53 protein-coding genes, 1 tRNA gene, 1 pseudogene and 1 riboswitch (2 of these 56 cut by a window edge) are annotated in these 57,671 nt (G+C 36.8%); of the genes and pseudogenes, 32 read left to right on the top strand and 23 right to left on the bottom strand.

The window, feature by feature from the left end; translation table 11 throughout:
- The 6 genes from DVW83_RS03050 to DVW83_RS03025 form a co-directional block, all read left to right on the top strand.
- A protein-coding gene (locus DVW83_RS03050) for a glycoside hydrolase family 88 protein (protein ID WP_137239000.1) crosses the window boundary here: on the top strand, nt 1-610 show its 3' portion. The gene continues 521 nt to the left of window position 1, outside the view; the window shows 610 of its 1,131 coding nt (coding positions 522-1,131); its start codon lies beyond the left edge, outside the window; it ends in the stop codon at nt 608-610.
- 246 nt (nt 611-856) lie between these two features.
- Nucleotides 857-1,651 carry a hypothetical protein gene (locus DVW83_RS03045; RefSeq protein ID WP_123862781.1) on the top strand — a complete coding sequence of 265 codons (795 nt, stop codon included), beginning with the start codon at nt 857-859 and terminating at the stop codon, nt 1,649-1,651.
- Nucleotides 1,641-2,570, top strand: coding sequence for a glycoside hydrolase family 43 protein (locus DVW83_RS03040; RefSeq protein ID WP_137238998.1), 930 nt, complete (start codon nt 1,641-1,643; stop codon nt 2,568-2,570). The genes DVW83_RS03045 and DVW83_RS03040 overlap by 11 nt, the downstream gene beginning before the upstream one ends.
- Complete coding sequence (locus DVW83_RS03035; RefSeq protein WP_224784377.1) at nt 2,567-4,165, top strand: glycoside hydrolase family 43 protein; 1,599 nt, start codon at nt 2,567-2,569, stop codon at nt 4,163-4,165. The genes DVW83_RS03040 and DVW83_RS03035 overlap by 4 nt, the downstream gene beginning before the upstream one ends.
- Before the next feature lie 135 nt (nt 4,166-4,300).
- A complete protein-coding gene (locus tag DVW83_RS03030; RefSeq protein WP_137238996.1) occupies nt 4,301-5,527 on the top strand; it encodes a glycoside hydrolase family 28 protein in 1,227 nt (408 codons plus the stop codon).
- Nucleotides 5,528-5,737: 210 nt separating this feature from the next.
- Nucleotides 5,738-6,046 (top strand): S41 family peptidase, encoded by a 309-nt coding sequence (locus tag DVW83_RS03025; protein ID WP_137238994.1) that lies wholly within the window; start codon nt 5,738-5,740, stop codon nt 6,044-6,046.
- A gap of 1,056 nt (nt 6,047-7,102) precedes the next feature.
- Here DVW83_RS03025 and DVW83_RS03015 read toward each other — a convergent pair.
- The 3 genes from DVW83_RS03015 to DVW83_RS15180 form a co-directional block, all read right to left on the bottom strand.
- Nucleotides 7,103-7,801: a hypothetical protein gene (locus DVW83_RS03015; RefSeq protein WP_104662069.1), complete on the bottom strand. Its 699-nt coding sequence runs from the start codon at nt 7,799-7,801 to the stop codon at nt 7,103-7,105.
- A 439-nt stretch (nt 7,802-8,240) separates the two neighbouring features.
- Nucleotides 8,241-8,453 carry a hypothetical protein gene (locus DVW83_RS03010; RefSeq protein WP_104660033.1) on the bottom strand — a complete coding sequence of 71 codons (213 nt, stop codon included), beginning with the start codon at nt 8,451-8,453 and terminating at the stop codon, nt 8,241-8,243.
- 946 nt (nt 8,454-9,399) lie between these two features.
- Nucleotides 9,400-9,558, bottom strand: a complete 159-nt coding sequence (locus DVW83_RS15180) for a hypothetical protein (protein WP_174784247.1) — start codon at nt 9,556-9,558, stop codon at nt 9,400-9,402.
- Between the two features lie 1,199 nt (nt 9,559-10,757).
- Here DVW83_RS15180 and DVW83_RS03000 point away from each other — a divergent pair.
- On the top strand, nt 10,758-12,275 hold the full coding sequence (locus DVW83_RS03000; RefSeq protein ID WP_224784378.1) for a helix-turn-helix domain-containing protein: 1,518 nt from the start codon (nt 10,758-10,760) through the stop codon (nt 12,273-12,275).
- A gap of 6 nt (nt 12,276-12,281) precedes the next feature.
- Here the strand turns inward: DVW83_RS03000 and DVW83_RS02995 are convergent, their stop codons facing one another.
- Nucleotides 12,282-12,734, bottom strand: a complete 453-nt coding sequence (locus tag DVW83_RS02995; protein ID WP_104660035.1) for a Spx/MgsR family RNA polymerase-binding regulatory protein — start codon at nt 12,732-12,734, stop codon at nt 12,282-12,284.
- A 211-nt stretch (nt 12,735-12,945) separates the two neighbouring features.
- On the bottom strand, nt 12,946-13,095 hold the full coding sequence (locus DVW83_RS15175) for a hypothetical protein (RefSeq protein WP_005878128.1): 150 nt from the start codon (nt 13,093-13,095) through the stop codon (nt 12,946-12,948).
- A gap of 690 nt (nt 13,096-13,785) precedes the next feature.
- Between DVW83_RS15175 and DVW83_RS02990 the strand changes: the two genes are divergently transcribed.
- Both DVW83_RS02990 and DVW83_RS02985 read left to right on the top strand, forming a co-directional pair.
- Nucleotides 13,786-13,986, top strand: a complete 201-nt coding sequence (locus DVW83_RS02990; protein WP_005878127.1) for a cold-shock protein — start codon at nt 13,786-13,788, stop codon at nt 13,984-13,986.
- A gap of 203 nt (nt 13,987-14,189) precedes the next feature.
- Complete coding sequence (locus DVW83_RS02985) at nt 14,190-14,786, top strand: hypothetical protein (protein WP_104660036.1); 597 nt, start codon at nt 14,190-14,192, stop codon at nt 14,784-14,786.
- A 366-nt stretch (nt 14,787-15,152) separates the two neighbouring features.
- Here the strand turns inward: DVW83_RS02985 and DVW83_RS02980 are convergent, their stop codons facing one another.
- The 4 genes from DVW83_RS02980 to DVW83_RS02965 all read right to left on the bottom strand — a co-directional run bounded on the left by DVW83_RS02980 (nt 15,153) and on the right by DVW83_RS02965 (nt 16,580).
- Nucleotides 15,153-15,533 (bottom strand): TIGR02328 family protein, encoded by a 381-nt coding sequence (locus DVW83_RS02980; RefSeq protein ID WP_104660037.1) that lies wholly within the window; start codon nt 15,531-15,533, stop codon nt 15,153-15,155.
- Between the two features lie 38 nt (nt 15,534-15,571).
- Entirely contained in the window at nt 15,572-15,817 is a 246-nt protein-coding gene (locus DVW83_RS02975; RefSeq protein WP_104660038.1) for a helix-turn-helix domain-containing protein, read from the bottom strand.
- Nucleotides 15,818-15,846: 29 nt separating this feature from the next.
- On the bottom strand, nt 15,847-16,101 hold the full coding sequence (locus DVW83_RS02970; RefSeq protein ID WP_104660039.1) for a hypothetical protein: 255 nt from the start codon (nt 16,099-16,101) through the stop codon (nt 15,847-15,849).
- Nucleotides 16,102-16,274: 173 nt separating this feature from the next.
- Entirely contained in the window at nt 16,275-16,580 is a 306-nt protein-coding gene (locus tag DVW83_RS02965) for a hypothetical protein (RefSeq protein WP_123862787.1), read from the bottom strand.
- A 171-nt stretch (nt 16,581-16,751) separates the two neighbouring features.
- Here DVW83_RS02965 and DVW83_RS02960 point away from each other — a divergent pair.
- Nucleotides 16,752-16,825 (top strand) — tRNA-Ile (locus tag DVW83_RS02960).
- A gap of 683 nt (nt 16,826-17,508) precedes the next feature.
- Here the strand turns inward: DVW83_RS02960 and DVW83_RS02955 are convergent.
- Nucleotides 17,509-18,000 carry an isochorismatase family cysteine hydrolase gene (locus tag DVW83_RS02955; RefSeq protein WP_104660041.1) on the bottom strand — a complete coding sequence of 164 codons (492 nt, stop codon included), beginning with the start codon at nt 17,998-18,000 and terminating at the stop codon, nt 17,509-17,511.
- 28 nt (nt 18,001-18,028) lie between these two features.
- Nucleotides 18,029-18,838 carry a Cof-type HAD-IIB family hydrolase gene (locus DVW83_RS02950; protein ID WP_104660042.1) on the bottom strand — a complete coding sequence of 270 codons (810 nt, stop codon included), beginning with the start codon at nt 18,836-18,838 and terminating at the stop codon, nt 18,029-18,031.
- Nucleotides 18,839-19,156: 318 nt separating this feature from the next.
- Here DVW83_RS02950 and DVW83_RS02945 point away from each other — a divergent pair, with 318 nt between their 5' ends.
- From DVW83_RS02945 to DVW83_RS02900, 10 genes and pseudogenes are all read left to right on the top strand, one after another.
- A complete protein-coding gene (locus DVW83_RS02945; RefSeq protein WP_104660043.1) occupies nt 19,157-20,014 on the top strand; it encodes a glycosyltransferase family 8 protein in 858 nt (285 codons plus the stop codon).
- Nucleotides 20,007-20,924, top strand: a complete 918-nt coding sequence (locus DVW83_RS02940) for a glycosyltransferase family 8 protein (protein ID WP_137238992.1) — start codon at nt 20,007-20,009, stop codon at nt 20,922-20,924. The genes DVW83_RS02945 and DVW83_RS02940 overlap by 8 nt, the downstream gene beginning before the upstream one ends.
- A gap of 23 nt (nt 20,925-20,947) precedes the next feature.
- The gene (locus tag DVW83_RS02935; protein WP_104660045.1) at nt 20,948-21,298 is read left to right on the top strand and encodes an iron-sulfur cluster biosynthesis family protein; all 351 of its coding nucleotides are present in this window, start codon (nt 20,948-20,950) and stop codon (nt 21,296-21,298) included.
- A 35-nt stretch (nt 21,299-21,333) separates the two neighbouring features.
- Nucleotides 21,334-22,269, top strand: a complete 936-nt coding sequence (locus tag DVW83_RS02930) for a magnesium transporter CorA family protein (protein WP_104660046.1) — start codon at nt 21,334-21,336, stop codon at nt 22,267-22,269.
- Nucleotides 22,270-22,305: 36 nt separating this feature from the next.
- The gene (locus tag DVW83_RS02925; RefSeq protein WP_104660047.1) at nt 22,306-23,199 is read left to right on the top strand and encodes an SDR family oxidoreductase; all 894 of its coding nucleotides are present in this window, start codon (nt 22,306-22,308) and stop codon (nt 23,197-23,199) included.
- Nucleotides 23,200-23,220: 21 nt separating this feature from the next.
- Nucleotides 23,221-23,787 carry an alkaline shock response membrane anchor protein AmaP gene (amaP, locus tag DVW83_RS02920; protein ID WP_104660048.1) on the top strand — a complete coding sequence of 189 codons (567 nt, stop codon included), beginning with the start codon at nt 23,221-23,223 and terminating at the stop codon, nt 23,785-23,787.
- Between the two features lie 13 nt (nt 23,788-23,800).
- Nucleotides 23,801-23,989, top strand: a pseudogene (locus DVW83_RS02915) (DUF2273 domain-containing protein).
- Between the two features lie 12 nt (nt 23,990-24,001).
- Nucleotides 24,002-24,838, top strand: coding sequence for an Asp23/Gls24 family envelope stress response protein (locus tag DVW83_RS02910; RefSeq protein ID WP_104660049.1), 837 nt, complete (start codon nt 24,002-24,004; stop codon nt 24,836-24,838).
- A gap of 557 nt (nt 24,839-25,395) precedes the next feature.
- Complete coding sequence (locus DVW83_RS02905) at nt 25,396-31,875, top strand: LPXTG cell wall anchor domain-containing protein (RefSeq protein WP_137238991.1); 6,480 nt, start codon at nt 25,396-25,398, stop codon at nt 31,873-31,875.
- Between the two features lie 153 nt (nt 31,876-32,028).
- Nucleotides 32,029-33,429, top strand: coding sequence for a helix-turn-helix domain-containing protein (locus DVW83_RS02900; protein WP_238699341.1), 1,401 nt, complete (start codon nt 32,029-32,031; stop codon nt 33,427-33,429).
- 349 nt (nt 33,430-33,778) lie between these two features.
- Here DVW83_RS02900 and DVW83_RS02890 read toward each other — a convergent pair whose 3' ends face one another.
- On the bottom strand, nt 33,779-33,994 hold the full coding sequence (locus DVW83_RS02890) for a helix-turn-helix domain-containing protein (RefSeq protein ID WP_104660051.1): 216 nt from the start codon (nt 33,992-33,994) through the stop codon (nt 33,779-33,781).
- An 11-nt stretch (nt 33,995-34,005) separates the two neighbouring features.
- A complete protein-coding gene (locus DVW83_RS02885; RefSeq protein ID WP_104660052.1) occupies nt 34,006-34,470 on the bottom strand; it encodes a DUF2975 domain-containing protein in 465 nt (154 codons plus the stop codon).
- 1,050 nt (nt 34,471-35,520) lie between these two features.
- On the opposite strand from DVW83_RS02885, the gene amaP (DVW83_RS02880) reads away from it, so the two are divergent.
- The 6 genes from amaP (DVW83_RS02880) (at nt 35,521) to DVW83_RS02855 (ending at nt 39,964) form a co-directional block, all read left to right on the top strand.
- Nucleotides 35,521-36,084 carry an alkaline shock response membrane anchor protein AmaP gene (gene amaP / locus DVW83_RS02880; protein WP_104660053.1) on the top strand — a complete coding sequence of 188 codons (564 nt, stop codon included), beginning with the start codon at nt 35,521-35,523 and terminating at the stop codon, nt 36,082-36,084.
- Between the two features lie 12 nt (nt 36,085-36,096).
- A complete protein-coding gene (locus DVW83_RS02875) occupies nt 36,097-36,285 on the top strand; it encodes a DUF2273 domain-containing protein (protein ID WP_005875246.1) in 189 nt (62 codons plus the stop codon).
- A gap of 12 nt (nt 36,286-36,297) precedes the next feature.
- A complete protein-coding gene (locus DVW83_RS02870; protein ID WP_016176606.1) occupies nt 36,298-36,855 on the top strand; it encodes an Asp23/Gls24 family envelope stress response protein in 558 nt (185 codons plus the stop codon).
- A 46-nt stretch (nt 36,856-36,901) separates the two neighbouring features.
- Nucleotides 36,902-37,144 (top strand): GlsB/YeaQ/YmgE family stress response membrane protein, encoded by a 243-nt coding sequence (locus tag DVW83_RS02865; protein ID WP_081133641.1) that lies wholly within the window; start codon nt 36,902-36,904, stop codon nt 37,142-37,144.
- A gap of 606 nt (nt 37,145-37,750) precedes the next feature.
- On the top strand, nt 37,751-38,080 hold the full coding sequence (locus tag DVW83_RS02860) for an NAD(P)H-dependent oxidoreductase (RefSeq protein WP_123862795.1): 330 nt from the start codon (nt 37,751-37,753) through the stop codon (nt 38,078-38,080).
- 123 nt (nt 38,081-38,203) lie between these two features.
- Nucleotides 38,204-39,964: a 1-deoxy-D-xylulose-5-phosphate synthase gene (locus DVW83_RS02855; RefSeq protein ID WP_104660055.1), complete on the top strand. Its 1,761-nt coding sequence runs from the start codon at nt 38,204-38,206 to the stop codon at nt 39,962-39,964.
- Nucleotides 39,965-40,545: 581 nt separating this feature from the next.
- Here DVW83_RS02855 and DVW83_RS02850 read toward each other — a convergent pair.
- Nucleotides 40,546-41,313, bottom strand: a complete 768-nt coding sequence (locus tag DVW83_RS02850; RefSeq protein ID WP_104660056.1) for an ankyrin repeat domain-containing protein — start codon at nt 41,311-41,313, stop codon at nt 40,546-40,548.
- A 203-nt stretch (nt 41,314-41,516) separates the two neighbouring features.
- Here DVW83_RS02850 and DVW83_RS02845 point away from each other — a divergent pair, with 203 nt between their 5' ends.
- The 5 genes from DVW83_RS02845 to pbp4 all read left to right on the top strand — a co-directional run bounded on the left by DVW83_RS02845 (nt 41,517) and on the right by pbp4 (nt 47,215).
- Nucleotides 41,517-42,131: a flavin reductase family protein gene (locus tag DVW83_RS02845; RefSeq protein ID WP_104660057.1), complete on the top strand. Its 615-nt coding sequence runs from the start codon at nt 41,517-41,519 to the stop codon at nt 42,129-42,131.
- Between the two features lie 104 nt (nt 42,132-42,235).
- Nucleotides 42,236-42,442 carry a hypothetical protein gene (locus DVW83_RS02840; RefSeq protein ID WP_104660058.1) on the top strand — a complete coding sequence of 69 codons (207 nt, stop codon included), beginning with the start codon at nt 42,236-42,238 and terminating at the stop codon, nt 42,440-42,442.
- Between the two features lie 201 nt (nt 42,443-42,643).
- Nucleotides 42,644-42,809, top strand: a riboswitch (M-box (ykoK) riboswitch).
- Nucleotides 42,810-42,919: 110 nt separating this feature from the next.
- On the top strand, nt 42,920-44,110 hold the full coding sequence (locus DVW83_RS02835; RefSeq protein WP_104660059.1) for an FtsW/RodA/SpoVE family cell cycle protein: 1,191 nt from the start codon (nt 42,920-42,922) through the stop codon (nt 44,108-44,110).
- A gap of 81 nt (nt 44,111-44,191) precedes the next feature.
- Nucleotides 44,192-45,070 (top strand): LCP family protein, encoded by an 879-nt coding sequence (locus DVW83_RS02830; protein ID WP_137238988.1) that lies wholly within the window; start codon nt 44,192-44,194, stop codon nt 45,068-45,070.
- Nucleotides 45,071-45,175: 105 nt separating this feature from the next.
- Nucleotides 45,176-47,215, top strand: a complete 2,040-nt coding sequence (gene pbp4, locus DVW83_RS02825) for a penicillin-binding protein PBP4(5) (RefSeq protein ID WP_104660061.1) — start codon at nt 45,176-45,178, stop codon at nt 47,213-47,215.
- Nucleotides 47,216-47,399: 184 nt separating this feature from the next.
- Here pbp4 and DVW83_RS02820 read toward each other — a convergent pair whose 3' ends face one another.
- From DVW83_RS02820 to DVW83_RS02785, 8 genes are all read right to left on the bottom strand, one after another.
- Nucleotides 47,400-48,617: an MFS transporter gene (locus DVW83_RS02820; RefSeq protein ID WP_104660062.1), complete on the bottom strand. Its 1,218-nt coding sequence runs from the start codon at nt 48,615-48,617 to the stop codon at nt 47,400-47,402.
- Nucleotides 48,618-48,712: 95 nt separating this feature from the next.
- The gene (locus tag DVW83_RS02815; RefSeq protein WP_104660063.1) at nt 48,713-49,177 is read right to left on the bottom strand and encodes a MarR family transcriptional regulator; all 465 of its coding nucleotides are present in this window, start codon (nt 49,175-49,177) and stop codon (nt 48,713-48,715) included.
- 69 nt (nt 49,178-49,246) lie between these two features.
- Nucleotides 49,247-50,398, bottom strand: coding sequence for a cation:proton antiporter (locus tag DVW83_RS02810; protein ID WP_104660064.1), 1,152 nt, complete (start codon nt 50,396-50,398; stop codon nt 49,247-49,249).
- A gap of 148 nt (nt 50,399-50,546) precedes the next feature.
- Nucleotides 50,547-51,071 carry an HdeD family acid-resistance protein gene (locus DVW83_RS02805; RefSeq protein ID WP_104660065.1) on the bottom strand — a complete coding sequence of 175 codons (525 nt, stop codon included), beginning with the start codon at nt 51,069-51,071 and terminating at the stop codon, nt 50,547-50,549.
- A 71-nt stretch (nt 51,072-51,142) separates the two neighbouring features.
- A complete protein-coding gene (locus tag DVW83_RS02800; RefSeq protein WP_104660066.1) occupies nt 51,143-51,490 on the bottom strand; it encodes a DUF2200 domain-containing protein in 348 nt (115 codons plus the stop codon).
- Between the two features lie 460 nt (nt 51,491-51,950).
- A complete protein-coding gene (gene ahpF, locus DVW83_RS02795) occupies nt 51,951-53,480 on the bottom strand; it encodes an alkyl hydroperoxide reductase subunit F (protein WP_137238986.1) in 1,530 nt (509 codons plus the stop codon).
- Between the two features lie 11 nt (nt 53,481-53,491).
- Complete coding sequence (gene ahpC / locus DVW83_RS02790) at nt 53,492-54,055, bottom strand: alkyl hydroperoxide reductase subunit C (RefSeq protein ID WP_123862802.1); 564 nt, start codon at nt 54,053-54,055, stop codon at nt 53,492-53,494.
- A gap of 152 nt (nt 54,056-54,207) precedes the next feature.
- Nucleotides 54,208-55,740 carry a helix-turn-helix domain-containing protein gene (locus DVW83_RS02785; protein WP_123862803.1) on the bottom strand — a complete coding sequence of 511 codons (1,533 nt, stop codon included), beginning with the start codon at nt 55,738-55,740 and terminating at the stop codon, nt 54,208-54,210.
- 143 nt (nt 55,741-55,883) lie between these two features.
- On the opposite strand from DVW83_RS02785, the gene DVW83_RS15355 reads away from it, so the two are divergent.
- The gene (locus DVW83_RS15355; protein ID WP_238699339.1) at nt 55,884-56,864 is read left to right on the top strand and encodes an LPXTG cell wall anchor domain-containing protein; all 981 of its coding nucleotides are present in this window, start codon (nt 55,884-55,886) and stop codon (nt 56,862-56,864) included.
- A 311-nt stretch (nt 56,865-57,175) separates the two neighbouring features.
- Here DVW83_RS15355 and bsh read toward each other — a convergent pair whose 3' ends face one another.
- Nucleotides 57,176-57,671, bottom strand: partial view of a choloylglycine hydrolase gene (gene bsh, locus DVW83_RS02770; protein WP_123862805.1) — the 3' portion only. It continues 479 nt past the right edge of the window; only the last 496 of its 975 coding nucleotides appear in the window; the start codon falls outside the window, past its right edge — the gene reads right to left on this strand; it ends in the stop codon at nt 57,176-57,178.

Here is a 57,671-nt window from a genome sequence, read left to right as displayed (position 1 = left end):
TCGATTTGGCTTTGTTGCCGAAGATCATGCAGACAAAGTGATGAATAATATTGTTCGTGCAGATGGATCGGTTAACCATATCGGCGTTTTTGATCCTTATACAGGAGAATTAGTCGAAACACCAGGAGGGCAAGGATACGCTTCAGGATCATCTTGGTCACGAGGACAATCTTGGGCAATCTATGGTTTTGCTTTAAGTTACGTCCACACAGGAAAACAAGAATATTTAGAAACAGCCAAAAAAGTAGCCCATTATTTTATTTCTGAAGTATCAAAAACAGGTTGGGTCCCTCTAGTTGATTTTAGAGCACCTAAAGAGCCAGTAATGTGGGATACTTCTGCAGGGATGTGTGCAGTATGTGGATTCTTAGAGATTGCCAAACATGTAGGAGAATATGAAAAGCAGTTATATATCGATGCTGCAGTCAATATCTTAAAAGCAACAGAAGAAAAATATGCAATCTGGGATGAAGACAAAGATGGCTTGATCGATTATTCAACAGGTTCTTACCATGAAGAAAAATGGACCGAAGTCCCAATCATCTATGCAGACTATTATTTTGTCGAAGCAATATTACGTTTATTAGACAAAGACTTTTTGATCTGGTAATCATGAGAAAAACGTGGGATAGATCCTGACTTTTTTCCCGCATTCACGAATAAATGGTGATAGCAGAAGCCAGTTAGATGCTTTTGCTTCAACCTTCTCTAAAGTATAGAACCAACCTGTTAGAAGAATTAGTCGAGATCCTCAAAAAATTAAAGAAGTCTTTATAAATTTTCTCTTGTTTTTTGAACCTCTTCTATTTAAGGTATTTTTTCTAAAATCGAACAATAAAAAGTGGGAGGAATCACGATGCTGACATTGAGTTTATACGATGCACATGGCGCGCTTGTGGATAGCCGTCAGCATGCAGAAGAAACGTATTTGGTTTATAAATCGAGAAACTATGAACCAGGAGAAAAGATTGTTTTAGAAACGACAACAGTTCCTCAATATTTATGGGTCCAAGTAGACGAAGCATTGGCACCAAGTTTGATTTATTTAAAAGAAAAGCGTTGGGAATTCCCTGTTATAACAGATCCTGAATTACGTCGAGCCTATTCGCCTAAAATCTTCAGTGGAGAGCGACATTACATTCGTGTATGGCAACCTCAAGAATATGAAGTACGTGCTTACCGTAATTTAGCACTCAATGCTCATGACCAAAAGGATGATAGTGGGGCTTATCCTCATGCGTATGCCAATGTTGAGACACGAAACGACTCGACATTTTTTGCTCGTAATGCGATCGATGGGATGATAGCAAATGAAAGTCATGGCTCTTTTCCATATCAATCTTGGGGAATCAACCAACAAGCAGATGCTGAGATCACTGTCGACTTTGGACGAGAGATATGGACAAATAAAGTTGCGCTCGTTTTACGGGGAGATTACCCTCACGACAGTTATTGGACCCAAATAACTATGGTATTTTCTGATGGTGAAGAACGAATCCTTCATACAACGAATAAATTGGATCGACAATACTTCACGTTTCCGCAGAAAAAGACAACCTCTATCACATTGAAAAATTTAGTGAAACACGAAGATGAAGCACCATTTCCGGCGTTAACTGAATTGGAGGTTTATGGGTCAGATGAACAATAAGAATGGAGAAATGTGGTATACCCAAGACGGAGAAAGAATCCAAGCGCATGGAGGAATGATCCTAAACTATCAAGATAGATTTTATTGGTATGGTGAGAATAAGGAAGGTCCTAATGTCTCATCTTCTATAGGAGGTCGAAAGGTCGATTTTATTGGTATATCTTGCTATTCTTCAGATAATCTACAGGACTGGCAATATCAGGGCTTAGTTTTAAAAGCAAGTACTAATCCAACAGATCTACTATTTAAAGATAAAATCGTTGAGAGACCGAAAGTTGTTTATAACAAGAACACTCATAAGTTTGTGATGTGGTTTCACTATGATTATGATGATTATCTTTATGCCGCTTGTGGTATTGCCACGTCTGATTCGCCACTAGGACCATTTTTATTAGAAAAGATAATCAAACCTAATCGAAAAGATTCTCGAGATATGACATTATTCAAAGATAGCGAGGATATTTATTTGATCCATAGTTCCGATTTGAATAAAACAATGTATATTTCTCAATTAACGGAAGACTATTTAGATTGTACGGGACTCTATACAAAAATAATGGAAGACCAAGAAAGAGAAGCCCCAGCGATTTTTAGTCAAAACGGCTATTATTTTATGTTAACCTCAGGAACAACTGGATGGGAACCAAACGCTGCACTGTATTCTCGATCAACCCATCTTTTTTCTCCGCACAAATTGATCGATAATCCTTGTGAAGGATCTGGATATCGTAAAACTTTTCATGCTCAAATCAATTATATTTTTGAATTTGAAAATAAGTTCTATCTGATGCTAGATCATTGGAAGCCAGATGATTTAAAAGAGTCTGGTTATAGTATTCTACCCATTGAAATTTTTGGCGAAAAAAAACGAGACTTACGAGTGATTTGGACAGATGAACCTTTTGGAGGGAATAGATGATGACAAAAGTAATGAATCCGATTTTGCGTGGCTTTCATCCTGACGCAACAGTCGTACAGGTAGGAAAAGACTATTACCTGGCAACTTCAACATTTGAATGGATGCCTGGAGTAGAGATCTACCATTCCCGTGATTTAGTAAATTGGGAGTGGATGGCTTGTCCGCTACAAACATCTGATGCTGCTGATCTTATTGGCAATTATAATTCTGGGAGTATCTGGGCGCCCCATATCAGTTATGCCAATGGCAAGTTCTGGTTATTGATTACAGACGTAAAGACAGGGACTGAATTTAAAGATACACTTAATTACGTGATGTCTGCTGATGATATCAGAGGAAAGTGGAGTAAGCCGATTTTTGTTACAGCTAGTGGGTTTGATCCAGCGTTCTTCCATGATGAGGACGGCAAACACTATATCATGAGCATGCTTTTTGATCATCGGTTAGAAAAACCACGATTTGATGGGTTAGTGATCCAAGAATATGACATCAATCAAATGAAGTTAGTGGGGGAACGAAAACATTTCTTTTATGGAACCGATCTTGGTGTATGTGAGGGACCACAACTCCTAAAAAAAGATGGTTGGTATTATCTTTTATGCGCAGCTGGTGGAACAGGGTATTCCCATGCGGCTACGGTCTGCCGTTCAAGATATGTGATGGGGCCTTATGAATTATCGCCATACCACCCATTTATCACAACGAAACCAGACCCAACGAATCCTTTGCAGAAAAGTGGTCACGCGTCATTTATTCACGTTTCAGAAGACGAATGGTATGTCGTTCATATTTGCGCTCGACCATTGACTGAACGTGGCAATTGTACGTTAGGTCGTGAAACAGCGTTACAAAAAATTGAATGGATCGATGGCTGGCCTCGTCTGTGCAATGGAACGATGTTTCCAGACTTAGAAGTAGAAATGCCAAGTATTGCGGCAGGCATAAAACAGAAAAAAGATTTTTCTACGTATACTGATTTTGATGAAACTATACTGCCTAACTATTTTAAAAGCTTACGACAACCAATTAAAGGACACCCAATGATTTCATTGACAGATCGACCTGGTTGGCTGCGGTTATATGGAGAACAAAGTCTCAGCAGTCTGCATAAACAAACATTAGTTGCTCGACGTTGGCAGCATTTTTCATTCCGAGCAGAAACTGTACTAGAATTCAATCCGAAGACTTTTCAGCAAATGGCCGGTTTAGTTTTATTCTATGATACAGACAATTGGCACTATTTACACCTTGCTTATGATGAAAGCACGAAGGAAAAGTATATTCAATTGGAAATCAACCAAGTAAATAGTATGACCTATGCATCGGAACGAATGGTTATTGAAGCCAACCAGCCAGTTAAACTAAAAGTCGAAGTAGAACGAGAAAAAGCACGATTTTTCTATGCAGTGGGAGATAACGAATTAAAAGTAATAGGTGAAGAAACAGCTGCAGATCATTTGAGTGATGATTACATCAAAGCAAATGGAAAGTTAGCCTTTACTGGTGCAATGGTAGGAGTGTGTACACAAGATATGGATGATCACAGTAGTTTTGCTGATTTCGACTATTTTGATTATCAGGAGATCCATGAATAGAGTGATAGGTTAAGGCTATTTTATATAGCTTGGCTGTCATGTCTTGCAGAATGAAATACGATTTTTGCTGAAGCCCCAGCAAAGTTCTTGCTCAAATCCTGTATATAACAATGATAGACAAAAAAGGAGTGTACGATGGACAGAAAAGAAAACAATATCTTTTTGGTATCGGATTATGGAGTAAAAGCCAATGATCCTAAAGACCAAACGCTAGGTATCCAAAAGTGTATCGATGTTTGTAGTAAAGCAGGCGGTGGAGTAATCGTAATTACGACGGGGACCTACTTGATCAGCTCTATTCGGTTATATTCGAACATTACGTTGAAACTTGAGTCTGGTGCTATCCTATTAGGAAGCAAAAATTATAAAGAGTACGAAAATTTCAATGTGCCAACAACCATAAAGTATTTGTACGATGACAAATATGTAAAAAAATGGAACCTACCAGAGTATTATTTTTATGCAATGATCACCGCTTTTGAAGAGGAAAACATCAAGATCATTGGCGAACCAGGATCGATCATCAATGGACAAGATACTTTTGATCCAAATGGAGAAGAAAAATTTCGTGGTCCAATGGGGATCATCATGTCTCAAATTAAAAATTTGACATTAGAAGGCTATATTTTTGAAAATAGTGCAAATTGGAGCCATACGTTGGATGGTTGCGAAAATGTCACGATCAAAAATTTAGCTATTAAAGCTGGACATGACGGCTTTAATTTTCATCATTCGAAAAAAATTCGAGTATCCGATTGCCACTTAGAGACAGGGGATGATTGTTTTGCAGGATATGATGTCAATGATTTACTGGTTGAACATTGCTTCTTGAATACAGCATGTAATGGCGCGCGTATTGGAGGAAGCAAGATCGTCTTTAAAGATTGCACTTTCCAAGGTCCTGGACACTTTCCTCATCTTTCTGAGAATACGTATTACACACATGCAATCTTTAAGTATTACGCCCTAGACTCAGATCCTACTAAAGAAAACAGCAAGGGAATAAAGCTGATCGATTGCGTGATAGATAATGCAGATAAGTTGATTACTTATGACAACGGAAAAGAGCAATTATTGCAAAACGATGTGCCACTAAATGATTTTACCTTGGAAAAAGTAAAGATTACAGGAATTAGACATACTTCATTGTTCAAAGGAAATAGTGAGAAAGGAACATTACATTTAAAAGATGTCATTATTGACAGTGAGATGAATGAACCATTTTTGATTATTGATGCAAGTATTACGTTGAAGTTAGAAAATGTCGATTTTATTAAACCTGTGACGATCATACAAGAAGGGATGAGTAAGATTGAACTGACTGGTAAAGTCACTTCAACAAATTTGATTGCAGAAAAGTAAGCAAGCTATGCCAATGTTCGCTGGATTCACAGTCTATTGTTAGCTGCATATTTTTCATACATCTCGAATAATCCCAAAATAAGATCCGACCTTTTCGCTACAAACGTCAAGATCGGATCTGTGATTTTAATATGGGGTGCCTGAAGAATCGGTTTCTGTAACGGTTTCTTGGGGTGAAACACGATAAAAGCCTAGCATACCCGAACCACCTTGTTGCCGAATAGAAATACTCGTTGCTTTAACAGATATGCAATTAAGGGAGTCATCATTGACTTAACAAGCAATAACGGTGGAGATTCAAACGTGTTACTTGCAAGTGTTTCGCAGTTTTTACCCAATGGAAACTTACTCACTTTTAAGGGGAAACATTATTCAGTCACTTTAAACTTATCTGATACAGAGATAAAAACAGGAAACTATTCTTATCAGATTAAAAATTATCCTAAATTGAATGTACCGGTTGCAGTGATGGAAAGTAACATAACGGGTAGTTCTGCCGAGATACTGGTGGGTATGTAAGCGGTAGAGAAGGCTACAAACTATATGGAAATTATTATCTAGGGTTGCCTACAGAAGTGATCCAGACAAATGATAAAATTGTTCACAAAATCGATTCACCGATTTCATCAGATATACAAACAGATGCGCCACTTGATACAGCAAAAGAATGGTTTTCTAAATTTACGCTCTCCACTAATAAGTAAATAGAGCAAAAAATGGTAGAAGTTGAAAGACTATTTTTTTATTTAAGAACCGTTAAAAATAGGATGGTCCGAAAAAGTTGTCACTCTCATTACTTTCTCGAACCATTCGTTATGGTTTTTAAGTAAATAATGTATTTCTGAATTTTTTTGACAGAGGAAAAAAGAGCATACACACAAGTAAAAGAAATTGAATAAGACAGATGAGACTTAAATAGACAGTACGGTAAGTGAATAGCAAATAAAGATGAACGAAGAATTCGAAAAGATTAGCAAATGTAAGGTACCAATAGTATCTTTTTTTAACGCGACAGTTATGGATACAGTAGAAACTAAATTTATAATCCAAGAAAACAAATAACAGCAAAAATCCTTTAGATAGCATAGTGATCGTGTCGTGTTGGTAAGATAGACGATGGATAAGCAATAAGAGAGTAGGTAAAGGAATATAAAGAGTCAATAACAAAACAAAAAAATAAACAATAAACGGCATTTTTTCCCCTTTGAAGAATTTATTTTATTGGATTCATTAGTACCGAACCATTAATTAATAGTAACAAATAACCGACATAAGATTGATAAAATCTGATAATGGTTGGTATAAAGAATTTTTATAGAATCTGTTGTTATTGTCTACTTCCATGTAATGAAAAAACAGAATGTGGGATAAATCTAAAAATCAGTTTTGCTATAGACTCTCGAATAAACGGCGTCCAAAAGTCAGGTTTTTCGGAAATTTCAAAAAAAAAACGAGCAATACAAAAAGCGTATTGTTCGTTTTTTCCTCCAATTTCTCAAACCTAAACGACTTTTGTCTCGACCTCTGTTTTATGGTTGAGATGAATGTTTCACTAGCAAAAAAAAGCGGAGGTGCTCAATTATTGATCACTAAGACATCGATAAGCTGTTTGACATCTTCAGGATTTCCTATAGGTACGGGAATGACTGCAGCGGAATCTAGGATGTTCTGTGTTTGCGATCTTGCATATTCTGGATCTTGTGCCATTTGTGGGTCTTGCCAATGAGACGGCACATTGTATCTGGTGATCGTACCATTATGATTGCTAGAGTACACGACTAAACTTTGATAGCCATACTCACCACTAAGCATGATCGTTTCAGTTGGATAAGTAACACTTCCTTGGTCATAAGAATCGATTGGCGTACCAACAGGTTGCTTCGTTACGTGTAATTTAAATCCTGGATCTGTCAACCATTCTTTATATTGTGTCCCCATAGTGGCTAACCAGACTCTAGCGTATTCAATCTGTAAATCAGAATAACCGGCTAAAATGTCAGTTGCAGCAACTGACGATTGGGCGGTTGACTCAGTTGTTGCTTCAGCAGAATTTGTTGTAGTTGTCGATTGAGTATCAGATATGCTACTTTCTTTTTTGGTGCTACTTGTTACTTGTTTTGTAGATGATGTGCTGCTATCAGTCGAACTAGTCTCAACCGATGAAGTACTCTCATTAGTTGCCTTTTTTGAGCTCGTTGCGTCAGTAGAATCGTTTTGACTACATCCAGAAATCAAAAAGATGATTGGAAGTAGCAAGAGGATCGATTTTTTCATTTAAAGGTCTCCTTTTTTATATACTCCATTATAAAATAGTTTGAGCGACAAAAATAGCATGGAGACGAACAACTTCATAAAAAGAGGCTAGGACAGAAGTGTTTAATTTCGAGAAATAAGAAGAAATTAATGGAAATTGCTTTTCAAATTTTTGTGAATTTTGGCTTATTTAAGAAGGAGTTGCTTCTGCTTCCACCGTTTATTCGTTTATAAAGAATGAGACAAAAGTGTTTCTTACTTTTGTCCCACGCTCTAAGACTGTATTAGAAAGACTGTCTAACCTTGATTGGAAAAGCAATCAATTGTTGAATGATCCAAACTGATTCTTCCCTTCCCGAATGAAGGTTCATTTTCAAATAGTCTATAACACTTTTTGAGTCATATTTGTATTTTGTGAAATAAAACACAACCGGTGATAGGAAAATTTCTGAACTAGTATTTATTCTCTATGGCAGCCAGGACAGCAGAAGTAACACCCATCATATTTTACGGTCGGATCTGAGCATTTTGCAGCGAGAATCGCTTGGGTGCAATCTGTGAATCTGCCTATCGATAATTGATTTTTTTCATCTGGTAAACGGAAACAAGACGCTTCATGAATTTCGTGGTAGCCTTTATCATCAAGTTTTTTATTCGCAATATAAAGTGGCATATTCTTACACTCCCTTAATTTTTTATCAGTGTTATTTATCTGACAATTTAATTATACAACTTGTCTTTATTTAATCAAGCTTTTATTTGTATTTAGGGATTTATATTTCAAATACATTTGTTTTTAAATAGGGTTACAAATAATACTGTGAATAGTATTTATCAATGAACATCTTTCGGATCGTTCAATATAAGAAAACGCTCGATAATGTTCGCCGAATCACTCAGAGAGTTCTGCAATCTAACAGATCAAGAACGAAATGATCTTGCAATTAGCCAAATGACGAATGATCTTGCGAATAAAAATAATATATTTTTGACAAACGTTTTAGATTATGGTTTTATTTAAGTAGAAAGCAGAGGTGAATGAAATGGATAATGACCAGAGGGACTCTAAGCTTGCTAAGGATCGAACCTTTGTAACTTGGGGAATCATTCCGATTGTTGGCTTTTTTGGACTTTTAGTGTCGTTGATGATTTTCATTTAATTGAATCTTTAAGTAATTCGCTGCTACTTTATAGTTTATTTTTTTAGCTATATACGTTGGAATAAACAGTTTAGTTGATGATTTTTTTCATTTTTAGATGATAAAAAAGATTCGGCAGAGCTTATAGGAACTAAAAGAAGTGAGTGTCGGAGTATGAAAACCTGAGAAAATCAGCAGGATTTTTACTTTGCCAACTTTTCGAGGACGTTCGTCTATTGCAAAGCGTGGACTTCCTTTTACGACTTTTTTCGGCTATCGTAGGTGAGATGAAGTGATCGTTACTTTGTCTCATCTTTTTTTGAATGTATAGTTACATGATTAAAACTATCAGAAGAAAGTGTCTAAAAATGCAATGTGAAGAAAACCTGATATTCTGACAGCAGTGATCTTACAAAGAGATAGAAATCAGGTTTTCTATATCTAAAAAATGGTTATTCTCTAGTTTCAAGTAAGGATCGATCATGATTGAGTTTTTTGTGGGTCAACTAGCCAAGTTGTTATGCCGACGATTGCTACTACGACTAGATAGGAATACCAGTTGATGATATTCAAAAGTAAAAGAAACAAGCCAATCAAAATACATAGTAGAAGCATTCCTGCATATATAATGTGTTTCATTTGTTTCCTCCGTTTTAAGTAATTGGATAATGGATTGTGTGTCCACTGTAACACCAATTATACCTTAAAGAGAAGATGGATAATAGATTTTCACCTTGGGGAATAGAAGAGAAGCGACAAAAAAGTGTTGGAAAATCAAAAGGATAATGACATATTGAGTGAGATCGAGACAAAAGTCGTTTATTCGTTTTTAAAGAATGAGACAAAAGTGTTTCTTACTTTTGTCCCACGCTCGTTCGCTTCTATACCTATTTTTTTTTAATAATAAAAAAAACGAAAATCACGTATAGAATAAGCGAAATAACCAACCCTTTAAGATAGTGGTCAAATAATTGTATCGGTTGTTCGTAAGAATATTCAATGATTTTAATCATAAAATAAATTGCTGGAAAAGCGGATAGAAACATCAACGTATCGTATTTGTTCCATTTGGTAAACAGCAGAAAGAAAAGAATAATACTAATAAAAGGAACCCAAAATAATAACTTGCTTAAAGTAATCATACTATCGCCCCTCTTATAGCCCCCACATAAGCTAAATGATAGCATGTTCTTGTAAATGGGCAAAGAGATTTGGGTTTCTTGGAATAAATCTTCAGTTCTAAGATAGTGAAAGGTTTTTGGACAAGAGAGAAAAATCTAAAAGAGTTACCTATATAAAAAAATAAGTTCGCAACGCCTAAATCATGGACGTCATTTTCTCGTTGTGAGATAATGAACATGTGAAAAATTTAGGACATCTCCCCAAAACGATCTCCAAAGAGTCGAATGTCCTAAATTTTTTTGCATATAATGAAAAGATTTCTTTATGCGTATCCCTAGCAATGATCTCTGTCGCTTTTCGATTTAAAAACGACAGAGATCATTACTTTTTTAGTCTATTTTGGCATGTTATTTTTGCAGTTCTTCTCTATAATCTATTTAGCTGTAAAAAGTTTCGTCTAGGTAAGGCAAAACTAGCTGAACATTAGAAAAAAACTTAAAGAAACGGCAGAAAATGGTGCTAAAATCTAATAAGCGGATATGAGCCATTTCACTAGTAACTACCATTTTGTTCAGAGAGATACAATACGCAAATCCAATGATTTTACCAGACTTTGACAGACAGGCATCACTCATGCTACTATCACAAAGCGTTCCCTAAACTAGGAGTGTAGGTAAGTATCTGGCGGATGTTTTTTAGAAAGAGGAGTTCATCAAGTGTTTACAAAATTGATCGATGCAAATGAGTTGCATGTCTATAATTTTTTGAGTTATTGCTATGACAACAACAAAGCACATTATTCTGTAAAAGAATTAATGTATGAATTGAATTATACCCAAAGCAAACTGTTATCGGTTATTAGACACGCTGAAATGTTTACTACATATTACTCAGAATACACGCTAACATTTTTTGAAGCAGAGAAGTTGATATTGATCGAATTTAGCCCTTTATTTTTAAAAAGTAAAATATATGCTACGATTTTAAGTCGTTCTGTGGGGTTTAAGTTGCTTGATTCACTTTTTAAGGAAAAGTATCACTCGTTGGAACACCTGAGTCAAAAATACTATATGAGTCTTCGTACGATACAACGAAAATTAGGCGAGATGAACAAGATTCTAGAGAATTATCATCTGACATGTAGTTTGAAACGGATGAATCCACTTGATGGGAAAGAGTATCATATACGCTATTTTTTCCATTTGATGTATTGGCAAATATTTGACGAGAAGGAACAAGAGAGTACTAAGAAAGTAGAAAAAAACCAAAAAATCATGGGTATTTTCACTGAACATGCGCCTTATATGCGAGAAATCGATAGACAAAAGTTCAATGCTTTCCTAGCGATTTCTTTGCAACGAATCAAAAAAGGGCATTTTCTGCAGGAAATACCTGACAATGTAGAAGTATTTCAGCATCCATTGATAACAAAAGAAAGATTTAAGAAAAAGATCTTAAAACCGTTATTGGCAGTTAATTTGGTTTCATTAAAAGATATGGCTGAAACAGAATGTGACTTTCTTTACTTTATGTATGGGGTCATGAATACGTATTTAGAATACGATTTAAAAGATTTAGACATCCATAAAATGAATGAAGGATGGAATAGTGAAGAAGCGTATTTTGTCCATTATCTAGAAAAATATTTTCATGTGACTTTAGCGGATAAGGAAAGGATATATCTATTAGTTAATTTGACTATGATCCACCATTCATCACTGGTATTTGGAACGAAAAATAAAATCGATGCTTTTGGAAATGCAGTGCGAGAAGCGGAGCTGCAACGTTCTTTTCCCATGATGTATCCGACGATGAAGCGGTTCATTTATGAACTTTCTGAAGATAGGGAACAATATCTTCAGTATTACGAGATGAACCAACGCTTGATTTTTCAGTACTGTATGCTGACTAGGGACGTATTTATCAAATACGAAAAACCGCTAACTTTTTCATTGCAATCAAAATACGGAAAAACACAAGAATTATGGGAAAAGAAACGAATACTTAATTCAACAAATCGTCCTTTGGAATGTGTACATTTTTCTGAGAAACCTGATTTAGTGATCAGTGATTATCCTATCGATCTAGAAGTTTACGGGTTAGAAAATACACCTGTTTTTTACTGGAGCGGTCAACCGACAGTAAATGATTGGCGAAGACTTAAATCAGTGATGAAGGAGTTGCGTGGTAAAAATATCCAGTCACTCCTAGAGCAGATGACACTGACTCATTAAGATCGATCATTCAAACATAGCGTATGTAGGTAGAAAAACTTTGCTTGTATCGAACTGTGTGAGATGATCAATCAGGAGGATGTCATTTAATGCCTGTTTACGAGCTGTTCTCGGTAAAAACAACCTGATTTTATCTTCACTGAATCCAGTCAAAAACTTTTTGTGATGGTCAGTAATGATTGGTCGCTTCAATAAAGAAGGATCTTTTTGGATTTCTTGGTAAAGCTCTTCAAGAGTTAAAGAATCTAATTGATCCTTTATTTTTTTGTAGCTGAATGAATGGGTGGATAAAACTTCATTCAAGCCATTTTTAGTTAATTGAAGCATCATGAAAAATTCTTTTTTTGTCAATGGCTGCGCATTCAAACTTCTTTCTTTGTAATCGATTTGGTGGTCATAGAGCCACTTTCTAGCGAAACGGCATGAGTTGCAACCAGGCATTGTATATAAAAAGATCATTTATTTTCCTCCTTCAAATCTTACTGCACTATTATAGTAGCACTAAAGAATAAAGGTGAATGGACAAAAAAATGATGATTTTTCAATAAAAATGACCGTTGGTATAGATGGAAGAAAATAAAAATGGAAACAAAAAAGCACCTACTTTCAGTTAAAAGTAGATGCTTTTACAGTGAACTAGAACTGCAATCGTTCATTGAGTTTTTCACTCCTATGCGGATTTTTTCAATTCTTGGACAGCTTGTTCGATCGTAACACCTGTAGCCACACGATTTTCATCTTTTTTATCAAATACGATAAATAGATTCAATTGTGTATCCAATGTTACGCGATATTGTAATTCTTTGTTATAGAATGTCATAATTCATTCTCCTTTCTTTGTTTCATACGAAAGGCAACTATACGTTGATAACGAAATTCCACTTTCAAATATAACACAAATAAGGAGAAATGGCTACTTAAATATTTATTAACAAAACGATAAGTCAGTAATTACGACAATAAAATGAGAAAAATATAGCTCATTTCGAAAAAAAGTATTGGGGCCAAAGAACAAAATCCTGTGGAGTGTAGGGGATCAACGATGTAAGCCTCAATAAAAAGTGTATGATCGTGAAATGGCCAGGGTTTTAACTGGAGTTTGAATCTTCATTTAGTTGATTGATCAATGAGTCCAAGTTATAAGACGAGTCTCAGAAAATAATGGTTGAAATAAAACACTTAGATTACTTAATGATCGGGATACTGTTTTATTGGTGAGATAACTCAGGTTTATTAAAAACCTCCATTGAACGTGGGACTGATTTATTGAGATAAGAAGGGAAGTGAAACGCCATTTTATTCCCCGACTACTGGAGGATTCATGGGCTGAAAAAAATAGCTAAAGATGCGATCGTTATTCTTGTGTTTCGAATTGAACCATGGTATACTATAAAAGTAATCTATTTTGAAACGTAATTCGAGCTACTATTTTAGTTTAAGACTCCTTTTGCCTATCAATAATTTATTGCATCAATCAACGTATTTTGATACGTATCAGGAGGAAATATACATGAATAACGGTACAGTAAAATGGTTTAATGCAGATAAAGGTTTTGGTTTCATCACAGCTGAAGACGGAAATGATGTTTTTGCACATTTCTCAGCTATCCAAGGTGACGGATTCAAAACATTAGACGAAGGTCAAGCAGTGACTTTTGATATTGAAGACGGTCAACGTGGCCCTCAAGCAGTTAACATCGTTAAAGCTTAATCATTGAATGAAAAAAAGACCTCTCTTTTTGAAGAGAGGTCTTTTTTTGTGCAACCGTCCATTTATTAGTGAGCTTTTTTGTTTTGTACAGTACAATAAGTCGAATTGTTTTGAAATAGTAAATTTTTTATTAAGTATTTATTATAAAAAATAATAAAATTTGTTATTCATGTACTATTTTATTAGAAAGGGGATATGTACATATGTTTAAAAAGATATTTTTATTTTCAGCCATGACTTTAACTTTAACTGGTTGTACGATACATAGTTCAGAAAAGGAAAATACGACGAGTAGTGCAGAGAACACAAATGAAAAAGGAAAGTTAGAAACAAAGAAAGAACAAATCACAGTAATGGAAGTAGACAAAGCACGGGAAGAGTGGGCCAATGCAGTCATCGCAATTGGTGAAGCTGGAAAAGAAAGTTTGGAAAAAGCAAAGGAAAAAGCGAAAGAAGTTGTTGAATCGCAGTATGCCTTTGATGAAGGAACTGTGTTGTTTAAACCAACGAAAGCAGCGCAACGCCCATTTCGTTCTACAAAAGCAGAAGCTATTTCTTATTTTGTAGGAGGCGAGGTGAGTGAAGATCATGGGTTCGCCTTACAACCTTGGAAGAAGGTTCGTTTTGAGAATCACGACACGATCATCGATGACGACTCTGCTGTAGCTTCAGGAGAGTATTACTTTTCTGATAAAACAGGCGAAGAAACAAAAGCTGAATATACTTTCGGCTTTATTAAAAATCATGAGGGAAAGCTAAAGATTAACCTTCATCATTCTAGTCTTCCTTATGGAGGATAAGTAGAAAAAGCTAAAAAGACGATAGTAGCAAAATAAATGAATGAAGAACGAATTGATCTTTACATATATGAGAACTTGCTAAAGAATTTTTTGAACTATCTGATGGAAAATTAGATATTGAGAGCGAGACAAAAGTCGTTTAGGTTTGAGGAATTGAAAAAAAAACGAACAATACGTTTTTTGTATTGCTCGTTTTTTAATTTTCCGAAAAAACTGACTTTTGGACGCCGTTTATTCGAGAGTCTGTAGCAAAACTGATTTTTAGATTTATCCCACATTCATCATCTAAGCATGAATAAATAATAGAAGCAGTTTTCTGTTCCAATCTCTCTATTAGTTGAATTGGACGCTACTAGAAGAAAAAAATCATTCAACTGGCGGGATAATTAATTCAATTCCTTTTTGTCTAAGATTAGTCAAACATTCCATTAGATAATTTTCGTTATGTTCTGGATAGATCGGTGATGTCTGAACGACTGGCAAAAGATCAGGATAGCTTTCACATGATTTTCCGCGGTATTCAGCAATCCGCCATTCAGGTGCGGGGAAATAACCACGACTTTCCATTTCTAAAAGGACTAGTCGGTGGTATTGGTAAAGCTTATAAGGCGAATAGTGAAAGACATAATCGACAGTTGCATGCTTTTTGCCCCAACCATTTCCCCGGAGCGCGCAACATTCTCTGTGTTGTCCTAGTAGTTGCTGTCTTGGTAATAAAGAAATTAGTTCCTGATGCCATAGTCGCATGGGTATTCACCTTTTCTATAAGTAATTATTTTTTTAGGTCAAGATAATCGTTCTGGATTTTCAGACCTGCCAATCAAATAGTCAATTGAGACATCGTAAAAATCAGCTATAAAAAGTAGTTCTATCACATTCGGACATGTTTTGCCTTCTTCGTACTGCTGATACACTTCAAGAGGGATCGTTACTTGTTCAGCCACTTCACTAGTTGTCAGATTGTTCTTTTTTCTCAAAAAATCCAGTCTGCAACGTAATGTATCTAATAAAATCGCTTCTTCAAAGCTCATCGATATGCCTCCCATTCGTTTTGATACGATTATCGCTTCTTATTTAAATAAATCAAATATACGATCGGTAGAAATAAGGATAAAATAAAGCCAATCAGTTCTTCAACGAATAATTGATCTGACTGGAAATACTGATAGTTTAGTATTTTGTTGATAAAAAATAAAGCGGGGAAAGTAAATAGTGCCAAAAGAATACGTTCTTTATTCCATCTTATGAAATAACAAATAACCGGAATAAGAACGATGGCCGGCACTAAAAAAATAAGGCGAACGAATGTTATCATAAGATGAACTCCTGTAATTTTTTTTGCTAAACAGCCGCTAAAATATAAAAGGACAATCAAAAAAGCATCATTTACATCGTCTATTAGACGATGTAAAAAAACACCTTAAATAAAAGATATCATTTTCTAGGTAACATAACAAATAATATGCTATGAAGTGGAGTCAGATGATATTATTTGGGGAAGACAAGGGGATTGATATCTAAGAAGTTGAGTACGTATAAAAATAAGAAAACAGCATTTATTATAAAAGAGTAAATTATGATTGCGTAGCGTATAGATACGTAACGAATAAACAGCCGAGGTTGGATGGCCGCATATCGTTTCCCTTTATAGGTAATTGTCATAAAGCAAAGGATGAGGGTAACGATTCCTTGAAAGATAAGACCGACAAGTAGAAATGTTTCTGTTTGATAGTTTAACTGTAAAAAATACGCACCCACGGCTAACAGGTCTAAAAGAATAGTAATAAATGGCATAAAGGGTTCCTCCTTTTTTATAAGAATAGCATGATTTTTAGATTGTACAATTATTGTGACAATATTGAAAGCTAAAGGAAGAATAAATATTAAAAAACGGATGTGATGTTTTATTTGAGATTGTTTCTTCTAAATCTACATGATATAGTAAAAATAGGTTATTTTTAATAGGTACCCTTAGCTCAGTTGGTTAGAGCAGACGGCTCATAACCGTCCGGTCGTAGGTTCGAGTCCTACAGGGTACATCAAGTCAAGTTCGAAAAAACGAGAATCTTTTGATCCTCGTTTTTTTTATATAGAAAAAAATAAATTTTGCTTTGCCTCACTAAAAACTCAGCCAGAATTTGGCGGAGTAAAATAGATAGATATATTAGTGAAAGATAACTGAGTAAAGTGTTGCTAGCAGAAAAACGAGGAAAACGACCAGCACATGATCGGACTTAGATGTTTGATCCCATTCTTTCCAGTATGAAATAAATTGAGGAAGATAGACAATCAATGATTCTGTATTTTATTGATCAATTCCGCCACAAACGTAAGAATAGGTGAACTACTGAAAAGAAATCTCAAATTAGTGATGAAAACACGACAAACGGGAAAGGCAGACCATACACGAATGTATTTATAGAATAAACGTAATATAATAGAAGAAAAAATCTATTTAATACGTAAAATAAGCGGGAATAATTGATAAATCAGCAGTTTGAGAAAGATTTGTCAAAGTATTTTCAACTAAATAAAAGGTGATAAAAGATTTAAAAGAATGTGTGACAAATCTAAAAATCAGGTTCGCTACAGACTCTCGAATAAACGGCGTTCAAAAGTCAGGTTTTTCGGAAAATTAAAAAAACGAACAATACAAAAAACGTATTGTTCGTTTTTTTTTTTGAATTTCTCAAACCTAAATGACTTTTGTCTCGACTTCTTTTTAGAGAATCGATACATTGAAGTCCTTTAGTAATTCGATGGCCATTTTACCGTGTTGATTTTCTGATAACAGCGCTGGATCAAGGAAAAAATCTGCCTCTGGAAAAGCGCTTTGTAAAGCAATCGTATTGGACAAAACACATAGATTTGCTTCTATGCCCACAACTTCGATTGATTTCTGTTCATCTTTTCGATCAAATAACTGTTTTTTTAGTTCAATAAGTTTTTCTGGTGGCAGAGTGAAATAATATTTCTTGATCACTCGTTCATTTGGTAGAGGAGTCAGCTTAGGAATCAATTGTAGTGCTGGGCTTTCTTCTTCTACGTCTTTTTTTTCGATGGGAATATCTCTAGTAAGTAAAACCAATTCATTATTTTCCCTAGCTTTAGCTAAGCGTTGCGCAATTCGATCCACCAATTCTTCAGAACCTGGAACATAAAAATCACTCATTGGATCAAGCACTTGGTTTTGCATATCGATGATTACTAACATGTTGATCCCTCCATTCACCTTGTGAAACTCAATAATAATTCTTGATGATATATGCAACACCAGCTTCTTCGTTGGTCTTCGTCACTTCATTTGCGATGTCTTTCACTTGTGGTTGAGCATTGCCCATTGCGACACTTAGCCCACTGACTTTCAACATCGCGATATCATTTTCTTGATCGCCAAATGCCATGATCTCACTAGGCTCGATTCCCAGGTATTGGCCTAAAAAGATGAGTGAGTGTGCTTTTGTGATGCCTTTAGGAGTGATCTCCAAAAAGTGGGGGTCTGAGAAGACAGAATCGATTCCCTCATCAGCCAAATCACGTTGCAACTGTTGTAGCTTATTCTCATCTCTATCTGTCAAAGCTAATTTCAAATAGCTTAGAGAAGGGTCTTCCAGTAGTTTTTCAATGTCTTCAAATGACTGCTTCTGTAAACGGAATTGTTTATAGTAAGGGTCATTTTTTACTAAACTAGATTCATCAAATGTTAGTTGGTCATCTTGGGTCTCGCGACTTGCAATGATCGAGATTTTTGCTTTTTGTACGAGATAAAAGGCGCGTTTCAATGTTGGCAATTCGATTTTCGCACGTTTCAAGACGTTGACGATTTTTCCTTTTTCCATTTCTGCAACGAATGAACCGTTAGAAGAGATCAGATAGCCACCAATGCCCAGTTTTTCAAAAATATCTTTCGCTGAGATGCTGTTGCGTCCTGTAGCGACTGTTACAATTCCACCATTTCTGTCAAAGTTTTGTAAAGCCTCGATATTTCCATCTGGTATTTCTCCGCTTCGATCAAGTAATGTACCATCTAGATCTATTGCAGCTAATTTCATAATTTTCGCTCCCTTTGTTGTGTGCTTATTTTAAGATTAAATGAGAAATACTAAAAATGAAAATAAAATGCACTGTGTGATGAATTTTTTCAAAAAAAATTCTCTATTTCCATTTGACTATAAGTAGTAGCGATTTGGTCAATACCTTTGAATAAATAGGCAAAAAACTTGATAAGTTAACGTTTTCAAAGCTAAAAAAAACATTATTTTTGCAAAATATTCATTGAAAATGAAGCATATATTTTGCTTTAACGTTTGATCAGGCATATTCTAGATATAGAAAAGGTTAGAAAAAGATTAAAAAAAGGAGTGATTTTAATGGAGAAAAAACAGGGGATCGTTCCAGTGGTAACTGCTTCAGATGAAAATTACGCTCCTTATTTAAGCGTAATGATCGCAACAGTATTGGACAATTGTAACAAATCAAGACACATTTACTTTTACGTGATTGATGACGGAATCTCTGAATACAGCAAAGAAGGATTAAGACAGACGGTGAGTGATCATTCAGCAAATGCAAGTATCCAGTTCCTGACAGTTGACACAGATGTGTACGAAGATTTTTTGGTTAGTGATCATATAACTACTACTGCTTACCTGAGAATTTCTTTACCTAAAATTTTAACGAAATACAACTATAAAAAAGTACTTTATCTTGATTCAGATATTTTAGTACTAGATGACATCGTTGATCTATATGACACATCATTGAATGATCATACGATCGGTGCAGTGATTGATCCTGGACAAACTAAAGCGTTGAAACGCTTGGGCATTGATTCTACCGAATATTATTTTAACTCTGGTGTGATGATCATTGACATCGAACGTTGGAATGAACAATCAATTACAGAAAAAACGATCAACTATTTGAAAGAAAATGGGGATCGAATCATCTATCACGACCAGGATGCATTGAATGCTGTATTGTATGGCAACTGGGAACAATTAGAACCACGTTGGAACATGCAGACATCTCTTATCTTTGAACGTCATCCTGCACCTGATGAAACATACGAAAAATTGTATAAGGAAGGCAATGCTTCCCCAGCTATCGTTCACTTTACAGGACATGATAAACCGTGGAACACATTGAAAGACCATCCATATACAACGATTTATTTAAAAAAATTAGCGCATAGCGCATTAATGAAAGTAGGCGAGGTAAATGAATAGAAGAAAAGAAATAGCGATCGTATCAAGTTGTAATACAAAATTTGTGCCTCATCTAGCGGCGCTTTTTGTATCAGTATTAGAAAACAGTGATCCAAAAACATTTGTAAGATTTTATGTCGTTGACGACAATATCGATGCTGAAAGCAAAAAATTATTGCGTTTTTCAGTAAAAAATTCTCGTATGAATACTGACGTAGAGTTTTTGAAAATCAACAAAGAGTTCTTTGAAAATGTTGTAACGAGTGACCGTATTCCGGAAACAGCATATTACAGAATCGCTATCCCAGAATTATTTAGAGGAAAAAATGTCGAACGTATTTTATATATGGACTGTGACATGATCGCTTTAGATGACATAACAAAATTATGGTCTCTTGATTTCAATGGTGCCATTGTCGCAGCTATTGAAGATGCTGGATTCCACCGACGTTTGGAAAAAATGGAGATTCCTGCAAAATCAATGCGTTACTTCAATTCTGGCTTGATGCTGATCAATGTTGAAAAATGGTTAGAGCAAGATATCACACATAAAGTTCTAAAATTTATCGAAGAAAATCCACAAAAACTACGATTCCATGACCAAGATGCATTGAATGCTATACTACATGATAGTTGGATTGCTCTTCATCCTAAATGGAATGCGCAAGGCTACATCATGGCGAATGCGAAAAAACATCCCACTGCAAAAGGAGAAAAAGAATACGAAGAAGCACGCCAAAATCCATCGATCATTCACTTCTCTGGACATGTGAAACCGTGGAGCAAAGATTTTAAAGGATTAAGTAAAAAATATTACGAAAAATATGCAAACATGACTGCTTTCCGCTGTGTAGAAAAGTTTCCACAATATCCATTGTATGCACAAGTCAATCGAAATCGTAATCGTAATCGAAATACATTTGTTAAATAAACAATCACTAGGAGATGATGACTATGGAAATCACGATGTCAAAAACTGCTGCCAAAGCATTGATTGAAAAAGTAGGGGAACATTCGAAAATTGCTATAGCGTTGATTGATGATTCTGATCCCTTTTTAAGAGAGAAAAGTGCCTGTGCGAAAGGAAGCTTCTTTCAGATCATCCCGTTTGTGAATGAATTTGGCCAATATATCACTCGGATCGATCATCCAGTATTAGAAATCTATACTTCTAAGCTTGAACAATTTTACTTAGGTAGACAATTAAGTATGGAATACAATCAACAGCTGGATAGCTTTACCTTAGAAAATGAAATTACTGTGTTAGATCGCAATATCAAACTCAGCCACTGCTTCTTTAGTTAATCTGAGGACGAAACAAACAGAAGGGAAGACTGATAATGCTGGACTATTACTTTATTAAAGAAAAAGTAATACAAACAGATGAAAAAAATTTCAATTGGCTTGTGATCAACAACAGTGATACTGAAGAAATCGGAAGAGTCGTCGAGAAGTATCAACTTCCAGAAGACATCTTCATCGGGAATTCTTATCCCGAGGAAGTGTCTCGACTGGAATACCTTTCAGGGACCAAGTTGCAGCATCCGATTTCTTTGGTATTACTTAATCTCTCAAGTAAACAGGAAAAAATCGAGAAACGTTTGACGCCGATTTCGTTTGTTTTATCAGATAACCTATTGATTGCTTGTGTCGAAAAAGAAACCGATTTTTTTGAACATTTGATTGAAAAACATCATGAGGATATCGATTCTTTTGAAAAAGTAATCGCATACACAGTGTTAGATATCTATACCCGTTATGTGAAAGAATTGAAGGGAATGAAGAAGAGAATCGATTCTTTAGATCAAGAAGCCAGAAAAACAACGGAAAACGAAGAGTTATACAAACAAGCGGATTTAGAAAGAGATATTGTTTATATCGATCATACGCTGAGAGATCAGAAAGGAACAATGGATGCTTTATGGGACTCCAAACCATTCATCGAAGGATTAGCGGATGACCGTTTACTTTATGATGTCCAACTGAGACAACGCCAGACTGAAAAAATGATCTTGATCTACCGTGACCTATTAGAAAGTATCGGTGATCTATTTAATGGGATGATGGACAACCATTTGAACCATCTGATGAAATATTTAGATTCAGCAGCTTTGATCATCTCAGTTCCAGCGATGATTGCTGGGGTCTGGGGAATGAATACTGGTGGACTCCCTGGAAAAAACTCAACATTAGGGTTTTTACTCGTCGTGATTGCCTCAATCGTTATTGCGGCGGGTGTTGGGTATCATCTAATCAGAAAAGACTACACGAAATAATCAATAACAGTTTTACTAACATTTAGGAGGATAACTATGACTGAACCAAAATTAATTGACCCACGTAACCTTTATCATACAGAGAAATTTCCAAAACAAGACCAGGATACACCTGCGTTACAAAATGAAATGCGCCCTAATCCTGATTGTGCGGAGGAATCTTATGAAGGCTCGAATCAATTAGAAGACAGACGTGTTCTTATCACTGGAGGCGACTCTGGTATCGGACGTGCCGCAGCGATTGCGTATGCAAGAGAAGGGGCAGATATTGGGTTGCACTTTTTCCCAGGAGAAGAAGAAGATGCAAAAGAAGTAGCTTCATATATCGAAAAAGCCGGCAGAAAAGTTGTGCTGTTACCGTATGATCTACGAGAAGAAACTGCACCAAAAGAAATAATCCAAAAAGTCGTTGCAGAACTTGGGGGATTAGACACGTTGGTCTTAAATGCGGGTCAGCAAATTTCTTCTCCATCTATTGTTGATCTTCCGATGGAACAAGTAAAAGATACGTTCATGGTCAATATCATTGCGATGTTTGCACTTGTTAAAGAAGCTGTTCCACATATTCCAGCTGGTGGTGCAATTGTTACAACGACGTCTGTCCAAGCATCCAATCCAAGCGAGCACTTATTAGATTATGCAGCGACGAAAGCAGCAATCGCCAACTTTACGATCGGTTTGGCAAAACAGTTGGCACCGAAGGGAATCCGTGTGAACGGTGTGGCACCTGGACCTATTTGGACGCCACTTCAACTAGATGAAGGTCAACCTGAGGATGTAATTCCAGAATTTGGTCAAAAAAGTCTGTTAGAACGAGCAGGACAACCTGCTGAATTAGCACCAGTATACGTTTTCTTAGCTTCAAATAAAGCAAGTTATGTGACGGCACAAATTTACGGTGTCACAGGTGGCGAAGCAATCAACCTATAAGGAAAGATTGGAGAGAGAAAAATGAATAAAGGAATAAAGACCATTGGAACAATCGTTTCGCTTTTACTATTGTCCGTGCTATTGTTTGTGATCTTGATCAGTGCGATTTATCCATTACCATTCCAGTTAGAACGTTTCCGCTTCTTTTCTTTGACGAATTTCTATCTGCGACATTATATTTTTTGGGTGGCAATCGCCTTTTCGATTCTCTTGATTCTTGGCATACTGATCTTGCTTTTCTATCCAAAAACGATCCGCAGTTTCTTACTAAAAAAAGGGAACGGAGAATTAGTGCTGGATAAAAAAGCTATCGAGGGTATGGTTCGTTCACATTTGAACCAAGATGACTTTATCGACTCTCCTAAAGTCAACGTGAAAGCTACTAAAAATAAGCTATCCGTTGGGATCAAAGGCGAGTTGAGACGAACGTCTTCATTAATTGGGAAAACAGGAACCTTAATGAAAGATATCGAAAACGAAATCCAACATGTACTCGGAGAAGATGAACCTGTTCAAGTTTCAGTAAAGTATACAGGTTATCAAGAACCAACTAATAAAAGAAGCGCAGATCAAGCGCGAGTAGAATAGGGAGGCTGACGAAATGAATGAATTTATGACCACGTACAAGCTCCCGATCATCTGCGGAGTGATTGGCTTGATTCTAGCAATATTATTATTGTCGATCGGTTTTTTTTAAACACTACTAGTTACCATTATGGCGATCATTGGTGTAGCTGTTGGTATGTACTTGAAACGTACGCATCTTTTAGACGATTATTTCAAATCTTAGGAGGAACATTATATGAATAACAATGAAAAAAACAATCAAAACAATCAAAATAACCAAAATAATAACCAGGGAAAACCAGTTTCTGCACATCCAGATCCAGTAACACCAAACCAATCAAATGGAATCACGACAGAAAAAAATAAAACAGCACCTGTATCAGGACATCCGGATCCAGTTGTGCCAAATGTAGAAGAAAAAGTCGAACACGACAAACATCAAAATGATAAACATCAACATGACAAAGACCATGATGCCCATCAACCTGCTCCCCATGATCTGCCAAAATCTGGTGGACATACACCTGGTGGACCAGTTCCACCCCATGCGCCACAATCTCTAGCTGGACATGGAAAGGAAGAGCACATGAACGGCGATTTGACTTACGAAGATAAAGTGATCCAAAAAATCATCGGAATCGCACTTGAACAAGTCGATGGATTATTGTCAGTCGATGGTGGTTTCTTCTCAAATGTTGCCGGGAAATTAGTGAATACAGATAATACGACTGCTGGGATCGATACCGAAGTCGGTAAAAAACAAGTAGCTGTTGACTTGTCGATCATTGTTGAATACGGGAAAGACATCGAAAAAATTTATCAACAAATAAAAGAGATCATCAGTAAAGAAGTACAAAACATGACTCATTTAGATGTAATCGAAATCAATGCTAATGTTACAGATATCCAGTCAAAAGAAGAATTTGACGCGAAACAAGAAACAGTTCAAGACAAAGTAACAAATGCAGCCAAAAATACCGGACAATTTGCTTCTGAGCAAACGGATAAGGCGAAACAAGCGATTGCTGAAAAAACAGAACAAGCAAAGGACCATGACTCCGAAGTTAAATAATGAGCAATCGAAGATAGATCATAATAGAACATGAGGTAGTTAGTTGAATGAATGTTCTTTAAAGAAGAGCGAATTGAACAAACGCAGTCATGTTGAATAATTGAATCTCTACACCAAAAGTACGCTTTGCAGGCTGCTTTTGGTGTTTTTTCGTTTTAAGTGCTGCTATATTAAAAGTAACGAATAGGTCCTTTACCTACATAGGCTCAATTCAAATGTAACGAAATCGATAGGATAACGCCCCAGTGAGAAATGATCCTTCCAGTTGTTCCGTATGGATATAGAAAAAATGACATTTCAATCATGCGTAAATTGCTTTAAATTTAAGAGGATAGAGCTTTTTAAAGTTCGGTCAAATAAAAAAAGCAAGTCTTTTTTTGAAATTTATAGCTAGAACATAATCTGTATTTCAATTATAAATAACAAATAAAGGCTAGTTTGCTTTTTAGATGTAACTACATACGTATAAAATAAAAATCTGTTGAAAAAGTAAGCTATGTGATAAGAATAGCGATCAATGTATTTCAATGGTAAATGAATAAAAGGAGGAGAAATAGTTGAAAACCAGTAAAAAACTGTTACATAGTTCCTTGATTTTAGGACTGACTTTTGGAAATATCAGTGGTCCAGTTGTTGAGGCAGTTTCCATGCTAAGCTCAATTGAAAATAAGATAGAAACAAAAGAAGAAACAAAAGAAAAAACAAAAGAAAAAACAAAAAAAACGAAAGATACAGTAAAAATCAATTCAGTAGCTAATGCTTCTGACTATAAAAAAATAATTGAGGATGGGGTAACACGAAGATTTAGTTATATTCTTTCAGACTATATGAAAAAACAAACGCATAAATTTGATATTGGTGAATCATTTGTGTCACGTGAGGAATATACCCCTTTTTTTGATTTTACTACAGGTCCAATAGTGTTACCGATACCCCCTGGAACTATTTCTACTCTTGTAATGTTTTCAGAATACAAATCAACTAATAGTGAGCGGATCTATACGGCAACCACCGAAAGTGGCAACTGGCATATACGCTTGATTGTAAATGCAACTGCATATTTGAATCCGCCGGTATTTACTATTTTTTTAACTCGAATGGCAAATAATCCTGTAGAAGGAGAAGAAGTGTTTAAAAACTTCCCTATCCCTCATTATTATGTGGATGTACCTGCATGGAAAGATATTAAGAATGAGACATTTACTTCAGATGTTTCGTTTACATCAGCAGCACAGGTGTTAGGGGAGATTAAGGTTACGATTAAATCAGGTTCCCACAGTTTATGGGACAATGAACCCATACCTAATCCATCTAACTATATTGACAAGATTAATCAAAGCAATGTAATTGGAGATTTAAAAACAGAATGGGAAACACCACCTGATATGCATAAGATCGGAGAACAGCAGACGAAAATTAAAATAAGCGAAGAAAGAACTGGTAGAAAGACTATTGTAACTGTACCAATTACTATCAAATCTGCTGCGATACGATTAACAGTGAAAAAACCAATAGATAATATTTATCAATATGAAGATCTCCCTGATGTTACCGATTATTTTAATGTGACTGATCCTTTAAATCTTCCCTATAGTCTTCATTGGGACTCGAGCGTGAGTACAAATAACCTAGGGGAACGTGGCTGGCAAGCAATAGTGACTTCTACGGATGGTACAAGAAGAGAGACTGCTTCAATGAAAATGACAGTCATTCCAATTCCAGAAATTGAGTTAGAATTAGAAAAAACTGCATCCTATTATTTGAATGAGACACATTCTCCTTTAGATACTTCCTTTCAAAAGTATATAAAAAAAGCAAAGATTGAGGGAGTAGAAGTTGACCCGAAAAATCTCACGTTTGTTGCTACTGAATCGATAGAACCTAATTACTCTGTCGCAGGAAATCAAAGATTAAAAATTACCGTCCAAACAACGCATTCACCCACAGGAAAAATTATCAAAGGTTCTGCTGAAACAACCGTAAACATCTTATGGGGGAACACTATTTTAATGCGTTCCGCGAATGGAGGATCAGCAGGTGCTTTTTCATTGAATCTAAATAAAGCGAATACCTCTTCTGCTACCATAGTGATGCGTCGTGGCTTGGATTCGCCATGGGACGAAGCAGTCAATCCCAACGGCCTACAGTTTTCACCCTATTATAAATTTGAAGTGTTAAGAAACGGGAATCCAGTATATGCGCAGGAGATAATCAATCGGTCCACGCTACAAGAAATCATGAATGCTTTTGGAAATAACAACAATGAAATTACCGTTCAAATGAACGATATCATCAAAATCACCCACCCAGAAAAGTCTGCAAAAAGTTCAGTGATAATGATCGATGAAAAAGAACATGACTTTACCTATGGTTCAGATTATGCGTATTATCGAGTAACTCAAAACGGTCTTGTACCCGCACCGGTAGTCGAAGCTGAAAGTGCAGGAAAAGTATTTGTTTTGGGAGAAGACACGCGCAATATTGATTCCGCAAGTTTAATCGAAAATGCAACGATCAACGGTGAAAAACTTGATAAAAATCAATACACCGTAGAAGCACTTGACCATTTTGATACAAGTACGATCGGTTCTCGAAAAATGCGTGTCCGTATCAACATGAAAGATGGGATTGCTTCAGAAGAATTTGAGATCAATTATAGTGTTGGCTGGGGCAGTACATTCGTTCTAAAAGGATTGGATGATACCACGGTAGGTGCTTTTAGTTTATTGAATCAAAATGGCCAGTGGGCACTTCAGTCAAGTCAAGGTGTCAATGGAACGAACTTAAGTGGTTTCGTCAATAATCATTTTGGGCGAGAGACGTATTACAGTATTGAAGTGTTAGATGGGAGTACCAGAAAATACAACTATGAAGTAGCAGGAAATAGTTCGATTCGTGAGGCAATCAATGGCTTCAATAATGGGCAACCTTTGATTGTTGAGAAAGGGAATGTGATCAAGGTCTATCACGCAGAAACCAACGGAAAAAATCTGTTGATGGAAGACGAGTTGGTCAAAGATTTCACAGTTGGTTCAAACTATGCGTATTATAAAGTGACGGACCACGGATTAGAAGCTGTTTTAAATGTTGAAGCGGATGCTGCTCCCCAGGAATTTTGTCTAGGAGAAACCACAAAGGGGATCGATGGCACCAAACTAATCAAGAGTATCAAAGTCAACGGAATCGAATTAACGAATAACTTGTATACTGTCACTCAATTAGAAGAGTTTGATACTACTTCTGCTGGGTCCAAAAACTTACGGATCAATTTTAAAACAAAAGATGGCATGGTCTCTAAAGAAATCACTGTGCCGTATGAAGTGAAATGGGGCAATACGATCCTGATGCGTTCGGCTACTGGAGACGCTGCTGGTGCCTTTTCGTTACGGATTGGGGATACGAGTGCTTCATCGGTCCAGATTGCTATGACGAAGGGACTAGCAACAACGGGTGAAGATGCAGTGGGACCTGCAAATGATCCATATGGACTTTACTATTCTTTTGAGGTCTTACGAAATGAGCGAAGTGTATATGAATATGAAGTGGCCAATCGTTTTACAGTGAATCAAGCAATCAAAGATTTTAATAATGGTAATGGATCATTGAATATTCAACTCAATGATGTCATTAAAATCTACCATCCTGAGAAAACAGCGAATAGTTCAGTTGTTATGATCGGAGAGCAGGAAAAAGATTATACTTATGGAACAGAATATGCATACTATAAAGTGACACCTCAAGGATTTGTGCCTGTCCCTGTAATGACAGCCGAAGGAGCGAAAAAAGAGCTTCTGTTAGGGGAAGAGACGCGCACGATCGATGCAAATCAATTGGTTTCAACTGTCAAAATCAATGGGCAGGAGATCGATGAAAATCTTTATACGGTAGAAACATTATCAGATATAAGTACGCAGACTGTGGGTACGCGGAAAGTAAAATTGAAAGTGACAGCGAAAGATGGCTTGTCATCTGACGAAATCGAAGCGGAGTATACTGTAAAGTGGGGAGATTCTCTCGTATTGAAAGGACTGAACAATGCCACTGTTGGTGCGTTTAGCTTAGTTGAACAAAACAAACAATGGTTGCTTCAGTCAACACAAGGCGTGGATGGCACTAACTTAAGTAACCCAGTGAATAACTTGCTCGGGCGTCAAGTCTATTACCGCTTGGATGTGATAAAAGGAGTAAGTAGTAGCTTTACCTATGAAGTCTTAGGGAATAGTACGATTGGAGAAGCAATCAATGGCTTTAATAATGGCAGTCCACTTGCAATGGCTGTAGGGGATGTCATTAAAGTCTATCATGCAGAAACGAATGGTAAAAACCTTTTTATGATGGATGAAGTGGTGAAGGATTTTACGGTAGGTTCCAATGAAGCCTACTATGAAGTGACTGAAGAGGGGCTTACACCAATCTTAGCAGTGAGTGTGGATTCATCACCACAAGAATTTACATTGGGCGACATCACGACGAATGTTGACGGAGCTAGTTTAGTGAACAGTGTGACTGTGAATGGTAGTCCATTGACATCGGATCAATACACAGTAAAACAACTAGGCAAATTTGATACGACAACGGCTGGCAAAAAAGATCTGCAGATCCAATTTGATACGAAAGATGGTAATATCTCCAAAGAAATCACTGTGCCTTATGAAGTCAAATGGGGGAGCACGATTTTACTCAAGTCAGAAAATGGTCATTCAGCGGGAGCCTTCTCACTGCATACAACGAATGGTTCTGGACGTCAGTTAGCGATCTACACTGGCTTAGACACACCAGCGAATGAACAAATCAGTAGCGACTCTTCTTTGTACTATTCGATTGAAGTCCTTCGTGATGATCGTATTGCGTATAGTCAGGAAATTCCTGGCAGTGCCACGTTGCAACAAGTCATGGATAACTTTGGCACCAACAAGGCGATCAGCGTTCAGTTCGGGGATGTCGTCAAGATTTATCACCCACAACGGACAGACGGTAGTTCTGTGTTATATGTCAATGAATCAGCGGAAGATTTCACCTATGGCTCACCTTATGCGTATTATGAAGTAACCGCCTATGGCTTCAAAGCGTTACCAGTGATGGAGGCTGAATCTGCCAATAAGGAGTTCTTCTTAGGAGAAGACACCGCTAATACGGATTTAACACAGTTGTTCTCTGATGTGCGGATTAATGGCGAAACAGTTAACGAAGATCAATATACTATTGAAAAAGTAACTGATTTTGATACGAGCACGATTCCTACTGAAAAAGATAGAACTGTTAAAATTAAACTAGCGATGAAAGATGGTCTGGCTGCACTTGAGATAGACGTGCCTTATAAAGTACGTTGGGGCAGTACTTTCGTCTTAAAAGGCTTGGAAGATGCCACAGCTGGTGCTTTTAGTATCATCAACCAAAACAACAGCTGGTCGATCAAAGCAACAAAAGGGGAAGATACGACTGTTCTGGAAAACCCTGTCAACAATGTTTTTGGACGAGATGTGTATTACCGGATCGAGGTCGTGGAAAATCCAGATGCCAAGAAAGTCGCCTCACCTCTTGAAGCAATCCGAACTTTACAAAATGGAGAAATGACTGAAACCAGCACGCCTACTCGTGCTTTGGAACCGCCACTAGTGATCGTTAATGAGGGGATGCCTTTAACTGAATCAACGGATAAAGTGAAATACAGCTATGAAGTGACTGGCAATATGACGATCGGGCAAGCAATTAAAGGCTTTAACAAAGGGCAGCCTTTGACAATCGATGAAGGGGATGTCATCAAAGTCTATCATGCGGAACCAGGAAGTCGAAACTTATTGATGCGGGATGATTTGGTCAAAAACTTTACAGGTGGCTCGAATTATGCCCATTATCAAGTGTCGAACCATGAATTTGAACCAATCACAGATATCGAGACAGATACAGTGACACAAGAATTGACTTTAGGGGAAGATCCTAGTGAAATAGATCCGACGAAATTGATCGAAAATGTTCGATTCAATGGTCAAAAATTAGCCGAAAACCTATATACTGTAGAGCAAGTAGATGCATTTGATACGAACACAGCTGGACCGAAAACGCTGAATGTCAAAGTAGCGACAGCAGATGGGGTGACTGCAAGGGATGTTTCGGTGCCATATGAAGTCAAATGGGGCAGTACGATCCAGTTGAAGAATCGTAATGGGGATACTGTTGGTTCGTTTGGCTTATTGAAGAAGAAAGAACAAATGCAGATCCAATCCATGCAAGGCAACGATCAGACTACGTTATCCAATCGGGTAACAGAATTCGATGACAACGAGGTCTATTATGGCATCGAAGTATTAAATCGTTCAGGTAGCAAGTATAAATATGAAGTCCGTGGAACCCAAACGATCGAACAGGCGATTTCACGATTCAATAGTGGGAAGCCGCTAAATGTTACAGTTGGCGAGATCATCAAAGTGTATCATGCAGATTCCAATAGCAATTTACTGATGTCTGAAGAAATGGAACGAAACTTCACCTATGGAACGAACTATGCGTATTACGAAGTAACAGAATACGGCTTTGAGCCAACAGGCGAGTTCATCGTTGAACCAGCAGAAGCGAAGTTGGTCAAAGGGACAGAACAAGTGGATCTAAAATCATTGCTTAAAGAAGTGAAATTGAATGGAAAAGATATTCCAAAAAATGCGTATTCTGTCACGATTGATCCAGAGATGGAAATCGATACCTCAAAACTTGGGTCGCAAACAGTAAAATTAACGGTGAAAGCAGATCGCTCATACGGTGGATTTTCAGCAGAAACAGAAGCCACGTTTGAAGTTGTGGAAGAAGGCCAAGCAGGTCAAGGAAACGGCGGTGACGGCGCAGCTGGTGGAACAACTGCAGGAGGAGCTGGTGATGCAACCGGTGGTGCAACTGCCAACAGTAGCAACCTTCCTAAAACCAATGCAACCAGAAATGCTGCTTTTTCAATCTTTGGTTTTGTTCTTGTGGCAATGACTAGCTTCCTGATGTTTTGGAAGAAACGAAAAAAAGAAGACCATTCAGAAAATAAAAAAGTAGAGTAACGCAAGACCATTTTTTATTGAATTTAGAAAAAATAATTTTCTATCCCGAACAAACTTCTCTAAAATAAAGAATAGAAGCACTCAATTAGATGAAATACTCTTTAATTGAGTGCTTTTTAAATTTATTCAAAATGAAAGAATACGGTGAATAAAATGTTCGATATTTTATCAAATAAATTAAAACGTCAGCTTCATTTATTAGAGTTGCTTTTTGAAAAAGAAAACTATCGCTTTCAGGACATAGAAAAAAAGCTGGCCTGCTCTGCAAAAACAGTAAGAAACGATCTAAATGATATCATTTCATATGCAAAAGAGATCCATATCCAAATGGATCGGGATGTCGGTGTCACTGTAACGATTGCGCCACATATCACAGAAGATTATATCTATCGGACGATATTGAAGGAATCGATCGAATTCCGTTTCTTAGAGGCGATTTTATTGAATCACTATGGCTCGTATTTGGAACTATGCGAAGAATTGTTCATTTCAGAAAGCACCTTGCGACGGATAGTGAAGAAAATCAATCAGGTACTTAAAAAACACCAGTTGACTATACGCGGACTAATCAAGATCATCGGTAAAAAAGAAACCATCACTCAATTGATGGCTTGTTTATTTCAAGAAAAATATACTTGCTTAGAAGAAGTTTTTTCGCCAAACATTTGCCAAAAAAGCCGATTGTTCCTGACAGAACTTGGTATGTACCACCAGCTTCAGGAAAGAATCATGCAACTGGATCAAAAAGAAAACGACTTATTGCTTTTTTATATTGCAAGTACACTCACACAATACGAAAGCGTGGCAGAACAAGAGGGGGAAGAATTTGGGAAGGACAAAGAGACTTGGGATAATTGGTATAAAGAACAGATCGAACAAATGATCCACCATCCCATTCTTCGTAAAATATTACGGGTGGATCAACAGATGATTCAAGAAAAAATGAGCCATATTCGGGCGATCATCGATTTAGCTATCACTTATCTTGAAATAAAATATCAAATTTTATGTACCGATCGTACTGATGTAATCGAAAGAGTTGCTTACGGCAGCACTGGTAGGCAAGAATGCTCATATATCTTATATGACAGGTATCGGATATTTTTTCAGCAATTCCATCCCTTTATCAAATCCATCCAAATGGAGCTAGAAAAATATTTGATAAGAGAAAAAAAAGACAATGAAGTAGATAGTGAGATGCTAGAAAAACTCGTGACCTGGCTGGTGTTTCATTGGCCTGCGGTGATAAAAGAAAGAGAAGTTGAGAAACAAGTAAAGGCGTTGCTAGTGATGGATGGTATCCATCATGCAGATTACATAGTAGGTAAATTGAACCTGTATTTAGGGAATCGTTATCGGTTCATAAAGAACGATCCTGGGGGGTTGAGCGATCAGGTAAGACTCAAAAACACATATGACTGTATCATATCAACAATAGCACTCGGTCAGACTTCTGATATACCGGTCTTTGGCATTTCAGTTATGCCAAGGGCAAGAGAAATACATAATTTAATCAGATTCCATCAACAAAATGATAATGAATTTTCTCTTTGAAAAGTAAGCTGTTACTGATCTTTTTTATGGTGTAACATTCCCCAAATTAGGCGAATGTTACATCGTGGGAAAAATTAGTGGCTGTTTGTCAATAAGGACTGATGAGTTTTGAAAAATGAAATCTGGGATAGAAGAACTAACCTTCTGTTCCCACCTTTTATTCGTTTTTAAAGCATGAGACAAAAGTGTTTCTTACTTTTGTCTCATGCTCTTTTTTTTGAAATTTCCGAAAAACCTGACTTTTGGACTTTCGTTTATTCGAGAGTCTATAGCAATCTGATTTTTAGATTTATCCTATACTCAATGACTACACTAAGGAATTAGTTTGACAGCTTTTTTATAGTTATTTTTACATTGGCTCATCTTTTACGTATTCGATAATATCTCCAGGTTGACAATGCAAGACTTCACAAATTTTGTCGAGGGTAGAAAAGCGGATCGCTTTTGCTTTGCCGTTTTTTAAAATAGAGATATTGACCATCGTGATCCCGACCTTTTCACTTAAGTCAGTTACACTCATTTTTCGTTTTGCTAACATCACATCCAAATGGATAATTATTGCCATCTCCTCACTCCTCACACAGTTAAATCAGACTCGTTTTTTAAATAAATTGCTTCTTCCAGTAGCCGACAAAGGGTAGTCGATAACACATAAATAGCGAATGGAAATAAAACGATAGAGCCACCGAGAAGCATGATCCCAGGTGAATCACTCAAATCTGCTAAGAGATAAAACTTAGGCAATAAGCCAAAAATAGCTAGAATAATCAGCAGTAAGGCACCACGTAGTTGTTTGAAGATAGCTAAGCTGGCTGAGGAAAAGACTTGATTATTCGCTGCTTGGGTCAATAATCGGAATAATCTACTGCCAATGAATAGACAGTTCAAAAGAATAAAGTAAAGCATGGCCACCATCAGAAGGGTTTGCCAATCATAGGTGTGGGGGGCGCTTGTAGCCACTTGTACAGTTAAAAGCAACCCAAGAAGAATATAACCAAGATTTAAGAGAGCCACCATCATTTTTGTAAAAAATACGTTCATATGCATCATTCCTTTTCGTTATACGATATATTTTTATTGTTTATCGATAAATAGAGAGATGAACGAAAGCCTCTTCTTTTTGAGAAAAGGCGATCTAACGAATCAATATTATTATTTAAAGCTGTAAAACCATTACTAAAGATTAACTATTTCTCATTTAAACAATGTATTCCCTAACCACTAATACATCCTTGTAACCCTGAAGTTACGCCAGTGGGATTAAATTTCAACAAAACAAATTAAAATGTCGCATAACATATTTTTCGTACTTTCTTTATTATAGCATGATATGCACAAAATAAATAGTTAAATCTTTCATAGTCCTATTAATCGATGAAATGGTTCTTTAAAGATCGTACCTTTTGAAACATTCAGCAACAATAGAAACGTACCTATGATTGGTTGAGAAAAAAGCTCGTAAAATTTCTTACTTTTTTCGATAGTTCTGTAGTAAAAGAACAAAAATAAAGAAGAAAAATGATTCCCAAAGCGTAGTCGTCCAGCTGAATTCTTTCGAAACACCAAAAAACAAATTACCAACATTTGACACAATTAGATAAATTATTGTTGTTATACAGGCATAAACGATTTTTTTTACCATGAGAGCACCTCGCTTTTCGATTCAAAAGAATCTGTGTTTTTTTAAGTTATCACATTCAAAAAAATGAGATGAGCTAATTTCAGTATAATTCATTTTATACTTTTTTGAAAAGGGTAACAACCTTGAAAATAACATGTTTTTACTTTTTGCATAAAATCCTGTGACTAATGAACAATCAGAAAACTCTAATAATTTATTTATTTTTTGTAATATTAATTGAGCATTATCTTTGCATTTTTTAATGTTGGATACTATCCTTTAATTATACCCAATAGAAAAAAAGCAAAAAATACTTTTGAGTTTATTCGTTATTTATGTTTATCGGGCTAGAAATAGAGAAAACGCCTATCGGAGTCAGTAATGGTTGGTAGCGCTTCGATATTCTAGGCAGCTGAATTTTTTAGATAACGAAAAAATATCATCAGTATAGTAAGGGTAGGAGGTGGAAAATGAATAAAGGGTGGAAGATAATCGGTATTATCGCAAGTTTGTTTTTACTATCCGTACTTCTAGGTGTAGCTGTGATCAATGCCCCGTATATCATGCCAAAACAGTTGGAAAGATTTCGCTTCTTCGTTATCACAAACTACTATATGCAGCAATATCTATTTTGGGTAGCTGTCGTTTTTGCTATTCTTGTGTTTATTTTGTTATTGGTTGTACTATTCTATCCAAAATCAAAAGGCACATTTGTACTAAAACAAAAGGACGGTACACTGACGTTGGACAAGAAAGCAATCGAAGGATTGGTTCGGTCACAATTACATGAAGAAGAATTTGTTGGTTCGCCGAAAGTAAAAATACGTTCAACGAAAAACAAAATCAACGTTCATGTGAAAGGCGATTTAAAACGTACATCTTCATTAGTTGGAAAAACAAGTGCATTGATGCGAGAAATCGAGCAAAAAGTCAGAAACGTACTTGGCACAGAGCAAAATATCGGTGTAGCTGTGACATATAGTGGCTATGAAGAGCAAAGTACTAGAGACAACAAGCACTCTCGAGTAGAATAGGAGGGACTTAAAATGAAAGAATTATTTTCAACATACAAGCTCCCGATTATTTTCGGGGGACTTGGGTTACTACTAGCTATCTTATGGCTTACAGTAGGCTTTTTTAAAACTCTTTTGATAATCATCATGACTGCGATTGGCGTAGGAATTGGTTTTTATTTAAAAGAAACAAAAATTTTAGATCATTTTTTTAAATCATAGGAGGAATAAAAGATGGAAAACAAAGAGATGAAAAACATGAACGTAACTGCTAACGGTACTCACACAGAAGACAGCCATATCTCTAAAGGTGAATTGACTTATGAAGATAAAGTCATCCAAAAGATCATTGGTTACGCATTGAAAGATGTTGACGGATTATTGACACTTGACGGCGGCTTCTTCTCAAACATCGCTGAAAAATTAGTCAATACAGATAACGTTACTGCTGGTATCAATGCAGAAGTCGGCAAAAAACAAGTAGCTGTTGATTTAGACGTTGTTGTTGAATATGGCAAAGACATTGAAGATATCTACGAACAAATCAAAGACTTGATCAGTCGCGAAGTAAACGACATGACTCACTTAGATGTGATCGAAGTGAATGTGAACGTCGTAGATATCAAAACACAAGAAGAGTATGAAAAAGATCAAGAAACTGTCCAAGATAAAGTGACAGATGCAGCAAAAACAACAGGACAATTTGCTTCAAAACAAACAGATAAAGCAAAATCTGCTGTAAGCAAAGGAACACAAAAAGTAAAAGATAACGCGGAACCTCGTGTACAATAATAAAAAGAAAAAAACTGGAAAAAGTAGCATATAGGAGGAAATTAAAATGGGATTTATTTGGTCATTAATCGTTGGTGGTATTATCGGAGCAATTGCAGGTGCAATTACAAATAAAGGTTCTTCAATGGGCATCATTGCAAACGTGATCGCTGGTTTAGTTGGGTCTGCAATCGGACAAGCTTTACTAGGTTCATGGGGTCCAGTAATTGGTGGAATGGCAATCGTTCCTTCATTGATTGGAGCAATCATACTTGTATTGATCGTCTCTTTCTTTGCTCGTAAATTATAAGAGGACTTTTAAGTCGATCCATTAAGTAAAAATATGTAGTAGGGACAGATGTGTGAAGAGGATAAAAAAGACTTTCATGAAAATCATCGTTGATGAATTTCAGGGATTCGGCTTTATCTCTCGGAGTGCAACACATCTGTCCCTTTCTCTATGGATAGAAAGAGTTCAGACATCGTTTGGACTTTTTTGTCTTCATTTCAAAAATATTTTTACTTCTAATAATGGTATGTACGCATCTGATACTTATCGATTGCCGAAGATTTTGTCGTTCATGATACTTTTTCAGTATGTTCGGGAAGACCTTCGCAACAACAGAAAATCAACATGCTAAAATCGAATTATACATAACTATAGAAAGTTGGGGATGACGTGGAATCACAAATGTCGCGAAAGACAAAACTTTTCTATTTAGTGATGAGTTTGGTCATAACATTAGGAATATTCTTTTTGTATTGATGCAAATGGTTATATCAATAGAATAATGGCCAAACTAGAATGGTATCTGCATATAAAAAATAGGTGTATTGTGAAGAAACGGGTGCAGTAAATGGTGCAGTTGACTGTTCTTTCTTGAATTTTGTTCAATACTATAAGTACGTATTTTTTATGTTGAAAACGGTACGATATTCCTGTTATTTTAAAGGTTTTTTAGATAAAGTCTTTTTACCAAAATTTGCCTATCAAGAAGATAGAGATGGGAATTGGCAAGGATTATTGACAAATATTAAAAAAGCTACGGTTGTAACGACTGCAACTTACTCAAAAGAATCATTAACAACATATGGAGATGTAATTCAAGGTGTATTTATGAATAGTACACTACGAAGCGTTGGTATCCCAATAGAGAAAATGAAGTGGATTTATTTTTCCGAAGTAAATATAACCACTGATGAAAGAAAAAAAGAATTTTTGGAACAGCTCCCCGCATTAATTTAAAAAAATTAAAAATCCTCTTGACTTAGAGTTGACTCCAAGTAGTACAATGATTCCTGTGCTAGAAACTCTATTTTCTTGCAAAAAGCAGCGCGAATAAGTAGCTGATAAGGGAGAGAACAATTCATGACTACAACTGAACGTATATTAGACAAAGTAAATGGTCCTGCAGACGTTAAACAATTAACAATTGAAGAAATGACGTTATTAGCTGATGAAATGCGTCAAATGATTTTACAGAAAGATAGCGCAGTCGGTGGACATGTGGGTCCTAACCTAGGAGTAACTGAATTAACGATTGCCTTTCATTATGTATTTGATTCACCAAAGGATAAAATCGTTTGGGATGTGTCCCATCAATCTTACGGGCACAAATTACTGACAGGCCGTAAGAATGGTTTTGAAGAAGGGCATTACAATGAAGTTACAGGCTATTCTAATCAACATGAAAGTGAACATGACTACTTTACGGTAGGGCATACATCAACTTCTATCAGTTTGGCTGTAGGTTTAGCAAAAGCCCGCGATTTGAAACATGAAACAGGAAATGTGATGGCATTTATCGGTGATGGTTCAATGAGTGGTGGTTTGGCATACGAAGGATTGAATAACGGCGGAGCATTGGATTCAAATCTGATCGTGTTGGTCAACGACAATGAAATGTCGATTGATGAAAATCATGGTAGCTTGTATCAAAATTTGGCAGAATTGCGTGAAAGCAATGGTCAAAGTGACAATAACTTGTTCAAAGCGATGGGGTTTGACTACCGTTATGTAGCAAATGGAAACGATCTTGAAACAGTTATCCAAGTATTTAAAGAAATCAAAGATATCGACCATCCAATCGTTCTTCATGTGCATACTGAAAAAGGTCACGGATATGGACCTGCGATTGAAAACAAGATGAAATACCATTGGCATGTTCCTTTTGATCTAGCAACTGGTGAAGCAAAACATCCAACAACTGGCGAAACGTTGAATCAAGCAATCATTGCCTACTTGGATGAAAAAACAATGAATAGTGACACACCGATCGTTGCTGTCAATGCGGCAATTCCAGGTATGTTTGGTTTGAAAGAGTATCAGAAAAAACATCCAGATCATTATTTTGATGTAGGTATTGCGGAACAACATTCGATTACTTTTGCGTCAGCTTTAGCTTCACAAGGAGTTCGTCCGGTAGTTTTCCAATCAAGCACATTCTTACAACGTGCGTATGACCAATTATCACATGATTTAGCAATCAATGAAAATCCAGCCGTGATTTTGGTTGGGGGTGGAACGATCTCTGCAAGCGATCGTACACACCAAGGAACATTTGACATTGCGTATCTTTCAAGTATTCCTAATATCAAATATCTTGCACCTGCAACTAAAGAAGATCTACTTTCAATGCTTGACTGGGCATTGACACAAACAAAACAACCAGTAGCAATCAGAATTCCAACACATGGCGTACAACATGGTGAAGCAATTGCGGAAGATTACTCGACACCAGCGTACCAATTGTTGAATGAAGGCGAAACTGTAGCTGTTTTGGCTTTAGGCGGGTTCCTTGAACTTGGAAAAGCAGCAGTGGAAGAATTCAAAAAAGCAGGGATCGATGCAACATTGATCAATCCTGGAACAATCACAGAATTTGATCTTGAAACATTGGATCAGTTGAAAGAAAACCATCAAGTAGTTGTGACTTTAGAAGATGGTAGCTTGGCAGGCGGGTTTGGTGAAAAAATCAGCCGTTACTATGGTGATTCTTCTATCAATGTCTTGAATTTTGGTTCTAAAAAAGAATTTACTGATAGCATTCCAACGCAAGAACTCTACGAACGTTATCATTTAACCCCTGCACAAATCGTTGAAGATACACAAAAAATACTTTCTAAATAGTATTTTGTGAGTGATACTATCCGTAGAGAAACAAGTCAAGAACTTTAAGAACTAAGAGGGAGTCCAGAAATTGGCTAATTGATTTTTATCCAATTTTACTTTTTGGTGACTGCTGTTCTTCTTAAGTGTTTAAAAATAAAAATGGGATAAAAGTGAGTGATTGCTTTTATCTCATTTTTTATTTATGAATAGAGAAGTAGATAATAACATGATATTTACTATATAATTATTATGTAAACTTATTTTGAAACAAGATAGTTGAGTATCAGATAAAATCAAGCTGTTTGTTTCTAAAACATCCTAAAATAATGAAAAGAGCACCCCACCATAGAGGTCGAGACAAAACTCGTTTAGGTTTGAAAAATTGGAGAAAAAAGGCTGGGACAGAAGTGTTTACCTCCGATAAATAAGAAGAAATTCACGAAAATTAATTTTCAAATTTTTGTGAATCTCGGCTTATTTCCGAAGAACCTGACTTTTGGATGCCGTTTATCCGAGAATCTATAGTAAAACTTATTTTTAGATTTGTCTCACATTTCTTTTGATGGGCTGTTCTTTTTATCTAAAAATCTCTTTTTTCTTTAGGAAGTAGTGGTCAATTGGGTCAATAGTTGTGAATAACCTAATTCTCTAGCGTAGTCCTCAGCTGTTTTTCCATAATTATCCCGTAGTTCTTTATTTGCTCCGTTATCTAGTAATACTTGAATGATTTCCTGATAGACAGCAGAACCATCTCTCAAAGCGGCTGCTTCGATCAGTGCTGTGTAACCGTAGTTGTTTTGATGATCGATGTTTACTCGGCCATCTGCTAAGAGGAGTTTGACATTTTCTAAATGGCCTTTTTCTGCAGCGGGTATCAGTGCATTTCCACCAAAGCGGTTCACGATTTGCTGATCTGGTTCGCCATTTTTTAACATATAGTCTAAAATTTCTGTTTTCCCTTGCGCGCTAGCATAGAGATAAGAACTGTCTTGTATCCCATCTTGTTGATTGATATCGGCTCCATGATCAATCAATGTCTTTGCAATCTCAAGCTGATTCAGATGAGTAGCGATCATCAACGGAGTTTCACCAGCTTCATTTTGTTCATCAATGGGGTAGTCTGGATTTTTCAATAATTCTTGTACTTGTTGAAGATCATTGGTAGTAACGGCATGTAATAAACTTTCTGGAACAATCGGCATGACTGTTTCCTCCTTTGTTGTTTGACTAGATTCTGCTTGAGCAGTACTTGAAGTCACTACTGTTGTTTGTGAAATAGGGGAGTTCTTTTTTTTCGGCTCGAGAGTACAAGCACTGAGAAACAGGGGACTCAGGCCCAAGAGTGATAATATGAAGAAACGTTTCATAAAAGCGCCTCCTTTTAACTATCATATGGATAAATGTACGTGAGGGCAACTATTATACTTGAGAAGTATTGAGCATCTAAAAACATGTGTTGCTTTTGCTAAAAGGAAGAGTTTCTTGACAAAGAGACAGTCTTCATAGATAGTTAAAAGCAACGTTGATTTGCTACGTACAAGCAATTATTGAAAGAAAGTAGGGGGATTTAGTGATTACACGTATGCCTTCAGAATTATCTGAAAGAGAAAATTATAAATTATTGATTGGCTCGGTGATTCCCAGACCAGTAGCCATCGTATCGACAATTTCTGACAAAGAGGTGTTAAATATTGCGCCATTCAGCTATTTTAATATCGTGAGTTCAAATCCACCGATGTTATCCTTAGCAATCCAGAGAAAAAATGGTGAAATGAAGGATACTGCAAGAAACATCGTAGGAAGAAAAAAAGCGGTGATCCAAGTACTTGATGCAGAAATTTTACTTGAAGTGAACAAAACAGCGGCGAGTCTTCCAAACGACGAAAGTGAACTGGCCTTGACGAATCTAACGACAAGAAAGTCAGAGAATACACCGATCCCGATTCTGAATGAGGCGAAAGTTACCTTTGAAACGAGTCTTTACGATCATGTAGAGATCAAAAATGAAACAGCAACGACCGCCGATCTATTTTTGCTATCTATTGAAGCATACCACTTGGATGAATTGGTTTATGATCCAGAAACAGGACGGATCGATCCTGAAGCGCTTCATGCAATCAGTCGGCTTGCTGGAAGTGATTATGCTACGATTGGTGAAATCATCACGTTGGCACGACCAGACTAACTGTTGGGTAAAAAATACTGATGTTATTTTTCTTTGTTTGTGCTAAAATAAATTAATTTATAAAAGGGTAACAATCGTTATCCCATAGATAAGGGGTCTTTAATATGTTAAACATTTATTATCAAGTAGCAGAAGATGCAAAACCAATGGAAAAAGAATATGGATCAGTAAATGAGTTTCTTCAAGGTCAATACCTAGAAGTACCCTCATTACAAGACCATTTCAAAGTCATCAAAGCAATGATCGATGGGGAAGAAGTCACACTAAAAGATCAAACGATCGGCGGACTATTTAATCTATTGAACATGTAAAATAGTTCTTTTTATTCCGAAAAGTGAAAAGCGATTCCTCTAAGCACTAAAACATATATAATGTTTAGAGGAATTTTTTTATGTAGAGTTCAACTAATGAATAAATATCTTAAAGATTGTTTAATTTCGTTTTTTTATCCCAGAATTTATTGCGTAAAAACGTTCAGACGATTACTATTAATCTGTAAAAAATAAAAATAGTAATAACCTTGTTAGGTGAGGCTCCTATACAAACACAAGCTATTGCTCAGAAACGTCGAAAGACGCCAATGGGTCAAACAGGAATTGTCGGATTAAGGCTTTTTCAAATAGCTAAGGATTTTTCTTTACGTTGTATAGTGCTAAAACTCGGACGATGAGATGATGCTAGGTCAGAATTCTTGTTCGAAAAGGTTTCTGACCTTTTCTTGTGCTTAAATAACTGATGCTTACCCGCTCGTGGTTCACCTAACTTGTGTCAAAGAAGGGAGAAATGCGATGTGGAAAAATAGAAAGATCGACTGGTTGATTTTAGGTCCATATATGGCCTTGTCAATTGTCGGTCTTTTAGAAATTTATAGTGCAAGTTCGTATCGACTGCTCGTGACGCAAGAAGATCCGAAGAGTCTGTTTGTTCGTCAATTTTGCTTTATTCTGCTTAGTTGGTGCATGATCGCATTCACCTTTTCTGTCAGGTTGCACATACTGCTGAAACCTAAACAAATAAACTACGGTATCATGGTGTCTATTTTACTATTGCTCATGATGAAAGTTGGTCTATTCGCTGTCACAGTCAATGGAGCGCAACGATGGATATCTATCGGAGGGATTCAGTTCCAGCCTTCTGAACTAGGAATGATCTTTTTGATTTTATACCTTAGCCGTTTTTTTAGAGATGGCGAAAAGGTGCCAGATAAGATCCATAGGCCGCTAATGCTCGTTAGCACAATGGCGTTGCTTGTTTTATTTCAACCTAAAATAGCAGGGGCAATCATGATCTTAACAATTGCTGGAGCAATGATCTGGGCAGCAGCGATTCCGATAAAAAAAGGAGTATTGCTTATCTTTTCTTCTGTTGCTGGTCTGGTCCTGATGGCAGGACTGGTAGTACTATTCGAAAAACATGGAGTGCTGCCCTCTTTTTTTGAACACGCCTATAGCCGTATTGCGATGGTCCATGATCCGTTCCTCGATGAACATGGAGCAGGATATCAAATGAGTAATTCTTATTACGCGCTTTATAATGGTGGGTTATTTGGACGCGGCTTAGGAAATAGCATCACAAAAAAAGGCTATTTGCCAGAATCTGAAACAGATTTTATTTTTTCGATCATTGCAGAAGAATTCGGATTGATTGGGGCGTTGCTTGTATTACTATTGCTTTTTCTGATGTGTTTTAGGATTTTTCAAAGGAGTGTCCAATCACAAAATCAGCAAGCAAGTTTGATTTTGATTGGAGTCGGCACGTGGTTGCTCACGCAAACAAGCATCAATGTCGGAAGTGTTTTAGGCTTGATCCCCATGACGGGAGTACCATTGCCGTTCGTTAGCTATGGTGGCACGAGTTATTTCATTTTGTCCTTTGCAGTTGGCTTAAGTCTGAATATCACCTCTAGACAAACGGAAAGAAAAAAACAGGTCGACGAGTTGCAGCTCGATCGACCCAAAGTACTAAAAAAGAAGAACTGAGAATTTCTCAGCTTGGATTATCATAAAGGACAATGATCGATTTTTCAAGTAAGAGATTCTTATTAGAAAGAGGAATATGAAATGAAAACATTTCAAAAAATAATTCTAGTTTTTTTGGCAACGATCGCTATCGTAGTCGGCTATTTTTCCTTTGAATTCGTTCATGGATTCTCATCTGGAAGCCAATCAGCTGGTGTCCAAAAAGTAGAAGCGAAAGATGTACCTACGATCATCAATGTTGCATTGATAGGTTCAGATGCTCGATCCAAAGAAGAAGAAGGGCGTTCGGACTCTTTGATGATGGCACAGTATAACCAAAAAACAAAAGAAGCAAAATTAGTATCGATCATGCGTGATTCATACGTAGATATTCCTGGTTATGGTATGAATAAGATCAATGCGGCCTATTCATACGGAGGCGTGGATCTGCTAAACAAGACTTTAAAGGAAAGCTTCAAATTTGAAGCTCCTTATTATGCAAGCATTACTTTCCAAGATTTTATTGATTGTGTGAACGAACTATTTCCAGATGGTGTGAAGATCAACGCAGAAAAAGATCTGGATTTAGATGAGGTCTATATCAAAAAAGGGGAGCAAACTATGGATGGCAACACATTGCTGCAATATGCACGCTTTAGAGAAGATGAAGAAGGCGACTTTGGTCGTATCAGACGGCAGCAACAAGTGATCAAGGCCCTCTCTTCACAGCTTAAAGACGTGACTTCCATTCTCAAATTGCCAAAGGCGGTAGGTAAATTATTAGGAAGCATCAAAACAAATTTACCGGAAAGCGTATTGATCGATTGCGGACTTGATTTTTTGAATGAAGACAAAAAAATAGCTACGTTATCTGTCCCTGTGGATGGAAGTTGGGATTTCAATAACGATACGCCTTCTGGCAGTGTATTGGAATTAGATTTGACCAAAAATCAAGAGGCTCTCAAGCAATTTTTAGATTAGTAAGTTTTTCGTAAAAGAAGCTAGAACAAGCAATCAAAGCTATGTTCTAGCTTCTTTTCTTGTGTTAGAATGGAACGGAATATATTTGACGAGTGGAGGGAAAAGATGAAACGTAGTGATACTCATCGAAAGAAAAAAACAGGTCTGATTGTTGGTGGCGGGGTTATTCTGGTTCTTGCAACGGCTTGTGGCGGCTATTTTCTTTACCAGCATCAACAAGAAGAAAAGGCAGTCAAAGCTAGTGAAAAAACGATCCAACAATTTGTAACAGAGCTAAATAAGGGCGACTATGAAAAAGCAATGGCACTTATCCAAGTAGATAATAAAGGCAAGAATAGCTTTTCAAAAAAAGAAGTTTTGGAGAAGTATCAAAATATCTATGGTGCAGTCGATGTCAAAGGAATCGAAGTTTCAAATCTGAAAATCGATAAGAAAGACAGTGACACGTATACATTTGGTTATAAAGCAAAAATGAATACTACGTTAGGAGAGCTAAAGGATCTTTCTTATGAAGGGACTCTATCGCAAAAAAATGATCAAACCAAAATCAACTGGCAACCTAACTTGATCTTCCCTCAAATGTCAGGTAACGATAAAGTAAGCTTGACCGCTGAAACAGCAAAACGAGGGAATATCTTGGATCGTAATGGAAAACCTTTGGCGACAACTGGCAAATTGAAACAGTTAGGGGTCGTACCAGGTAAACTAGGAGAAGGCGAAGAAAAAACAGCGAATGTCACAGCTATCGCTAAAGCGTTTGATTTGAATGAAGAGGAAATCAATCAGGCAATTTCTCAAAGCTGGGTACAACCCGACTATTTTGTTCCCCTAAAAATCATCGATGGTGAAACACCAGAACTACCTAATGGTGCGACTATTCAAGAAGTTGACGGTCGTTATTATCCATTAGGCGAAGCAGCTGCCCAGTTGGTCGGCTATATTGGAGAAATCACCGCCGAAGATATCAAGAAAAATGCAGAATTAAGTAGTAATGGAAAAATCGGCCGATCTGGTTTAGAAATGGCATATGATAAAGAGCTGAGAGGAACGAATGGCGGAAAATTAAGTATTACGGATGAAAATGGTACAGAGAAAAAAGTGTTGATCGATCATGAAGTAAAAAACGGTCAGGATATCAAATTGACTCTTGATGCAGATGCACAAAAAATAGCCTATGATAGCTTAGGGGGAAAACCAGGATCGACTGTTGCGACTTCACCAAAAACAGGAGATTTATTGGTATTAGCAAGTTCGCCTAGCTATGATCCAAATAAAATGACCAATGGTATTTCTCAGGAAGACTATAAAGCATATTCAGAAAACAAGAACCAACCATTCATCAGTCGTTTTGCGACAGGCTATGCTCCTGGATCGACATTCAAGATGATCACTGCAGCCATCGGTTTAGATAACCAGACGATCAATCCAGAAGAATCTCTAGCAATCAGTGGGTTGAAATGGCAAAAAGATTCGTCATGGGGTTCGTATCAAGTAACACGGGTGAGTGATGTCCCTCAGGTAAATCTAAAAGCTGCGTTAGTATATTCTGATAATATCTATATGGCACAAGAAACGCTGAAAATGGGCGAAAAGGCTTTCCGTGACGGGTTGAATAAATTTATATTTGGCGAAGAGCTAGATCTACCGCTTAGTATGAATCCTGCGCAAATCTCTAATGAGAAAAGTTTCAATTCAGACATTTTGTTAGCAGACACTGGCTATGGACAAGGGCAGCTGTTGATCAATCCGATCCAGCAAGCAACAATGTACTCTGTCTTTGCCAATAATGGAACGCTTGTGTATCCAAAATTGGTTTTAGATCATGAAACAAAAGATAAGAAAAATGTCATTAGCCAATCTGCGGTGCAAACGATCATCCCAGATTTGAAGGATGTTGTCCAAGATGTAAATGGAACGGCCCATTCATTAGCTTCACTGAATATCCCGATCGCTGCAAAAACTGGTACAGCAGAAATCAAAGAAAAACAAGATGAAAAAGGTCAGGAAAATAGCTTCTTGTTTGCTGTAAATCCAGATACGAATGGTTATTTGATGATCAGCATGCTGGAAAATAAAGAAGAAGGGGATTCTGCAACGAAACGGGCCCCTGAACTGTTGCAATACTTGAATCAAACCTATCAATAAAACCAAGTCATTGATCGTAACTATAGCTGTAATGAGAGACTAACCGATGACTGGCTGTTCCATTGATTGGCTTTGGGTTCAAGTACGCTTAGTAGCTATACGATACGCTTGCTCTAATAAGTAATGATTGGAAGTGTCTTCGGTCAACCAAGGGATATTCTTTGGTTGATCGAAGTTTTTTTGTTTATCGCTGATAGGAAGTCAAATTGGAACGACTTTTATGCTTTAATAAGAAGAGAGAGTAACTTAGTAAAAAGATAGCCATAAGCGCGGGTAGTCCATGATGGATACTGGCATAAAGTTGTCCACCGATAATGGGGCCGATTACTTGAGCCAAAGCCTGGATGCTTTGAGCACCACCTTGGATCTTTCCTTGGTCGTGAGCATCTGTTTTTTTGGAGAGCAGTCCATTGAAGGAAGGTCCGAAAATGGAGTCGCCAAATCCAAAGAAGATCATTCCTAAGATGAAAAGCCAGACTTTCGGAATAAAAACGGATAAAAAAATCAAACCATAGCCAATGATTTCGTTACTGATCCCTAACTGGATGATTTGCTGATCTTTTAGATACTTCAAGAGTAGGGGCATGACAAAAGTCTGAGAGAAGATATCCATAATGCCCATCAAAGAAAATGCAAAGCCAATTGCGAGAGGTTTCAAAGAAAAGGTATCAATCGAAAATTGAGCAAAAATAGCCTGTAGCGAGCCATTAGGTAACCAAATAAAAAATCCGCAGATCATGAACCATTTCATCGAGGTAATGGAAAAAATCGATCGTAACTGCTTGAAGGGATTGAGTTGTCCTAAAAAAATCTTAGAAGCCCGTTTCGTTTTGTTCAAGCTTTCAGGCATCAAGAAATAACCATAGATTGCATTGATGAATGTAAGAAGGGAAGCCACAAGTAACGGGACCGCAGAACCAAAATGGCTGAGAACACCGCCAATCAATGGCCCCATTGCTGTTCCGATACCTGCAACTGCGCTGACCCAACCAAAATATTTTGTTCGATTTTCTTCAGAGGTAATATCTGCGAAGTATGCAAATATCGCGGAAATTTCACCGCCAGTCAGTCCTTCAATGAGTCTACCTAAAAATAGCACCCATAACGCACCACCTAACCCGAAGATCAAGTAGCCAATGGAAGACCCGATCAAGTTACTGATCAAAACGACTCTTCGTCCAAAGCGGTCACTTAAAGCACCAAGTATAGGACTAGCTAGAAATATAGCAAATGCATAGACGGAAGTCAGCAGTGAAACTGCCACCGCTTGTTGATGTGGTGAAGTGGTATAAGATGCGACTAAGGATGGGACAACAGGGGTGATGAGCGTTAAGCCAAGCCCTACCATGAAGACAGATGTGAAACCAAAGATCAATGAATGCTTTGTTTGTATAGTTGTCAAAAGAATGCTCCTTTATTTATTTTTTTGTTTCCTAGTAAACAAAAAATAGTGTAGATGATTTTTGTTTACTTGTCAACAAAAAGAGGACTCAACCCTTAAATGGCTGAGTCCTCTTTTTTTGCAGTCTTTTTTAGCTGTTCTCTAAAACGTCCGATAAAGCGGAAGACGGTATCGAATTCATCTGCAGACATCTGTTCAAATACTGCTTCATTTTCTTTGAGAAATTCTTGATGAAGCTGCTTATGTCGGTCGTTCAGCAGCTTACCTTCTTCCGTTAAACGAAAATACAGTTCTTTTTTATTTTCTGGTTTTTGGTAACTTTCAATTAACTGTTTCGCCAAAAGCTTCTTTGTTTGTTTGCTGATAGCGCCGCGTGTCAGGTAGCTGGCAGCTGCTAATTTTGTGACATTGGGTTCAGGAAGTTTTGCTATCTTCTCGATCAACTCGATTTCATTTAGCGGATATCCCTCGATGGCCTCTTCAAGTTTTGGCTTGTTTAACCAAGTGATTTCATTTGCTAAATCAAGCATATCACTGATTAAATTTATTCTCTTGTCCATTGAGCAACCTCTTTTTTTAGTTTAACGAATATCTATTTCCCTAATCATAATATACTGCAAGGCGTTTTGCTATACTTCATGCACTTTTTTCGTGAAATATTTAAGCACTAAAGGTGAAATCAAAGTACTTAGCAGAACAACGATGACAAGTGGAGAATAATAGTGAGGCTCGATCAATTTACTTTGTTGTCCAATTTGTAAAATGATCAATGCCATCTCACCACGAGAAATCATTCCTGCGCCGACCATCAATGAACTGTTTGTTGAAAAACCTGCTACTTTTGCGCCTAAATAGCCTCCAAAAAGTTTTGTAAGGATAGCAATGATTGTCAATACAAGAATAAATAGAAGTTGTTCACTAAAGTTTGAAAAATCAACTTCTAATCCAACACTGACAAAGAAGACAGGAATAAATACAGCGTAACCTAACGCTTCAACGTTATGATAAACTTCGTGTTTGACTTTCGTTTGACTGACTGCGATACCTGCAAAAAAGGCACCGATGACAGAACTTAGGCCAATCAAATCTGCAATAAACGACATTCCTAGGCAAATAACCAATGAAACGATGATGATGGCTGAATTCGCATAAATTTTTTCAGCGAAGGACATCAAAAAAGGTGTAATCCATTTCACCAATAAGAAGATGAAGATGAAATAGATGATTTGTTCAGCCAATAACAGCGGGAGGGGAAGGTTGCTGGAAGACTCCCCAGTCAAAAAGGATAAACTAAAACTTAGCACCAAGACCACTAAAATATCATCAACGACAGAGGCGCCTAAAATAGTCGAGCCTTCTTTCGTATTGACAACGTTCAATTCTTTCAATACTTCAACGGAGATACTCACTGAAGTTGCCGCTAAAATGATTCCGAAGAAAATCGCTTCATTATTGGAAACTTGGAACGCTTCTCCTGTCAACCAACCAAACACGACAGGGAATAAGATACCTAAAATAGCGACGAACATCCCAGGCTTAAAGTATTTTTTCAGTAAAGAAAGGTCACTTTCTAGACCAGCTAAGAACATCAATAAGATGACCCCGATTTCAGAAAAATCATGGACCAATACACTAGGATGGACCCAGCCTAACCCAGCTTCTCCAAGTAACACACCGACTAATAACTGTCCGATCACTGCCGGGATACCGATTCGTCTTGATACATGTGAACCAATAGTCGTTGAAATCAAAATAAGACATAGAATACCGATGAATTCCATAAAATAGAACGATCCTTTCAATCGAATAATCAAACTTCTGTTTAATAACGAATATTATTTAAAAAGCAAGAAAAAATATTCTCTATTTCAACAAAAAAACCTTTAAACACGAAAGGTGCAAAAGGTTTTTTTGCTTTCTTTGAGAAACCTACGAATACATTTTACGTACTCGGAAAAAACTGACAATTTCTGATATACCCATAAAAATCAAAATGGCGCCAAAAATTTGGAAAAGGAACATCAAGCTTTTGAAGGGATTGAATAATAAGATCAATCCGCCGATCAATAGCAAGACACTATATAAGCTCCAACCTTTTGACTTAGTATTTAGGCCAAAGAACAATTGAAATAGTCCATTAGCAATGATCACTAGTCCAAGAATGATTGGTAAGATCGATACAATAGCAGAGGCAAAAACTAGAACAATCAAGGCGATGATCAAAAAGACGATGCCACTTACCAAGCCAAATCCCCAATCACCTGTTTGTTTTTTATTTTTATGCGTTTCTAAAATATTTATCAACCCTAGCAATGCAAAATATGCAGTGATCAGATAGCCGATAAAGTGAAAGACCGCAGTCGGATTGATCACAATAGCCAGACCGGCGATAATGTAAATAGTTGCTCGTAGAAAAGCGTAGCGTTGGAAATTCTTTCGCACCATATCAAACATAACACAAACCTCCTTTGACTCTATTCTAACTGGAAAAGTTGTTTTTACCAAATGATAACTTATCGTCGCCTTTAATTCCTAAGGATTTTTTCCATTTTCTTTCCTTTGGCTAATTCATCGATCAACTTATCTAAATAACGAATATTCTGCATAAGTGGTTCGTCGATCTCTTCTACGCGGATACCACAAATGAGTCCTGTAATCAAATCACGTTTAGGATTCAAATGGGGTGCTTCAGCAAAAAAAGTACGAAAATCGACCTTATTTTGTATTTGTTGGCTCAACGCATCTTGTCCATACCCAGTCAGCCATTTGATCACTTGATCGACTTCGTTTTTTGAACGCCCTTGTTTCTCGACTTTCGAAATATAGAGAGGATAGACAGTAGAAAAAGGCATAGTATAAAGTTTATTTGTCATAGGTTCTCCTTTCTCCTTTTTCTTCATTATATTGATTTACATGAAGAAAGGGTAGTAAAGAGGATTTTTCTTTTTAAAGAATAGAAGGTCAAAAATAAAAGAAGTATAGTGTGTGGACAGAATAGGTAGAATACCGACTAAAAGTGAAGTGGATAAACAATTGGAACAAAAGGGGAGCAATCCAAATCTAAGAATCAGTTTTGCTACAGACTCTCGAATAAACGGCGTCCAAAAGTCAGATTTTTCGGAAATTGCAAAAAAGAGGCTGGGACAGAAGTGTTTCTTACTTTTGTCTCGACCTCTTTTAAATTTGTTCCATACTGCAAATAAATTTCTAAAAATCGATCAATTTTATTAGCAATGATATTTTTAGTAAGCAAAGTGAGAATAGTTCTATCTGGGTAAAAAAGCCATTCCTATTATGAGTAGGAATGACTTTTTTAGGATCTATTAGCTGCTCTTAATTCCTCATCAAATAATCAAATGCTCCGAGAGCCGCAGTTGCACCGGAGCCCATCGAAATAATGATTTGCTTATAGGAACTATTTGTACAGTCACCAGCAGCAAATAATCCTTTGATCGATGTTTCTCCATGCAGATCAACAATGATTTCTCCACGCTCATTCATCTCAAGAGGAGCTGAAAGCCATTCTGTATTTGGAACCAATCCAATCAGAATAAAGACACCAGCAACATCCAATGTTTGCTTTTTCCCAGTAGCTCGGTCTTTGTAAGTGATTGAGTCGACATGAGTAGTTCCTGTGATTTCTTGTGTTTCTGCATTTAATAAAATGGTCACGTTTGAAAGAGTAGCTAATTTATCTTGCAATATTTTGTCTGCTTTTAGTTCAGAAAGAAACTCCAATACGTAAACATGGTTTGCTAGTCCTGCCAGATCGATGGCAGCTTCAATTCCGGAATTTCCGCCACCAATCACCGCAACATCCTTCCCAGTAAACAATGGCCCGTCACAGTGAGGACAATAGGCGATACCTTTGTTCTTAAATTTCTTTTCCCCAGGTACATTGATTGATCGCCAACGTGCGCCAGTTGCTATAATAGCAGTTTTTGTTGTTAATTTTTGACCACTTTTCAAGGAAACAGCAAAAGAATCGTTTTGTTTTTGAAGTGAGGTCACTAACTGATTGGTCATAATGTCCACTGGATAAGAACGCAAATGTTCTTCAACTTGTTTCATCAATTGCGGACCCTCTGTGTAAGGCGTTCCGATCATATTTTCAATACCCAACGTTTCGATCACTTGGCCACCAAGAGAATCAGCTACAAGACCAGTACGAATACCTTTTCGTGCCGCGTAGATGGCTGCACTGCTCGCTGCTGGACCACCACCTATAACTAAAACGCCATAAGGCATTGGCTCACTAGATGGCGTAACTGTTTGAGGACCTGTAATCTGTTCAAGGATTTGTTCGAGTGTCATACGTCCACTTGCAAATTCTTGCCCATTTAAGTAGACAGTAGGTACTGCTAACACTTGTTTTTCAGTGATTTCATTCTGGTACATGCTGCCCTCGATCATCGTATGATGGATCATCGGGTTCAAAACAGACAGAATATTTAATGCCTGTACGACATCTGGACAATTATGACAAGTCAAGCTGACATAGGTTTCAAAATATAAGTCCTGCTGAATTTGCTTGATTTGCTGCATTAAAGAATCCGTGATTTTTGGAGGACGACCACTGACCTGTAGTAGGGCAAGCAAAAAAGATGAAAACTCATGACCTAAAGGAATCCCAGCAAAGGCGATCCCGCTAGTTCCATTTAATGAGTTGATCTCGAAACTTGGTGTGCGAGACAACTTTTTCTCTTCGATTGTCACTTTTTCCGTCATCTGGGCAATCTCATTTAAGAACTCAAGTAACTTTCTTGAATCATTAGAGTCATCTGTACTTGTCGAAAAAATAACGGGAGATTCCAACATCTCTAAATAGTGGGCGAGATTCTGCTTCGTTTCTTTATCTAACATCTTGCGACCCTCTATATCTTTCCTACAAGATCAAAACTTGGCTTCAATGTTTCGCCACTTTCTTTCCATTTAGCTGGGCAGACTTCTCCAGGATGAGTACGGACATACTGAGCTGCTTTGATTTTATCGATCAGTGTACTTGCATCACGTCCAATCCCGTCTGCATTGATTTCCATTGCTTGTACGATTCCATCTGGGTCAATGATGAACGTTCCTCTTTGGGCAAGTCCTTGTTCTTCATCTAGTACATCAAAAATTCGAGAGATATGATGAGAAGGGTCACCAATCATCGTATAATTAATTTTACCTATAGCTTCAGATGTGTCATGCCAAGCTTTGTGGGTAAAGTGGGTATCCGTTGAACAAGAAAAAACATCTACGCCAAGTGATTTTAATTCATGGTATTGCTTTTGTAGGTCCTCAAGTTCAGTCGGGCAAACAAAGGTAAAATCAGCTGGGTAGAAGCAAAGAATACTCCAATTTCCAATCATGTTCTTTTCTGATACCTCAATAAATTCTCCATTACGATAAGCTTGTGCTGTAAATTCTTCAACTTTTTTTCCGATCATTGACATAATGAAACCTCCAATAATAATTATTTATTTATAATAAATATAATTTAGAAAGAGAGAATAAGTCAATGTTTTTTTGTTATATTAGATTTTTTTGCCAAAAAAGGTGCGATAAAAATACAGTCATCAAGCAAGTTGGATCTTGACTAAACACTTTACGGACAAATACTATAGTCATTTTCTTGTTTTAATTCAAAGATATATTCAGCGATTTTCGTTACGACCCTTTTCCAATCATTTGGAGAAACGATCCCATCTAACAAATAGATTTTCTTGATATCTTTTGAAAGATGGTCAAGGGGGGAATCACTCACGATGATATCGCATTCTTCCATATAGTATTTTTGGATGATGATCGAATCTGAAGAAAAAATTTGCTCGATTTTTACCATTAGATCTTTACCTACGTAAAAGTCTTTTGTGTAATTAATCCCAATAACGATAGTGGGTTGTGCTTTAAAGCGATCATAAAGATGCAGTAAATCTTCCACGATCCATTGGATATTTTCACGTTCGAGAATCTCAGGTAAATAATGGTGGTGTTCTTCTCTGAATTGCAGGTAGAATTGTTCGATCTCATTTTGCAAGACAGTAAAATTTTTCTTGCCTTGATACAACACGAAAGTCGGTAGAGGTGTATTTGGCTGATCGTGATTCAAAAAAGTACTAAAGATTTTATTACGAGCAAAGTTCATCGTATATAAGGCTTGCTGATCTTTTGGTATGTTCAAACTGAAATGAGTAGCGAAGGCCTCAACCATTTTTTTACAATACATAATATGGGGAACTTTGGCTTTCAATAATAGTTCATATTGGTACTGGCTCAGTTCGTCGCTCTCGATTTTAGATATGGCTAACCGTGCTAAAACATTGATCAGAATACGTTGTTCATAACCAATAGGTAAATTGGGATGAAGCAAATCGAAAACAGGGTCCACTAAATACTCGATGTAGCCGTGTTCCGTAAATTCTTTTTGAACATTTTTCAAAGTGGTAGCTGGAAAATTTTCCTGACATATTTTTAATAGTAGGTACAGCTTGTCGATCATGCCGCCATTCAAGGCGATCAACAAATCCTTCTTGAAGTAAGCATTGAGAGTGTAAGCGATTGTTTGTTCCGGTTCATTGGAATAAGGAAAAGAAGTATTGGCGAATATGTTCCAATAAACATCTAAAAAGCAATATTGTATTTGTATTTCTGTTCCAGAAAGGATTTTTCTTCCTTTATTCGAAAATTTGAAGGAGATACCGTATAATGCCAAAAATTGGTTCACTGTCTTCATTTTGGAATAAAGATAGGAAGGACTGTAATTCGTTTGTTGACTGAGACTAGTCATCGTATTGCCATTCTCGCTTAGTAAGGCAGTTAGAATTTGGTAATTGGTGGATTCTGAGCAATATTTTCCTAGTAGTTCATAGTAGCACTTGGCGATATCGACTTCTTCACAGGCTAATTTGATAAAATTTTTCTGCTTTACGATAGTGATCTCTTCGAACTCAAGTGTAGTGAAGTCTTGTTCAAGTTCTTGGATGTACAATAAAAGATTAGAGTCAGACATATCAAAATAATCGGCTAGATAATGTGTGGTAATAAAAAAGCGGTGTTCCGATAGAAAAAGGAAAATATCAAGTTTGGTCACGTTTTTTTTCTTTAATAAGTACTTTTTTATTGCTTCTTGTGTCTGCATCGCGTTCCTCCATTTGGTATGATCTTAAATAATTTTACTGAAAATTTCTTGTTTTTAAACAAAAAGACAGTAAAAATCTCCTAACAATTTGTATTATCTTATTCCTTGTGAGTAATAAAGAAAAAAGATGGGAGAGAAAGAGCATGAAATATTTAAACGTTTTATTTACTTCTGTTGTTTTAGCTAGTCTAGCAGTACCAGTTGACGCAGCACAAGTTGATGAAGCTGCGCCACAATATCCCATAACCTTACGTTCAACAGAACCAGGTTGGGCGAATGTCAATCGTATCACATTACAAGATATCTTTTTACCAACGAATTCAGGTATTATGAAAGTGGCCGTTGGCGAAACGATCACGGTAAACGCAACGGTCGATTATTCAGGAGATTTAGCACCTATCTTACAATCAAGTGTTTTATTTGAAGGGGTTGATCCAGCACTAACGATTGGGTACGATCCTAGTTCACTTGTAATCAATCAAAGAGCAGCAAGGTTTTCTTTTACTGTAACACTTAATCGACCATTAACAAAGCCCGCACTATTTACAGTTAAAGTAGCAGATGGTACTTCTTCTGATAACCAACATCTGACACCATATAGCCAACGACAAACGATTGAAGAAGCGTCAATAGATTTAGGGGACGAAGATTTAATTGAGATCCCAGAGACAGATGGCAATGTCGGTGGAAATAAACCGACAATTAAACCAGAAGAACCGGATCAAGAAGTGACAGAACCAGAAGAGCCAGATCAAGAAGTGACAATACCGCCCCAATCTGAAACCGATGATACTCCTGCCAATGAAACAAATAGAGAAGTTCCTGAGAATACGAATCATTCAATGGCCAATAGTCATGGGAAAAACATAAGTAATGGTATTATCAAAACACAAGATTTTGATAGAAATACACATGCGAAAGTAAAAGAAGTTCCACGGATTCGAATCGATAAAAATGAAAAAACAAATGATAATAGTAATGAAAATTACCGAAACGAAGAAAATCCTTCTTCATCTGATCGTCAATCAACATTGCCTAAAACAGCAGAAAAATCCAATTTATTCCTAGTCCCTGTTGGTTTAGGCCTACTAGGATTCACGATTTTGAAGTTAAAAAGAAAATAAGAATGAACCTTTGCTAAAGGGAAACTTTTTACTCATGAATGTTACAGAGCTAAAATCAACGCTTTTAGAAAGAAAAGGCTACATTTACAATGCCTGCAAAAGATGATTCATGTTATGAAGAATGAGGGACAAATCTAAAAAATCAGGTTTGCTATAGACTCTAATCCCAAATAAACGGCGTTCAAAAGTCAAGTTTTTCCGGAAATTTCAAAAAAAAAAAAACGAGCAATACAAAAAACGTATTGTTCGTTTTTTTTTTTTGAAATTTCTCAAACATCAACGATTTTTATCTCGACCTCTTTTTTTCTTGTTTAATTGAGGTAGTTGATTTGTTCTTGTTCAATTAACGGATAGGTGAACAATTTTGAGTCGTCTAACTCTACTTTATGCATATCGATCGCTGTGATTTGGCTATTTTTGTAGGTCGTATAGTAGTAGATTCCTTTGTCCATATTGCAACAAGAGGAATAGATAGTGTATTCAAATTGACCATTTCCAACATCGCATAACCCTTTTTGTTGTTCCACCGATTTTAAGATATGGAAAAATTGCCCAACACTTTCGTCTTCTGAATCCCCTGAAACTGAGTTTAGTTTGGTAAACGCAGCTTTGATAAATCGGGAGCTAGAAGATAAGTCGCCTGGTAAACCAATGCTACCCATGCCGCGACTGTAGACTGTCAACTCTAGTTCTTTAGAAAAAGTGTTTTCTGGGGTATGAGTAGAGACATGTCGATAGTTGTTTAAATTAAAGAGTTGGTAATCAAAAGTAGGATTGTTCGTCAATACACCAATAGGATTATCGTAT

Source organism: Enterococcus sp. VV15, assembly GCF_005236045.1.
GTDB lineage: Bacteria > Bacillota > Bacilli > Lactobacillales > Enterococcaceae > Enterococcus_B > Enterococcus_B durans.
This window is presented reverse-complemented; position numbering and strand designations above follow the sequence as displayed.

Bases quoted from the DNA above. Each gene is read 5' to 3' on its own strand.
- DVW83_RS15175 (WP_005878128.1), bottom strand. From the start codon at position 13,095: ATGACATTCTATAACAAAGAATTACAATATCGCGTAACATTGGATACA.
- DVW83_RS02870 (WP_016176606.1), top strand. From the start codon at position 36,298: ATGGAAAACAAAGAGATGAAAAACATGAACGTAACTGCTAACGGTACT.
- DVW83_RS02945 (WP_104660043.1), top strand. From the start codon at position 19,157: ATGGAGAAAAAACAGGGGATCGTTCCAGTGGTAACTGCTTCAGATGAA.
- DVW83_RS02785 (WP_123862803.1), bottom strand. From the start codon at position 55,740: ATGCAGACACAAGAAGCAATAAAAAAGTACTTATTAAAGAAAAAAAAC.
- amaP (WP_104660053.1), top strand. From the start codon at position 35,521: ATGAATAAAGGGTGGAAGATAATCGGTATTATCGCAAGTTTGTTTTTA.
- DVW83_RS02980 (WP_104660037.1), bottom strand. From the start codon at position 15,533: ATGCGACTATGGCATCAGGAACTAATTTCTTTATTACCAAGACAGCAA.
- DVW83_RS02950 (WP_104660042.1), bottom strand. From the start codon at position 18,838: ATGAAATTAGCTGCAATAGATCTAGATGGTACATTACTTGATCGAAGC.
- DVW83_RS02935 (WP_104660045.1), top strand. From the start codon at position 20,948: ATGGAAATCACGATGTCAAAAACTGCTGCCAAAGCATTGATTGAAAAA.
- DVW83_RS15355 (WP_238699339.1), top strand. From the start codon at position 55,884: ATGAAATATTTAAACGTTTTATTTACTTCTGTTGTTTTAGCTAGTCTA.
- ahpF (WP_137238986.1), bottom strand. From the start codon at position 53,480: ATGTTAGATAAAGAAACGAAGCAGAATCTCGCCCACTATTTAGAGATG.
- DVW83_RS02940 (WP_137238992.1), top strand. From the start codon at position 20,007: ATGAATAGAAGAAAAGAAATAGCGATCGTATCAAGTTGTAATACAAAA.
- DVW83_RS02805 (WP_104660065.1), bottom strand. From the start codon at position 51,071: ATGTTTGATATGGTGCGAAAGAATTTCCAACGCTACGCTTTTCTACGA.
- DVW83_RS02910 (WP_104660049.1), top strand. From the start codon at position 24,002: ATGAATAACAATGAAAAAAACAATCAAAACAATCAAAATAACCAAAAT.
- DVW83_RS02955 (WP_104660041.1), bottom strand. From the start codon at position 18,000: ATGTTAGTAATCATCGATATGCAAAACCAAGTGCTTGATCCAATGAGT.
- DVW83_RS03035 (WP_224784377.1), top strand. From the start codon at position 2,567: ATGATGACAAAAGTAATGAATCCGATTTTGCGTGGCTTTCATCCTGAC.
- DVW83_RS02815 (WP_104660063.1), bottom strand. From the start codon at position 49,177: ATGGACAAGAGAATAAATTTAATCAGTGATATGCTTGATTTAGCAAAT.
- DVW83_RS02925 (WP_104660047.1), top strand. From the start codon at position 22,306: ATGACTGAACCAAAATTAATTGACCCACGTAACCTTTATCATACAGAG.
- DVW83_RS02885 (WP_104660052.1), bottom strand. From the start codon at position 34,470: ATGAACGTATTTTTTACAAAAATGATGGTGGCTCTCTTAAATCTTGGT.
- DVW83_RS02965 (WP_123862787.1), bottom strand. From the start codon at position 16,580: ATGCCATTTATTACTATTCTTTTAGACCTGTTAGCCGTGGGTGCGTAT.
- DVW83_RS02900 (WP_238699341.1), top strand. From the start codon at position 32,029: ATGTTCGATATTTTATCAAATAAATTAAAACGTCAGCTTCATTTATTA.
- DVW83_RS02875 (WP_005875246.1), top strand. From the start codon at position 36,097: ATGAAAGAATTATTTTCAACATACAAGCTCCCGATTATTTTCGGGGGA.
- DVW83_RS02985 (WP_104660036.1), top strand. From the start codon at position 14,190: ATGTTTAAAAAGATATTTTTATTTTCAGCCATGACTTTAACTTTAACT.
- DVW83_RS02850 (WP_104660056.1), bottom strand. From the start codon at position 41,313: ATGAAACGTTTCTTCATATTATCACTCTTGGGCCTGAGTCCCCTGTTT.
- DVW83_RS02835 (WP_104660059.1), top strand. From the start codon at position 42,920: ATGTGGAAAAATAGAAAGATCGACTGGTTGATTTTAGGTCCATATATG.
- DVW83_RS02890 (WP_104660051.1), bottom strand. From the start codon at position 33,994: ATGGCAATAATTATCCATTTGGATGTGATGTTAGCAAAACGAAAAATG.
- amaP (WP_104660048.1), top strand. From the start codon at position 23,221: ATGAATAAAGGAATAAAGACCATTGGAACAATCGTTTCGCTTTTACTA.
- DVW83_RS03040 (WP_137238998.1), top strand. From the start codon at position 1,641: ATGAACAATAAGAATGGAGAAATGTGGTATACCCAAGACGGAGAAAGA.
- DVW83_RS03010 (WP_104660033.1), bottom strand. From the start codon at position 8,453: ATGCCACTTTATATTGCGAATAAAAAACTTGATGATAAAGGCTACCAC.
- DVW83_RS02990 (WP_005878127.1), top strand. From the start codon at position 13,786: ATGAATAACGGTACAGTAAAATGGTTTAATGCAGATAAAGGTTTTGGT.
- DVW83_RS03015 (WP_104662069.1), bottom strand. From the start codon at position 7,801: ATGAAAAAATCGATCCTCTTGCTACTTCCAATCATCTTTTTGATTTCT.
- pbp4 (WP_104660061.1), top strand. From the start codon at position 45,176: ATGAAACGTAGTGATACTCATCGAAAGAAAAAAACAGGTCTGATTGTT.
- DVW83_RS02840 (WP_104660058.1), top strand. From the start codon at position 42,236: ATGTTAAACATTTATTATCAAGTAGCAGAAGATGCAAAACCAATGGAA.
- DVW83_RS03030 (WP_137238996.1), top strand. From the start codon at position 4,301: ATGGACAGAAAAGAAAACAATATCTTTTTGGTATCGGATTATGGAGTA.
- DVW83_RS02995 (WP_104660035.1), bottom strand. From the start codon at position 12,734: ATGATCTTTTTATATACAATGCCTGGTTGCAACTCATGCCGTTTCGCT.
- ahpC (WP_123862802.1), bottom strand. From the start codon at position 54,055: ATGTCAATGATCGGAAAAAAAGTTGAAGAATTTACAGCACAAGCTTAT.
- DVW83_RS02800 (WP_104660066.1), bottom strand. From the start codon at position 51,490: ATGACAAATAAACTTTATACTATGCCTTTTTCTACTGTCTATCCTCTC.
- DVW83_RS02970 (WP_104660039.1), bottom strand. From the start codon at position 16,101: ATGATAACATTCGTTCGCCTTATTTTTTTAGTGCCGGCCATCGTTCTT.
- DVW83_RS02830 (WP_137238988.1), top strand. From the start codon at position 44,192: ATGAAAACATTTCAAAAAATAATTCTAGTTTTTTTGGCAACGATCGCT.
- DVW83_RS02930 (WP_104660046.1), top strand. From the start codon at position 21,334: ATGCTGGACTATTACTTTATTAAAGAAAAAGTAATACAAACAGATGAA.
- DVW83_RS02810 (WP_104660064.1), bottom strand. From the start codon at position 50,398: ATGGAATTCATCGGTATTCTATGTCTTATTTTGATTTCAACGACTATT.
- DVW83_RS02860 (WP_123862795.1), top strand. From the start codon at position 37,751: ATGTTGAAAACGGTACGATATTCCTGTTATTTTAAAGGTTTTTTAGAT.
- DVW83_RS03045 (WP_123862781.1), top strand. From the start codon at position 857: ATGCTGACATTGAGTTTATACGATGCACATGGCGCGCTTGTGGATAGC.
- DVW83_RS15180 (WP_174784247.1), bottom strand. From the start codon at position 9,558: ATGAAACACATTATATATGCAGGAATGCTTCTACTATGTATTTTGATT.
- DVW83_RS02975 (WP_104660038.1), bottom strand. From the start codon at position 15,817: ATGAGCTTTGAAGAAGCGATTTTATTAGATACATTACGTTGCAGACTG.
- DVW83_RS02865 (WP_081133641.1), top strand. From the start codon at position 36,902: ATGGGATTTATTTGGTCATTAATCGTTGGTGGTATTATCGGAGCAATT.
- DVW83_RS02855 (WP_104660055.1), top strand. From the start codon at position 38,204: ATGACTACAACTGAACGTATATTAGACAAAGTAAATGGTCCTGCAGAC.